The following is a 55,631-nucleotide window of genomic DNA, read 5'->3' on the forward strand; positions in this document are numbered from 1 at the left end:
CGCCCCCGGGCGGGCCGCGAAAGGCGGCGCGCAACCGGTTCGGTGCCGATTGTGCAGACGGGGGGTGCACGGGGGGTGCACAGGGGGTGTACTGGGCTTTCGGCAACAGTTGCGTTGCGGATCCGCCACAGGTGCCCTAGCCGGGTCCCGGACCGAACATCAGATCTCGCCTGGTTCCTGCGCCCCAATATGCGGGACGGACGAGGTTCCCCTTCAGGGTTCAGCCCAACAGTCAGGGTGCAATCCGGTCAGAGCGCAGCCCCATCACCCTGTCTCGCCAGAAGAAGACACCGGATCCCTGGCCGTTCCGCCCGTCCACGCCCCGATTTGGACAAGAAGAACGGACATTTCGGCCCATTGCGTGTCCCCGACGCCATATCTAGCACGAAACCGTCACACGCCCCCTCCTATGGAAGACCACCGTTCCCCATGTCATCCTGAGAGTGAAACGTATTCAGGAGGGACCAATTCTTGGCCAATCTCGACGCGCAGATCCGCGAAAGCCAGGCCCAGGTGGCCGCCACGCAGCAAGAGATCATTCAGGTCACCAGCCGCATCAGCGAAGCGCGAGAGAAGCTGGAACAGGGCATCACCATCGACGTGGAGAACGCGACGCTGGAAGAGGTGCAGGCCCACACGGATGCGATGAACGCCAACATCGCCGAGCTGATCATGGGTCTCGACGATGTGACCGCCGGTTTCTCCAAGGATTTCGACGAGATGCGTTCGAAGACGGGGATGGAGAAGCTCATCGGCATCTTCGCCAGCGGCAAGGCCGAGTCCATGCGCCAGGAGCGGCTGCGCAGTGCCTCCATCGACGACAAGCTGCAGGACCTGATCTCGAAGTCGGACACGATCACACAGCTTCTGCAAGGCCAGTTGAAGGTGCTCGAGGATCAGCGGACGCAGGTGGAACGGAACCTCTCCCTGACGCTGGAGGACCGGGAAGCCGCCGTTGCCGACCTGGAACAGATCCGCGCGCAGGTCCGGGAGATGGATCCCGAATTGATCGCGCTCGAGAACAAGATCGCTTCCGAGACGGATGCCGCCGCCCGGACCAAGCTGGAGTCCGATCTGGCCGAGATGAATACGCGCCACAACGAGCTGGTGCAGCAGGAGCAGGTCAAGCTGGCCGAGAGCCAGACGCTCGAGCGCTATATCGAAAAGGGCAAGACCTGGGTCGACAGCCTTCAGAATCAGGCGGCCACGCAGATGGTGCTGATCAACAAGCTGGAGACCGACACCAAGCAACGGGTCGTCCTGTATGACGCGTTGTCCAAGTCGCTCAAGACGGCGCAGCAGCAGGACGTGGCACACCGGATCAACGAGATCGGCGTCAAGACAGACCAGGAGGCGCAGCAGGCCATGGCCGCCATCGGCGCGGCCACCAACACCCGCATGGCCGAGATGCTGGAAGCGCATGAGGACCACATGGTTTTCGCCCGCGACGTCCTCGAGGCGAAGGCCAAGGCCGACGAACGCTTCGCGCGCCGCTTCGCCCAGATCGTCGAAAAGCACGACAGCAATCTCTACGGCGGGTGAGCGATCCGCTCCATACCGAGCGCCGCGCGGCCGCGACGGGCCTGATCAAGCGCCTGTTGCTGATCGTGGTTTTCGCGGGCGTTTGCGGCGCGGGCGCGGCGGTCTTCGTGTCGGTCATGACGGCTGTCGAGGCCGAGCGGTCCCGCGAGTGACGCGATGAGTCTGAAGGAAGACCTCGTCCGCGACCATGTCGGGCTGGCCGAGAACCGTCAGGCACGTCGGTACTTTGCCAAGTTCGAGACGATCCTGTCGCATCTGCCTGCGGTCGCCGAAGAGATGCGGGACCGTCGACGGCTGGACATGGCCGAGACCGAGATCGTCTCGGCTCATCTGACCCGCCTTGCCGGCACGTTTCGCGCTCTGAGCCACAAGTACCTGATGACGGGACGGGATACGGGGGTCTTTCTGGGATCCCTGACCGTCGACCGCTCGGCCAGCGGCTTTCCCGTCTTGCAGGAGTTGCTGTCCATGGCCGCCGATGCACGGAACGCGGGCGCGCATCTGTCCCGCCTGCCGTCCGCGGAGGATCTTAAGGAGGCGATGATCGCCCGCATCGTGGGCGAGCGGCGGATCCCGTCGGATCTTCAGTATGCCCTGTCCCAGCGGCTCTATCATCAGGCTCTCGCTGGCGACTTGTTTCTCGCGCGCAACGAGGTCGACCTCATTCCGCTCGCGGGCACGGGGCAGGAATTCATCGCTCATTGGTCCGTCTGGGACGGGCGTCGGAACCTTCCCGTGATCTGGATGATGCGCTTCCGCGACAGCGGCCGAACCACGTTGGATCAGGACTCAGTGCGGCTGGAACGCGTCTCGGCGCATCTGATGGCGCAGGCCCTGCCGGAGTTGAAGCTGGTGACGGTGGCGCAGGGCGTGGACGATGATTTCGAGGGCGTGCATCCGATCTCGCTCAAGCGGCTGACGGTCGGACCGATGTATTCGTCGGCCTATACCCGTCAGACAGAGGGGCTGGGGCCGGTTCTCGACCGAGCCCGCCCGCCGGTCGGACAGGATTGGGCACTGGCCTGGGCGCTCGAAGAGTTAGAGGCGGAGCGGACCGAGACGGAGCGGACGGGTTGGTTCTCGACCCGCGAGCGGACGATTTTTCGCCTGATCGGACCCGAGGCGGCCGAGACCGGTGCGACCCGGACGGAACGCGCCGCCATCCTGCCGGAACCCGTGTTTCAGACCTTCGCCGAGAGCCGCGCGCCCGGCTTCGATGGCGTCGAGATCTACGTCGCTGGAAAGGGCCGGCTTTGGCGCGCCGGGTGACCTCCGTCCCGGCGCAGCCGGCGATCGGTCCGGTGGACCGGTCGAGGAGGTCACGGGAGACGCCCCGGGATGCGCTGCACATTTGTGCCGCCCCAAGGAAGGCTGTGACCCAGCCTGGCCGCCCAGCGAATATGAGATGACCGGAAGGACCGACCGATGAGCCAGACCGCAGATGCGATGGAGATGACGGAAGCGCAGATCGCGGCGCAGGCCGATGCGGCGATGCGGCTGCTGGACGGCTTCGACCACGCGCCGCGTCTCGGAAAGGCCGTCGAGGCGCCGCGGGCGGAGCGGTCGCCGGGAATTGGAACGCGATCGCGCTTCCGCTCGACCACGCCGGGTCTCGCCACCCGCCGCAGCGTGCCCGCCGGCGGCGTTCATCTGCGCGAGACGGTCGAGGGCGAGGGGCTCATCACGCCTGCGCGGGCAGGGGCGCTGAAGGCGCTCCATCGCGCGCTCTCGATCGCGCTGGCGGCCGGCGCCGCGTTCGAGGATCGCACGGGTCTCGACGCGCTGAAGGCCGCGAACATGGCCGGACGGCTGCCCGAGGCCGATGCGGCAAAGTTCCGGGAATTGCTCGAGGCGGATGCCCTGGCCGTGGGCCACAGCTTCGCCAATGCCTTGGCATTCCTCCTCGCGCCTCTCCGTGGGCCCGAAAGCCGGGAAGTCCCGCCGCCGGAGGAAGTGCTGACCGACAATGCGCAACTGATGCTCGAAGGTCTGGTCTGGGAGATTGACCAGCGGCTGGCCGGGGCAGGGGATGATGACGCCCTGATCGCCACGCTCGCCGCGCAGGCGGAGGTCGTGATGGCCCGCCTGGCCGACCGCGCGCGCCAATCTCCGCGCGCCGCCACCTTCGGAGAGGTCCGCTATCGGATCGAGGCCGACGATCTGGTGCTCGACGGCTTCACGCCGGCAACGGCCGCGCGGGGCAAGCCGCTGGTGATGCAGTTCAAGAAACCGCACGAGGTCGTCGGAAACCACATCGCCAAGCATCAGGCGCTGAAACTGTCGAAGATGCTGATGGCCTACGATTTCGAGCGGCGGCTGAACCCCTTCGTCGATCTGGGCGGGTTCATCTTCACCTTCATGGGGGACGGGGCGCCGGGCACGGGCAAGACGACCCTGATTCAGATGATGGCCGGGATGATCAACGAGTACTGCCAGGTCGCCGGCTACCCGTTCCGCTACGAGAACCTGTCGACCGAGAGCATCGACAGCTATCAGGGCAAGTCCGCGCAGAACGCGAAGGCGTTCATCGACGGCGTACTCGACCCCCAGGTGATCGGCTTCGGAACGATCGACGATATCGACCAGCTCGCCGGCAAGCGCGGCGACCGGCAATCGAGCGCGGGACAGTTGGAGATCACGGCGGTGCTGATGCAAGCCTTCGCTGGTGCCAACACGGTCGTGCGCGGCAACTGCACCTTCGGCATGTTCTCGAACTACCCCGAGAATGTGGACGATGCGCTGCGTCAGCGGGCTGGGGCGCGGTTCCTCGTGGACGGACCCCAGACGCGAGAAGATTACATCGACATCCTCTCGCTGCTCCTGGGCAAGCGTCACGACATTCCGCTGGGCGACCATGACCTCTTTGCCGCACAGGAACTGACCCGCGCCGTGGCCGAGAGCTTTGAGAAGCATTCGCAGCCCGCGGAGCGGAAGCTGGCTCAGGTCTTCGAAGACGTGCGCGGCCGGATCGGCGAGTTGGACACGATCGCCAAGATCGGCACCTATCTCAAAGGCATCCAGGAGGCGGACGAGCGCTTCACCGGCCGTGCGATCAAGAACATCACCGACGCCGTGAAGGTCCGTTCGCTGGACGTGGAACTGCCCGACGAGTGGTTCGAGACCGCCGACGCCTTCATGCACCGTCCCTACGACGAAAAGCTGGCCCGGATCGAAGAGATGCGCGTGCCGATCACCGTCGAGATGGTGATCCAGGAGATCAACCGCTACGCCGACAGCGAATTCCGCTACGCCGACAAGTCCGACGAGGTCGCCATCGAGGACGCCGTCCGCGACATGGGCCGGATGGAGGAGGCGAAGCGCCGGTACATGGAACGGCGCGGATGATCGGCGCGCTGCTCTGGCAGGTGCCGCTGGCGATGGCGGCGGGTTGGGCAGTGCCCCGCCTGGCCGCGCGGGTGCTGCCCGAGGGCGTGGGATGGCTGATCCTGAACGGCGCCGTTTCGACGGTCGTTCTGGCAGGCCTGGCTGTCGTCGCGTTCGTCTGGCTCTACGGAGAGGCGGGCGACGTGGTCTGGTCGCAAGACCCATGGCACTTCGTCCGTCTGAGCGCGAGCGCCGCGATCCTGTGGGGGCCGATGATGGTCCTGTCACTGGCAGGCCTGCCGAAGCGCTGGAAGGAGGTGGTCTGGTGATGGAAGGCCTCGACCAATTCGTCGTCCAGCCGATCTATCCGATCCCGCCATTTCCTGTCTGGCCCCTTGGCGCGATGATTGGACTGCTTGTGCTTGCCAGTCTTGAAGTCCCCGGTCCCTCGAAGGGTCGGACAAGTCGTCGCTTTGCCTGGATAGCCATCCTCGCTTTCTCTGGGGCCGTAGCCGCGGGGTTTCTCGTTCACGGGCTGAAGCTGCGGGAGATCGCATTCGAGCGATCCAAGTCGATTCCGAGCGGAGACTACACCTTGGAACCGGTCGCGTGGGGTGCCGGGCCGATCTGGCCTGTTTTCGCGGGTGCGGTCGCCTTCGCGGCAATACTTGTCCTGCTACAGATCCGCAGGAGGGCGTTCTAGATGCATCGGCTGATCACCTCCGGTCTCATGTTCGGCGGCCTGTTCCACGTCGCCGCGCCCGCTCTGGTCGAGCGCTACAATCGGGCGCTAGATCACCTGACGGGCAGGCGGACGGAGTTGGAAGACTTCCATGTCGATCTGTCGGGCTTCTCGCCCGAGATCGGGGACGAGTTCGAGGATATGGATTACCTGAATCCGGGCGGGTGCAACCGGCAGTTCATCCTTCTGTCCACCCGGCAGGCCGATGCGCCGCTCTTGGAGATGAAGTTCTCCAATTCCGCCGATATCCTGCGTGAGTTCATCGCCGCCAACGAGGCGCAACTCTTCACGCTCACGGCGCGGGACGCCGTGGCGGGCGAGCTTCAGAACTCGGTCTGGTCTGTCGCGGATCCGGAGCGCCTGCTCGACATCCGCCGCGTCACGGTCGAGGCGGACACGACGTCGGGCACGGTGCGGGACGCCGAGACGCTTGATGCCCTCATCCGCCGCTTCCGCACGGAGCCGGATGCCTGGTGGGACGACGTCCTTGTCGCCAAGATGATCGACTTGGCGCGCCGGACAGGCGACGTGACCCGCGCGCCCGTGACCTTCGAGAACCCTTCCTTCGAGGCGCAGGACTTCTGGACTTCGCATCACGGAGGTCTCTACGTTCTGCGGTCGGTCCCGAAGCCCGCGATCCTCGCCCGTGCCATGGATCGGGAGATCCTGGGCGACCTGCCGGTCCACGCGCTGTCCGACCGGGGGGCGGTGGCCGGTTTCCTCCGCGACAACGCCCTGGCCCAGCCCATCGTCGAGGGACGCGGCCCGGACGCCGTCGATATTCTGCGCGAGAAGATGGATATCCTTGCGATCGACGCCCTTGCGCAAGGCGGTCACCTTCCGGAGACCCCTGACCCGCGTGCCCTTCGCCGCGCCACGACGCGGCATGCCGATGCGTTGCCTCCTGCGTTTCATTCTCTGGCCCGCGTCCTCTCCTGGGCGGAAGGCCGGGGCGACTGGCCCCGCATCGACAGCGACGACCCGGCCTATTTCCACACCCTGCGCGGGGCGCCCGGCCCGCTGCGCGACAAGGTCAACATGATGCTGGCCGAGATCGGACCCGAAGACTTTCGACAGCTTCACATCTGCCACAAGTCCGCATTCTACGCCCGCTACGCGGCCATGCCGGAGATGTGGAAAGCATGGGTCGCGAACAATCTGGCGACGGGATACGCTGGTCAGACGGCGGATGTCTGGAGGCGGCTCTATGCATCGGACGCCGTCCCTCGGATGCCGAAGGTCCCGTTGCGGGAAGGTTGGCCGATCCGACGCGAAGGGCCATGGGATTGAGGATGGAGACATGATCGGACTTGCACGCCTTGCCTTGATCCTGCTCGTAGTGCTCACGGTGATCTACTGGTCCCTCGTCTTCTATTTCCGGGCCGGCGAACGGGAGCGGCTGGAAAAGGAATGGCACGAAACGCAGCCCCCGCTGCCGATGGAGCGCTTTGTCGAGATCGGCATCACGGAATATCGCCAGTCCCTGCGAAGAAAGCTGCTCTGGGGGGTGTATGTGGTGCCGATCACGGCCATCTGCACACTGATCTACCTGGTCAACTACGCCTGAGGGGATGCGCATGCGCTGGTTCAAATGGATCTTCGGTCTGACGGTTGTCGCATTCTTCGGGGCGTGGCTGCACTACACCCTGCCGCAACACGACATCGTCCGCGTCGTGAATACCGAGATCCAGCGCGTCGATTACGGCGAGAACTCGATCTTCTGGCAGAGCGGCGATGTCGGGGCAGACGGAACGCTGAGCAATCGCGACGTGCGGTTCATCTTCACGATCCGGCCCAATGGCCGTGCGTCCGTCTACCGGAACGAGGATACGGGATGGGGTTGGCCGCCCTATTTCAAGCTCGACAGCTCGAACCTGCAGGCCGAGGCTTCGGACCTCATCAGCACCTCAGCCGACCCCCAGTGGGTTGTCCTGACCCATTACGGCTGGCGGTCGGAATTCCTGACCATCTTTCCCAACGCGGTCGGCGTCAGGCCCGTCGAAGGCCCCGACGTGACGATCGTTCCGTGGTTCAACATCGTCTTCCTGACGCTGCTCGCGGCCCTGCTCTGGGCGATTGGCGTCCGCATCCTGCGGTTCCGTCGCAGACGGATCGATCCGATGCTGGCCGCGGCGGACCGGGAATGGGACGAAGCGTCGGAGGCCATGGCCGAAAAGCGCCGCGGGTTCCGCGCCTGGCTCGATACCTGGAAGGGAAAACCGCGCGTCTGAAGCGCCGACGCGTCTCAGTCGTCGTTTCGGTGCGCGCCCAGCTTGGTGGAAGCGGTCGGATCGACCACGGTCGAATCCCAAAGCTTGACGCCGGAGCGGAACGCCGCCCGCCCGATCATATGCGCGCCCACCGGGGCGGTCAGCAGCAGGAAGACCACGATCAGAACCGCCAGCGCGATCGTCGGCGGGTCTGAAAAGACCACGGCGACGGCCAGCATCACAAGGCCGCTCGCCAGCGTTCCGGCCTTTGTCGAGGCGTGCATGCGGATCAAGACGTCCGGCAATCGCAAGACGCCGAGACCCGCGATGAATGCGAAGAAGCCACCCAGCAGCACACAGGCCGACAGGAAGAGTTCGAGGATCATCGGTCCTTCTCCGGCTCGGCGGCGGTGCGAAGGTGATCCTCTGGCGCGCGGGCGATCTTGCGCTCCACGAAGCGGGCGAGGGCCACGGTGGCCAGAAATCCGATCAGGGCCAGAACGACGGCCACATCGAGAAATGCAGTCACACCCGTTTGGAGTGTATAAAGCCCGCAAAAGGCCACGATGAGGACTGTCATGGCGTCCAGAGCGACGACGCGGTCCGGTAGCGACGGGCCCCTCACCAGACGCAGGAACGCAAGGACGACGCCGGACATCGTCAGAACGAACGAGACCTGAATGGCGAAGTCGAGGATGGGCATCTCGTCGATCATGCCAGAGCCTCCCTCACCCATCGCTCCATGCCCGTCTCGATCTGCTTTCGGATCGCGGCCGGATCGTCAGCGAACATGGCGTGTACATAGAGCGTCCGGCAATCCTCCGTCACGTCAAGGCTCAGGGTGCCGGGCGTCAAGGAGATCAGGTTCGTGACCAACAATACCTCCGCTTCGCCTTCCGCTTTGAGCGGGACGGCAATGATCCCCGGGCGGGCCCGATGGCGAGGCGTAAGAACATCCCATGCGACCGAGACCGAGGACACCACCAACTCCCACAGGAAGAGCAACAGCAATTTCACCCAGCGGTAGACCCGCAGGAAATATCCGCCTCCGCGATCCTCGAAGAGGGGGGATACGAGAGCGAGCGCGCCGAAACCGATCAGGAATCCGATCGCAAGACCTGCGAGCGTGAAGCTGCCGGTCAAGGCGGCCCAAGCAACCGCGAGCAAGAGATTGAGGAGGAAAAGGCTCATTCCGACACTCCCAATACAGCATCGAGATAGGGCGTCGGATCCAGCAATTCAGCCGCCGCCTGTTCTGCCAGGGCGAAGAAAGGCTCCGGCCAAACGCCGATGACGATCGTCCAGAGCGCCAGACCCGCAATCGGAAACAGGAAGGCAAAGCGGTCGGCTGCACTCAACTGCGAGAGACGCGGAACCGTCCCGGCGGGATGCGGCTTCCAGAAGGCGCGGCCCCAGATCTTGGTCATCGAGTAGATCGTCATCAGACCCACGGCGAGGATGAAGAACGCGACGATCCACATCGACAGATCCATCGACGCCTGCAGCAGCACGTACTTGGCCCAGAACCCCGAAAGCGGCGGAAAGCCGGCAAGGCTGAAGGCGGGAATCAGAAACAGGAAGCCGAGAAGGGGCGCGCCCTTGTAGAGGCCGCCGATCCTGTCGACATCGGTGCCGCCCGCAATCCGGTCCGCGACACCGGCGACGAGGAACAGGTTCGCCTTCACGACGATATGGTGGACGAGGTAGAACACGGCCCCCGCCATCGCCAGCGGTGTCAACAGCGCCAGTCCCAAGACCATGTACCCGATCTGACTGATGATGTGGAACGACAGGATACGCCGGAAATCGGTCTGAGCCGCCGCGCCCAGAACCCCGACGACCATGGTGGCGACGGCGACCCACAGCATCAGCTGATGGGTGAACCCGACATCATGCACGAAGACCAGCGTGAACATCCGGATCAGAGCATAGACCCCGACCTTCGTCAGCAAGCCGGCGAACACCGCCGATACCGCGAAGGACGGTGTATGATAGGAAGCCGGAAGCCAGAAGAAGAGCGGAAAGACGCCTGCCTTGATGCCGAACCCGACGAGGAAAAGACCGGCGATGACGGTCATCAGGCCAGGATCGGCCTCTGCGACCGCGCCCCTCAGATCCGCGAGGTTCAGCGTTCCCGTCGCACCGTAGAGCAGACCGATCGCGCTCAGAAAGAGGATCGTGGAGATCAGGTTCAGCGTGACGTACTTGATCCCGGCATCCAGCTGCGCGCGGCTCCCACCCATTGCCAGAAGGCCGAAAGACGAGATCAACATGACCTCGAACCAGACGTAGAGGTTGAACAGATCGCCGGTCAGGAACGCGCCCGTCACGCCTGCGATCAAGACCTGGAACAGCGCGTGGTAGCCGAGTTCCTCGATCTCTTCACCGATGTCTGCAACGGCGTAGATCGACACGGCCAGCGCCGTGATCCCGGTAATCACGACCATCACGGCCGACAGCGTGTCCGCGACCAGCGTGATTCCGAAGGGTGCGGGCCAGCCGCCCATCTGCGCGGCGATCGGCCCGTTGCCCATGACCTCGAACAGCAGGGCCAGCCCCGCCCCCAGATGGACTGCGGATCCCGCCACGGAGATCCAGCGGCCTTCGCGGTTCCGTCGAAACAGGAATGCCAGAACCGCAGCGACGAACGTGGCGATCAGGGGAGCCGTCAGAAGGATCATTCGCGCGGCTCCGCGATCCGCATCTCTTCGCTGTCGAGCGTTCCGAGGTTCTGATAGCCGCGATAGACGAGGACCAGCGCGAAGGCGAACAGTCCGAATCCGATGACGATCGCGGTCAGGACGAGCGCTTGGGGCAGAGCGTTCGCAACGCCGCCCGGCGGGGCCGACGCGCCGTAGGCGATCAGGGGCGGTGCTTCGGGGGTCAGGCCACCAGAGCCAAAGATGACCAAGTTCGCCGCGTTCGAGATCAGGATCAGCCCGAACAGGAATCGCAAGACGTTCCGAGCGAGCATCAGATAGACAGCCGCCGCGATCAGCGCCCCCACCATGAGTGCAAGGAGCGTTTCCATCAGACCTCTTCCTCCAGCGCAAGAACGAGCGTCAGGACGGACCCGAGCACGACGAGATAGACCCCGACGTCGAAGACGAGGATGTTCGACAGGGGAATTCCCTTGTCGTTCGGATCGGCCGGATCTGCGGCGAGAAAGAGCCACATCCCCTCGAAGAGGGCGTCTCCGATCATCATCGGTACGAGCCCAGCGAAGAGCGCGATGCCGAGACCGACCATCGCGATGGTCTGGGGCTCGACGCGCAAGGCCTCTCTCGCGGCGCGGCATCCATGCGCGATCGCGTAAAGGATGAAGCCGGTCGCCCCGATCAAGCCGCCGATAAAACCGCCGCCCGGTTCGTTATGGCCGCGCAGCAGCATGTAGATGGAGAAGACGAGCAGAAGCCCGACAAGGACGCGCGTGGCGGCGCGGACGATCAGAGACGTGCCCATGTCAGGTGTTCCTCCGCGTGCCCCGCAGGAGCGCGTAGGCCCCAAGCGCCGCGATGGCGACCACGGCGATCTCGCCAAACGTGTCGAGCGCGCGGAAGTCGACGAGGATCACGTTCACGATGTTGCGTCCGTGCGCGATGGGCGCACTGGTCGCTTCGAAGAACTGCGTGATCCGCAGGTCCAGCGGCGTCGTCATGACCATCAACATGACGACCGTCGTCATCGCGCCGATGGACAGCGCCAGGATCAGATCCCAACCGCGGATCCGGCTCACGACATCCGGCTTCATGTGCGGCAGCTTCAGCATGGCGACCGCGACCAACACCACCTGAAGCACTTCGATCAGGAGTTGGGTGATCGCGACGTCGGGCGCGCCGAAGATGATGAAGACGAGGGCCACGCCGACGCCGACCGTGCCGAGGGCGGCGATCGCCGTCATCCGGCTGTTCGTGACGGCCGCAACGGCCGCACCCGCGGTGATGAAGATCAGGATCGACCAGTGCTTCAGGCGCAGATCGTCCAGAGGAGGCGCAGAGGGCAGGGCGCCGGTCCGCCATATCGTCGTCAGTAACACGGCGGCGAGCGTCAGGAACGTGATGAAGATATAAGTGCGGAGTGAGCCGGCCTGCACCGTCTTGGCCAGCCATTTCGATCCGCCGGCGACGCCGTCCATGATCCCGTCCCAGGCCGGATCCGCGCGATCCCGTAACCGGCCAAGGCCCCGCCGAATGGCGCGGTGTTTCCAGTAGAGCAGGAAGCCTGTCGCGAAGGTGATCAGCGACAGGATCAGAGCTGGGGTCACGCCTGCCCAGAGCTTCAGCTCGACCGGGACCGGTGCGCCCATGACTGCCGTCGCCGCCGGCTCCAGCACGATGGTCGAGAGGCTTGGGATCACGCCGAAGGCAACGCCCAGCGCGGCCAGGATCAGGGGGCCGATCCACATGCCCCATGGCCCCTCGTGCGGCTTGACCGGGGTTTCGGCCTTCGGGCCGACAAAGGGGCGCCACGCGACGATCCCGGCGGCCGCGACCATGAGTGCCGATGCCGCAAAGGCGCAACCGGCCACCCAAAGCACGCCGCCTCGGCTCAGCACGTCCTGTTCCAAAGCCGCGTCGTAGAGATACTCCTTGCCGAGGAAGCCGAAGAGCGGCGGCAGCCCGGCCATGCTCGCACCCGCGACGATTGCGGCGATGAAGGTGATCGGCATGGCTTTCATCAATCCCGAGAGGACATTCGCGTCCCGAGTTCCTGTGCCATGATCGATCAGGCCCGCGACCATGAACAGCGCCGCCTTGTAGAGGGCGTGGACCAGCAGGAACACGACCATTCCCTTGATCGCCGCCTCGGTTCCCGCCCCGATGAACAGCGTCAACGTTCCCAGAGCCATCAGGGTCGTCCAGGCCAAGACCTGTTTGATGTCGGTCTGCTTGAGCGCCATGATGCTGGCAAAGACGGCCGTGACGCCTCCGAAGGCACACAGCGCGATGGTCCAGGCCTCGGAATTGCCCAGCGAGGGGTTGAGGCGCGCCATGAGGTACACGCCGCCCTTAACCATGGTCGCCGAGTGCAGATAGGCACTGACCGGTGTGGGGGCGGCCATGGCGTTCGGCAGCCAGAAATGGAACGGAACCTGCGCCGACTTCGTGAACGCCCCTGCAAGCACCAGCACCAGGATCGCGGGATAGAGGACATGCTCCGAAAGGTCCGGAAGCTGCGAGATCTGAAAGCCGCCACCTGCCGCGCCGATCAGGACGATGCCGGCCAGAAACGCCAATCCGCCCGTTCCGGTCACGACGAGCGCTTGCAGCGCGTTGCGCCGGGATGCCGGATCGTCCGCCTTGTACCCGATCAGCAAATAGGAAGAGATCGTGGTCACTTCCCAGAACACGAAGAGGGCCAGCAGGTTATCCGAAAGGACGAGCCCCAGCATTCCGACCATGAATGCCAGGAGATAGCAGACGAAGCGCGTGTAATGATCGTCCCCGCCCAGATAGGCGGAAGAGTAGAGCGCGACCAGCGTTCCGATGCCGGTGATGAGCAGTGCGAAGAGAAGCGACAGCCCGTCGATCCACAGGCCGATCTCGACGCCCAGGGAGGGGACCCATTCGACGGACCAGAACAGGGGACCGTTCGCGACCTGCGGGATGAGGAGGCAGAACCAGGCGAAGGCCGCCGCAGGGAGCGCGATCGAGACGATGCCCGGGGTGCCCCCCAACGGGCGTCGTTTTGCGGATCCAGCGGCCATTGATCTTCTCTATCGTCAGTCCAATTCCAGATAGCCAAAGACATTGACACGTCAAGCGGGACGCTACCTGTTTTCGACACGACCGGAGATAGAACTGGAGCAGATCGTGCCAACCCTCCAGCAATTCAGATATCTTGTGGCAGTCGCGGACACGCTGCACTTTCGGCGCGCCGCCGACGCGACCCATGTCACGCAGCCCACGCTTTCGGCCCAATTGAAGGAATTGGAGGCGAAGCTCGGCGTTCAACTCGTCGAGCGGTCCCGTTCGGGCGTGACGCTGACGCCCATCGGAGCGGAGGTCGCGACCCGGGCCCGCGCCGTCCTGCGGGACGTTGCAGACATCCGAGCGCTGGCCCGTGCCGGCGCGGACCCTCTGTCTGCGACGATGCGGATCGGGATCGTCGGTTCTTTGGGCAGCTACTTCCTGCCTCTGATCATTCCGAACCTGCATTCCGCGCATCCGGATCTGAAGTTCTACGTCCGCGAGGGCACCGCCCTGGATCTGCTGACAAGACTTCGGGATGGCGGCTTGGATGCGCTGTTTTTCCCGTTGCCGCTGGATGCCACGGACCTGACCGCCGCGCCGCTCTTCCATGAGCCGCTCCTGCTCGTCATGCCGTCCGACCACCATCTCTCCGCGCAGGCGGAGGTCCCGCGCACCGCTCTGCGCGGAGAGGTTCTCATGACGCTGGAGGCGGGGCACCGGCTGCACGATACCGTCGCGGCGCTGGCCGGAGAGGTCGGTGCGGAATTGTCGCTCGACTATGAAGGAACATCGCTCGACACGCTCCGGCAGATGGTCGCGACGGGGTTGGGGCTTTCGGTGCTCCCCGCGCTCTATGTCCGATCCGAGGTCGCGCGCGAAGCGCTGGTCACCGCCCGCCCGCTTAGCGATCCGGAGCCGGGTCGGGATATCGGGATGGTCTGGCGCAAGCGGGCTCCGCAAGCCACGGCGTTCGAGACCCTCGCCGCCGCCATCAGGACGACCCTTCGCAGGGAAGCGCCCGAGGTCCGCGTCATCGAACCCATCGCTGACGGATCCGAGGATGTGCTTGGCTACAGCGCTGGAGCATAGGCCGAACCTCTACACGCCGCGTCGCATCCCTGCCGGTGGCCTGCCTGTTGCACGCAGCCCGGCCGGGCCAGACTAGCGCCGGTAGAGAGGCACCCCTGCCATGATCGCCTCATCCAGCGCTGTCGCTTTCTCCCGGAGGGAACCGCGCGTCAGCCCGAGCCTCGCATAGCTCTCGATCTCGCCATGGTCCGGCCGGATCGCCTGCCCAGCGGCGTTCAAGTATCCGATCGGCAGGGCATAGCCGTCGCCGTATCGCAGTCGCGCAGCCCCGCCGGTCTCGAGCCAGATATCGACCCCCTGATAGAACCAGATCTCCGTTCGTCCCAAGGTGGCGAAATATGCGGATTCGTGGGCATTGAACGCGATCTCGCGGACGGTCAGATCGCCTCCGACGAGCAGAACGCCACCGCGCGTATTGACGAGACGATCACAGCTCAGGTCGCCCGTCACCACGAACACGGTCTCGCCATGGCCGCCGCCCATCTCGTACAGGTTCAGCGTGCCGTCGATGTGGAGATCCCCGTCAACGAAGACCGACCGGGTCCCTGACGGAGGCGGTGCATCCGGGTGCCCGCGCCCGATGACACACGGGCCACCGCCTTCGGGGCGCCCGAAGACCAGCCCCGCGATCAGGGTTCCCAGGGGCCCGTCGATCTGCCCCAACGTGTCCGAGAACGTCTGCGCCGCGATCTCTTGCCAAGTCATAGACCGAAGGGGATCCAGACCGTCTGGATTTCCGTCGCAGCCTCCAGCCATGGGGCGGCGTCCCGGCCGGCCCAGTCGCGCGAATGTCCGTTGTTGACCCATGTCCGCGTCAGTGCGGACGCGGCCTCCCGCTCGACCAGACCGGAGATATCGGCCGAGGAAAACGACCAGCAGGCGCCTATTCCGGCATGTCCGGCAAGGTGGGGCGCCAATTCCGCGTGGTCGCCGGTCAGGATGTTCACAACGCCCGCAGGGACGTCGGACGTGTCCAGGACCTGATAGAGGTCGGTCGCGGTCAGCGGCGCCGTCTCGGGTGCGACGAGGACGAGCCGGTTGCCGGTCGCAAGCGTAGCTCCGATGATCTGAGCCAAGCCGATCAGCGGGGCCTCTTCTGGCGCGAAGGCGCCGATCACGCCGACGGGCCTGTTAAGCGCGAGCGCGAGGCCGCCCATCGGAACGCCGACCACCCGGCCGTCATGCTTGTCGGCCCAGGCGGCCCAGCGGAACAGGTGGCGGACGGCCTGCGCCGCCTCGGGCTTCCCGCCCGTCTGAGCGGCGAGGCGGGTATCGAATTCGTCTGCGCGGGCCGACAGGTTCTCGGCAAGGTAGTACAGGATCTGTGCCCGCAGATGCGCCGTGGTCCCGGACCAGCCTCTTGCGCCGGACGCGGCTTCGACGGCATTGCGCACGTCCTTGCGGTTGGCGATCCCCACTTCCCCGACCATGCCCTTCGGTCCGGCAACGGGGCGGGTGTAGCCACCATCGGGCCGGGCCTGCTTGCCACCGATATACAGCTTCGCGGTCCGGTCGACCGCATCCGTCGGTGCGGGCCCTGCCTGATGCGTCCGTGGCGCCTTCAGCTTGGACCCCTGCTCGGGCCGAAGGTAGGCCGACAGCCCGGCGACGCCGCCCTCGCGCCCGAAGCCGCTCTCCTTCATGCCGCCGAACGGAGCGGCGGCGTCGAGCATGTTGGCCCCGTTCACCCAGACGACTCCCGCATCGATCCGCGGCGCGATATCGAGAGCATGGTCCAGATCCTGCGACCAGACGCTGCCCGCCAGGCCGTAGGACGTGTCGTTGGCCAACTGGACCGCCTCGGCCGGGGTGCGGAACGTCGTTGCGGCGAGGACGGGGCCGAACACCTCCTCCTGCATCAGCGGATCGGCTGAATGCAGCCCGCTGACCAGCGTCGGTGGCAGGAAGCAGCCGTCCGGCGCGGTTCCACGATGCACCTCACCCGCCGTCTGCGCCAGCAAGGCCTCGACCCGGGCCTTATGCTCCGAATGGACCATCGCGCCCATATCCACGGACTTGTCGAGCGGATCGCCCACGCGGATCTTGCCCATCCGCGTCTTGAGGCGCGACAGAAACTCTTCCGAGATGCCTTCCTGGATCAGAAGACGCGCCCCTGCGCAGCAGACTTGGCCCCCATTGAACCAGATCGCATCGACCAGCCCTTCGACCGCGCCGTCGATGTCGGCATCTTCGAAGACGATGTACGGCGACTTGCCTCCGAGCTCGAGCGTCAGGCCGATGCCGCGCCCGGCCGTCTCGCGGCGCAAGGTCCGTCCGACCTCGGTCGACCCCGTGAAGGCAAGCTTGTCGATCTCGGCGCGCGCGAGCGCGGCGCCCGTGGCCCCGTCACCGGTCACGATGTTGACGACACCGGGGGGCACACCGGCCGTCTCGCAGATATCCGCGAAGGCAAGTGCCGTCAGCGGCGTCCACTCTGCGGGCTTCAGAACGACGGAATTGCCCATCGCCAATGCTGGCGCGACCTTCCAGGCCAGCATGAGCAGCGGAAAATTCCATGGTACGATCTGACCGCAGACACCCCATGGCATGCGCCCGGGGACGAGTTCGCCGCGCAACTCGGCGTGCCCCGCGTGATGATAGAAGTGACGCGCGGCAAGCGCGACGTCGATGTCGCGTGCCTCGCGGATCGGCTTGCCCGTATCCAGCGTCTCGAGCACCGCAAAGAGGCGGGCGTGTTTCTGAAGGCCCCGCGCGATGGCGTAGAGGACGCGCGCCCGGTCGTGGTCGTCCAGCTTCTCCCAGGCGGGCTGCGCCTTCCGCGCGGCCTCCACCGCCCGCGCGACGTCGGCCTCTGTGCCCTGCGTGACCTGAGCCAGTTCTTCGCCATTGGCGGGGTTCACCGTCGCGAAGGTCTCACCCGGCTTGTCGCGCTTGCCTCCGATGAAGTGACCGAATGCCCGTCCATGGCTTTCGAGCCAGGCATCGGCCTCGTCCCTGGCCTCTGGGGCCGGGCCCCATTCCATGTTCTCGAAAATCTCCGCCACGTTCATGGTCCGCCTCGCCTCTCGGACCGGGCCAGGGTCCTTATCTCATCCGAAAACCATGGGGATCCGGGGCTGCGCCCCCGGCTTCACCCCACGGCGTGCCGGTAGCCTGCGGAGTACCGCCCGGTCACGTGATGCTCCAGTTGACGCTCGATATCCGCAAGGAGCGATGAGGCCCCGAACCGGAACAGGTCCGGGCGAAGCCAGCGGTCCCCCAACTCTTCCTTGAGTAGCGCGAGATACGTGATCGCGTCTTTCGCCTTCGAGATCCCGCCCGCCGGCTTGTAGCCGACCTTGAAGCCGGTCATCGCTTCGTATTCCCGGATCGCCCGCATCATGACGAGGCTGACCGGAAGCGTCGCGTTCACGCTCTCCTTGCCTGTCGACGTCTTGATAAAATCCGCCCCCGCCATCATGCAAACCAGCGAAGCTTTCATGACGTTTCTCAAACTGCCCAGTTCTCCGGTAGCCAGAATCGCCTTCACGTGGGCGTCGCCGCACGCCGCGCGCATCTCTCGCATCTCGCCGTAGAGCGCCTGCCAGTCGCCGGTCAGCGCGTGGCGTCGCGAGATCACGATGTCGATCTCGGACGCGCCGGCCGCGACGCTCTCCTCGATCTCGGCCAAACGCAGCCGGAACGGCGACAGGCCCGCCGGGAAACCGGTCGAGACGGCGGCCACCGGAAGGCGTCCGGCCAGCGCGTCGACGGCGACCGGCACCATCTCGTGGTAGACGCAGACCGCGCCGACGGTCAGGTCGGGCAGCCCGATCGCATCCAGAAGGTCGTGCCGCACGGGGCGCAGTGCCTTGGCGCAGAGCCGCCGCACGCGTCCGGGCGTATCGTCCCCTGCCAGCGTCGTGAGGTCGATCATGCTCACCGCGCGGGCAAGCCAAGCGGCCTGCCAGTCTTTCTTCAGAGAGCGCCGCGCCCCGATCGTGCCGGCCCGTCGGAGCACGCCCGGAGTGTTGGTGCGCACGCCTTCGATGATCCCGGCATCGAAGGGCAGTCCCTCATTGCGGGGCAGGGCGTTCGGACGGTCGGTCGGGGACAAGGCTCACCTGTCGCAATCGTGGGCCCCGGTCGTCGCACGACCGGGGGATCCACGCAAGTCCGCCAGAGCGGAGGAGGTGGCTGCCGCCGGTCAGTCGCGCCCGCGGAGGACCCTCGCGGGACGCACCCCCAAGGGCCGCCAGGCGAAGGCGAGCCCTGCCAAAAGCGTAGCAATCGCGCCGCCCACCACGATGGCGAAGGCCGAAACAGGCTCGAAGCTATAGGGGGCTTCCATGACGAGGCGCATAATGCCCCATCCGGCCAACGCGCCGCCGATGATCGCCACGATACCTGCCGCGCCACCCAGAAGCGCAGAGCGCAGAGCAAAGCTCGCCAGGATCGTCCGCCGGGTCGCCCCGAGGGTCTTGAGCACGGCCGCCTCGAAGACGCGCGCCCGTTCTCCCGCCGCGGCGGCACCGATCAGGACGACGAAGCCGGTCAGCAGCGTGGCGCCTGCGCCCCAGGACGTGGCTGCCGCCAGCGCACCGAGGGCCTCGGTCACCAGCGCGACGGCATCGCGCACACGGATCGCGGTGATATTCGGGGCATCGGCCGCGACTTGCCGCAGGATGCGGGCCTCGGCCTCGTCTTCGGCGTAGACGGTCGAAAGCCACGTGTGGGGCGCCCCGGCGAGTGCCGCCTCGTTGAAGACCATCACGAAGCCGATCCCGCCGGACGAGAAGTCCACTTCCCGCAGACTGGTCACGGTAGCGGTTATGTCGCGCCCGAGGACGTTGATCACCACTTCGTCGCCGAGTTCCACTCCCAACTCGTCGGCTTCCTCCTGCGCGAAGCTGATCTGCGGCTCTCCGGTATAGCCCTCCGGCCACCATTCGCCGCTCGTGATCCGGGTGCCTTCGGGCAAGGTGTCGGCAAAGCTGACACGCCGGTCGCCCCGGGTCACCCAATGGTCGATCTCGGAGGCGGGCCGGCCGCCCAGGGACTGGACCACGCCGCCCAGCATCGGGGCGGTATCGACCCGCGTGACGGCAGGGTCGTTTTCGACCGTATCGAGAAAGCCCTCCAGCTGGTTGGGTTGGATGTCCACGAAGAAGTAGCTGGGCGCGACCTCCGGCAGATCGCGGTCGATGGCTGCGCGCATGTTGGCATCGATCTGGCCAACGGCGGCCAGCACGGTCAGCCCGAGACCCAGCGACAGGACGACCGCCGTGGCTTCGCCGCCCGGTCCGCCGACGGCGCCGAGCGCCGCTCGCAATGCCGGGCGACCCCGGACCGCCGGACTGCGCGACAGCCTTGCCGCCAGCCGGCGAAGGCCGAACGCGGCGAGGACGAGCACCGCCAGGGCCACCGCAATCCCGCCGGCTGCGGCGAGCGCAAGAATGGGAATGCCTGACAGCACGGCCGACAATGTCACCAAGACGGCCACAAGCGCGGCCAGAGCTGCCAGATAGGGCGGGCGCGGCAGGCCGCGCGACGGCCCGGCAGCATCCCGGAATAGCGAGGCAGCCCTTACGCCTTCGGTCCGCGCCAGCGGCCAGAGCGTGAAGATCAAAGCCGTCAGCGCGCCGTAGAGCGCGGCCTCGGCCAGCGGCTGGACATGGACGCCCAAGGCCACCGGGACCGGCAAACGCGCCTCGATCAGAGGTCCGGCGGCGAGGGGGATCGCGGTACCGAGGATCAGACCCATGAAGATGCCCAGCGCGGCAAGCGCGGCGATCTGCATCATGTAGGCGGCGAAGATCGTTCTGCTTTCCGCCCCAAGCGTCTTCAGCGTCGCGATCACCGGGGTTTTGGCCTCCAGATAGGCGCGGACGGCGGCCGAGACGCCGACCCCGCCCACGGCCAGCCCGGCGAGACCGACAAGCACGAGGAATGCGCCGATCCTGTCGACGAAACGCTCAACCTGAGGTGCGGCGTTCCGGCGATCGCGCCAGCGCATGCCGGTCCCTTCCAGCGCGGCCTCGACCTCCGCGCGCACGGCATCCAGACGGGCATTGTCCGTCTCCGGCGGCAGGGCGAGACGATACTCGGTCTCGAAAAGCGACCCTGCGGACAAAAGGCCGGTCCCTTCCAATGCTTCGGTCCGCACCAAGGTCCGCGGCCCGAGCCCGAAGCCTGCCGCCCCCAGATCGGGTTCCCGAACGAGGCGGGCGGACAGCTCGAACGGCTTGTCCCCCATGTAGAGCGTGTCACCCACCTCGACGCCCAAGCGATCGGCGAGGACGGGATGCACGACGATACGATCTCCGGCCAACGCCTCTTCGAGCGGGATTGCGGGGTCGAGTTCCACCTCGCCGACGAGGGGGTAGGCGTCGTCGACCGCCTTCACCTGGGTGAGCGCCCGTTCGGCCTCAAGCCCGGTTCCCGTCGCGACCATGGACCGGAAGTCGACGATCTCCGAGACATCTGTGGTCAGGCGGTCGAGAAGCGCGCGCTCTTCCTCGCTGGCGAAGCGGTAGGCGATTTCGACCTCCGCATCGCCGCCCAGGATGTTGCGGCCCTCCCGCTCAAGTCCTTCGGTGATCGACACCCGAACGGAACCGACGGCCGCGATCGCCGCGACACCCAGCGCGAGGCAAGCCAGAAAGATGCGGAACCCGGCGAGGCCTCCGCGCAATTCCCTGACGGCGATGCGGCGTGCATTGGTCAAGGTGCTCATCGGATGCACCCGATGCCGGTCGTGGGGCGGCGCGACAACTCGGACGCCATTCCAGCGCGATCCGACACGGCGTGATGAGGTGCGATGCCCTGGTCGATGGTCGGGCCGGTCATTCCGCCGCCTCCGCCCGGCGGGTCTCTTCGGACAGGCGTCCGTCCACGAGGCGGATCGTCCGATCGCACCGCTCGGCAAGTTCTCGCGAATGGGTGACGAGGATCAGGGTGGAGCCGTGCCGGTCCCGCAATCCGAAGAGCAGATCCATGATCTGTTCCCCCGTCGCGGCATCCAGGTTGCCCGTCGGCTCGTCCGCCAAGAGGATGTCCGGACGCGGCGCGGCGGCGCGGGCGAGGGCCACGCGCTGCTGCTCGCCGCCCGACATCTGGGCGGGGTAGTGCCCCGTCCGATGACCGAGGCCGACCGCCTCCAGTTCCTCCGCGGCCCGGTCGAAGGCGTCCGCAACGCCAGCGAGTTCGAGGGGGGTGGCCACATTCTCCAACGCGGTCATCGTCGGGATCAGGTGGAAGGATTGGAACACCACCCCCATATGCTCCCGGCGGAAGCGGGCAAGGGCGTCCTCGTCCATCGCGGTGAGGTCATGGCCCAGCGCCATCACTTCGCCGCCAGTGGCGCGTTCCAGTCCGCCCATGACCATGAGGAGAGAAGACTTGCCGCTGCCCGAAGGTCCGACCAGCCCCACCGTCTCGCGCTCGGGAACCGAGAGCGTTATCCCATGCAGTATCTCGACCACCCCGGCATTGCCGTCGAGGGACAGGGAAACGTCTTTGAGATCGAGCATCTGGGCGGAACTCCGGTCGTGGTGTGCGTCAATCGGATATGGGGCGGTCTCTGCGGCCCGCAAGCCGCTCCTCGCGGCTCTTGTCTGGGTTCCCGTCGCGGCCGGCGCACAGGAGGTGCGCGTTCTTGCGCTGGGCGACAGCCTGACCGCTGGCTACGGCCTGCCGGAAGGCGAGGGCTTCGTGCCGGTCCTGCAGGATTGGCTCGAAGACAAAGGGTATTCCGCCGAGGTCGTGAATGCAGGGGTATCCGGCGATACGACGGCCGGCGGCTTGGCCCGGCTGGACTGGGCGCTCTCTTCGGAACCGGATGCGGCCATTGTGGCGCTCGGCGGCAATGACCTGCTGCGCGGCATCGATCCGACGGCAAGTCGGGCCAATCTGGACGGGATCCTGTCGCGCCTGCGCGAAGAAGGCATCGAGGTGCTGCTGGTCGGTCTGGAGGCGCCCGGCAATTACGGCGCCGCCTTTCAGCAGGCCTTCGATGAGATGTATCCCGCCCTCGCAGCCGAACACGACGCGCTGCACGAGGTCAGCTTTCTGGGGCCCTTGACGGCCGAACTCCCGATGCAGGAAGCCCGCGCGCGATACCTTCAGGCCGACGGGATCCATCCCAATGCCGAAGGGGTCGAGGTCATCGTGGATGCCTTGGGGCCGCGCGTGGCGGAACTGGTCGAAAGGGTCGAGCCGGGCTCTTGAACGCCGGAATAAGTCCACCCAAATCTCTGTCGTCGGACGCCGGTTTCGGGTCCGCAAGACACCGCCCCCGTCCTCGCCGGAGGGGGAAAGCAATGTATCGCTTCAAGAGGATGCAAAGATGCGCACCTATGACTTCACGCCGCTCTACCGTGCCACCGTTGGTTTCGACCGCATGGCCGACCTTCTGGACCGTGTCATGACGAACGACGTCGCGACGAACGGTTATCCCCCCTACAACATCGAGAAGACCGGCGATGACGCCTACCGAATCACCGTCGCCGTGGCCGGCTTTGCGCCGTCGGACCTGAACGTCGAAGTTCGGGAGAACGCGCTGATCGTTGCCGCGCGCAAGGAGAAGGGCGACGCCAAGCGCACTTATCTCCATCGCGGGATCGCGACCCGGGCTTTCGAGAAGACCTTCCAACTGGCCGATCACGTTCACGTGACCGGAGCCCGCCACGAGGATGGAATGCTTCACATCGAACTGGAGCGTCAGGTTCCCGAAGCCCTGAAGCCCCGTCAGATCCAGATCGCCTCGCACGGATCTGTCGACGCAAAGGCGATTGAAGGCCAGACGGTCGAAGCCTGATCGGGCCGTTGAACGGATCGAAGGCGCGCCATCAGGCGCGCCTTTTTCGTGCCGACGTCGCCGAGCGTTGCGATGGCAAGGAATCATGCGGTCGATTTGGCGGAGGTGTCATCCCGACCGCGACCCGGCACTTGTTACGCAGGTGCCGGGCGTTTTTTTTGGCGCGCCTGTGGTCTTGTCCTGCCTCAAGCTACCCCTGTGTTCTCCCCCCTAGAACCACTGTCCCGGTTCCATCAGGCCGAGATCCATGAGTTGCTGCGCGCGCCATTCGAACGGGATCGAACCCGGCCAGTCGAAACGTGCGATCCGGTTCCGGGAGAGCGGGTTCGCCGCAAGGGCTTTCGCCGCACGGAACGACGCCACCGCAGCCGTCATCGAATTATGCCACGGGCAGGCATAGGTGTTCATTTCCTCGTCGGTCAGGCGATGATCGGGCAGCAGACGAAGTGCCGGTTTCGTGCGGAAGATCGCGATGCGGTCGATGCGCCGACGCGCGGGCGGCACGAATTCCTCGAACCGCCAGCGCAGACCTCCGTAGAAGTCGAGTTGACGTTCGAGCGTGTGGCCATCGCGTCGGCGGGCGAGCGCGTAATACCCGCTTTCGTCTAGAAAGGCTTCCTCTGGCGTAAGGCCGCCACTCTCGGACAGAGGGCCTTTGGGATAGAGATCCACGACGAAGGTCAGGACCGCGTCGCGCCGCTCTTCCGCGCAGAACGCCAGGGCTTCCCCGATGCGTCGCGTCTCTGCGAACGGGTAGAACAGGAACTCCGCATTGTAGGTGTAGGCGAGCCATGTGCCCGGAGGCAGTATGTCGATCATCTCGTTCACGCAGACCTCTGCCAGGTCGGCGGGGCGCTGCGCCAAGCGCAGGACATGGGCGCCCTCGGGAAGCCCGCCGAGGCCGGTGCCGACGCCAGGCGGAAGCGCGAGGATCACCGCGCGAAAGCCGATCCCGAGATGATGGGTCAGACTGCCCTCGATCCCGGCATCATCCTCGCACAGCACGAGGCAGACCGGTCCGGGTCCCAGCAGCCGGACACCGGCCCTGAGGTCGTCGAGAGAGGCGAACTCCATGACGGTCGGATTGCCCGCCCCGCGACGCCGGCGCAAGTTGCACCGCTCCCGGCGGTAGGGTAGGGCGCCCAGACCGCTTGGAACCTGTGTCGAGGATGCGTCATGTCCGCGCCCAAGAAGCTCCACGTCAAGACCTATGGCTGTCAGATGAACGTCTATGACAGCGAGCGCATGGCCGAGGCGATGGGCGCGCAAGGCTATGTCACGACCGACCGGCCGGAAGATGCGGATCTGATCCTGCTGAACACGTGCCATATCCGAGAGAAGGCTGCCGAGAAGGTCTATTCCGAGCTCGGACGGCTGAAAGGGCTGAAAGCGAAGAACCCCGACCTGAAGATCGGTGTCGCCGGTTGCGTCGCGCAGGCCGAGGGGGCCGAGATCGTGGCACGCCAGCCGGCCGTCGATCTGGTCGTCGGTCCCCAATCGTACCATCGCCTGCCCGATCTGGTCGCCCGCGCCGCGCCCGGTGCACCTGCGCTCGACACCGAGTTTCCGGACGAGGACAAGTTCGAGCATCTGCCCAAGGCCCGGACGCCGGCTGCCAGACCCACCGCCTTCCTGACCGTGCAGGAGGGATGCGATAAATTCTGTGCGTTCTGTGTCGTCCCCTATACACGCGGTGCCGAGGTCAGCCGTCCGGTGGCGCGCCTGCTCGACGAGACGCGCGCGCTGGTCGATCGCGGCGTGGTTGAGGTGACCCTGCTGGGCCAGAATGTGAACGGCTACCACGGCGAGGGGACCGATGGGCGGAGTTGGAGCCTTGCGGACCTGATCCACACCCTCGCTGATATCGAGGGCCTGGAGCGGATCCGCTACACCACCAGTCACCCCAACGACATGACCGACGACCTGATCGCTGCCCATGGCGCGCAGCCCAAGCTGATGCCCTATCTGCACCTCCCGGTGCAGGCGGGCAGCGATCGCGTTTTGAAGGCGATGAACCGCAAGCATTCCGCTGAAAGCTACATCGAGATCATCGACCGGCTACGTGCCGTGCGTCCCGATCTGGCCCTGTCGGGCGATTTCATCGTGGGCTTCCCCGGCGAGACGGATGCCGATTTCGAAGAGACTTTGACGCTGGTCGAGCGGGTCCGCTACGCGCAGGCCTATAGCTTCAAGTATTCCGCTCGCCCCGGCACACCCGCAGCCGAGAGACCAGGTGTCGCAGCCGAGGTGGCGGCAGAGCGGCTGGCCCGGCTTCAGGCGCTGCTGTCGGCGCAACAGACCGAAGCACAGGAGGCCATGGTCGGGCGCGAGGTCTCTGTCCTGTTCGAGAAAGCAGGCCGGTTGCCCGGGCAGATGATCGGCAAGTCCGAGCACTTGATGGCGGTGCATGTACCCGCCCCGGACGAGATAAAGGGCCGCATCGCGCGCGTTCGCATAACCGAGGCCGCGCCACATTCGCTGGCGGGAAACCTGGTCTGAGAGCGGATAGGCGCCGAATTTCCTCCCCATGCTGATCAATCCAGGCGTATCGGGCCAATCGTTTCCAAAACGTGTCCTATCTGCCTAATATCCTTCACATCTTTGTCGGCACTGCTAGTGTCGGTCCATTCGGACGGGGCGTGCAGGCGTTCCGGAGGAGCGTCACGAGGAAGGATGGACTCATCATGAACAAGGTCATCGCAACGGCTCTGCTCGCCGCTGCCGCAACGGTCGGATCCGCACCCGCCGCCGTCGCGGACCACCACGCGTCGGGGCTTCGCCCTGGCGAGCAGATCACGATCAAATGCGCCCGCTACATCGCGCGCTCGGACAGGGTGATCTGGGACAGGCCCATGGCGGTCTTTCTCGATGATCTGCGGCGTATCGGTTACTCGCCGGAACGGGCGGAGGCGATCGGCAACCGCGTCTGCCGGGACGGTGCGCTCGTGAACAACGCCGAGGGCCTTGCGGCCACCATGCGCGAGATCTTGCGGACGACGCCCCCGACCGGTCGTTGAAGGCGCAGATCGCTGAAAGATCGGGCCGCGGTGGAAACGTTGCGGCCCTTGTGCGTTACGGGGGACCGAAAGGCCCGTCTCGCCGTGCATCGCGGGTTGCGCCCGATCTTCGCCGCAGGCACCCTGACGGCGAACCGCCAAGGAGACCTGATTGGCCGACACGACCGATGCCGGGACACGGCTGGACCTGCCCGACAACCGCCTGATGATCGAGTTGACGGGGCCCCACGGCGCGCATCTTGCTCAGATCGAGCAGTTGATGGGCGTTCAGATCGCGCAACGTGGAAATGCGCTGACGGTTCACGGCGAGGCGGCGCCCGAGGCGACCAGGGTGCTCGGCGCGCTCTATGCGCGTCTCGAGTCCGGAAAAGAGGTGGACATGGGGGCAATCGACGCATTGATCCGTCTTCGTGAAGACGACGGAGAGGCGCGCGACGGCGACCAGACGGAGATGTTCCCCGGCCCGTCGCTCGAAATCCGCACCCGCAAGAAGACGATGGAGCCGCGGACCGAGGCTCAGAAGGCCTACACGCGGGCGCTCCTCGAGAACGAGTTGACCTTCGGCATCGGCCCTGCCGGGACGGGAAAGACGTACATCGCGGTCGCCGTCGCTGTGTCGAAATTCATCGCAGGAGAGGTCGACCGCATCATCCTGACCCGACCGGCCGTGGAGGCCGGCGAGAAGCTGGGCTTTCTGCCGGGAACGCAGGATGAGAAGGTCGATCCCTACATGCAGCCGCTCTACGATGCGCTGAACGACTTTCTGCCGGGCAAGCAATTGGCCAAGCTCCGCGAGGAAAAGCGTGTCGAGATCGCGCCGCTGGCCTTCATGCGCGGCCGGACGCTGTCGAATGCCTTCGTGATCCTGGACGAGGCGCAGAACGCGACGACGATGCAGATGAAGATGTTCCTCACCCGTCTTGGGCAGGGGAGCCGAATGGCCATCACCGGGGACCGCAGCCAGGTGGATTTGCCGCGCGGCGTCAGGTCCGGTCTGCGTGATGCCGAAGACATCCTGAATGGCGTGGGCGGAATCAGCTTCAATTACTTCACCGCGACCGACGTCGTCCGACATCCGCTCGTGGCGGCGATCATCGAGGCCTACGATGCCGATGATGCGCGGCGAGAGGCACGGCGTGCAGCCGACCCTGCCTAGTTTCGCCGCCAGCGCCGGCTCGGTGCAGGTGACGGGAGACGGGAAGACAGAGTGCCGTTGCGCTCTGGGCTGGTGGGAGGTTGAACGCGCGAAAGCTGAGGATGTGCTCCGATGAATGTCGCGCTCACCGCGGGTCTTCTGACGCTGCTCTGGGCGATTGTGCATCTCTTCCTCGGCGGGCGAGAAGTGGCGCGACCTCTCCGGGAGGCCATCGATCTGCCCGAGCTGGTGCGTGCGACGGCCTGGATGTGTTGGCACATGGTAACGGCGACGCTGTTTCTCGTGGCGGCGCTTTTCCTCGTCGGAGGCTGGGCCGATCGTCCGGATCTCGTTGTCGCGGCCACGCTCTTGTCCGCGGGCATCGCGGTGGCCGGGATCCTGGCCGCTCCAGCCTTGGGGGTGAGCTACCGGACGCTGCCGCAGGGCTGGCTTTTTGTTCCTGTTTCAGGTCTCGGTCTATGGGCGATGTATTGATCGATGTGATCGTGGAGGATGACCGCTGGGTCGGACTTCAGGCCCTCGCCGACAGCGCCGTTCCGGCAGCACTTGGCGATCGGGGCGTGTCGGGCGAAGTCGTCGTGCTTGGCTGCGACGATACGCGGATCGCGGCGCTGAACGCCGATTTCCGCGGCAAATCCCGTCCTACCAACGTCCTGTCCTGGCCGTCGGCCGAGCGCGATCCGGGCTCGATCCCCGACGAGGAGGAACTCGGAGACATCGCGATCTCCTATGACACCTGCGCGCGGGAAGCCGCCGAGCAGGGCAAGGCATTCGACGAGCACGTGATCCATCTTCTGATCCACGCGACCCTGCATTTGCTGGGCCACGATCACCAGAACGAGGCGGAAGCGTCGCGAATGGAAACGATTGAACGGAACGTGATGGCCTCTCTGGGGCTTCCCGATCCATATCGGGACGATATATTGCATGGGCCCTGTCTCGGGCCGGATTAAATGGAGGCCCCGCACAGGGGCGGAATTGGAGAGATGGACGGATCGTCTAGCGCCGCGCCCGGCGCGCAAGAAAGTGACACGAGTGATGCGGCGACCATACGGTCCCGCCCCGGTTTTCTGGCCCGGCTCTTCGGGCCGCCCGACGAGGCGGAGACGCCCGAGGCGAAGGCGGGTCCGGCACACAGCTTGATGAACCTGAGGCTCAAGCGGCTGGACGACGTCCTCGTGCCGCGGGCCGAGGTCGTCGCTGTTCCGGTCGATATCGAGCTGCATGATCTGATCGACAGGTTTCGGTCGTCCGGAAATACCCGGATCCCCGTCTTCGAGACCACCCTGGACGAGCCATTGGGTATGATCCACCTCAAGGATCTCGCTCTGAATCATGGCTTCAATGGTGACCGTGGCAAGCCGCTGGACCTCCGGTCGCTGTTGCGGCCTTTGATCTACGCCCCACCTTCGATGCCGATCGGCGTCCTGCTCACCAAGATGCAGACTCAGCGGATTCACATGGCGCTGGTGATCGACGAATATGGCGGTGTCGACGGGTTGGTCACGCTGGAGGACCTGATCGAGCAGGTCATCGGCGAGATCGAGGATGAACACGATCAGGACGAGGGCCGGTATTGGCGGCAAGAGAAGTCGGGTTGCTACCTGGCCCTTGCCCGCACGCCCCTCGAAGAATTCGAGGCGGAAATCGGCCGCAAGCTGACCGAGGATGGCGAAGAGGAAGAGATCGACACGCTGGGAGGGCTCGTGTTCATGCTGGCCGGCCGGGTTCCGGCGCGCGGTGAGGTGATCCCCCATCCCGACGGTATCGAGATCGAGGTGGTCGACGCCGATCCCCGGCGGATCAAGCGGTTGCGGGTCCGCATGCCCGAGGGCGGCTGGAACGGCTCGCAAAGCCCCGCCGCCTGATGCGCCGTTGGACGCGGCCACGCGCCGCGCCAACCTCACCGGCCGCGCAGCCTCCACAGGCGGCCTACTCGGAAAGGAATGGAGCCTTGGACTGGCCCATCCGCATGCCGTCGCGGCAGACGCCATGGCGGGATACCCTCGTCGGGCTGGTTCTCTTGCCCATCGCGGGAGTTCTGGCAGCCTTGGGGCAGGCACCCTGGTCCCTCTGGTGGGTCGCGCTGATCGGCTGGGCCCTGGGTCTTGCCGTCATTGCGCGCAGCCCCGCTCCCACCTTGGCGGCCTGGGCGATGGGCGTCGTTCACTTCGCCGTGGCGCTGCATTGGCTCACCGAGCCGTTTCAGGTCGATGCCGCCGCGACGGGCTGGCTGGCGATCCCGGCGATCGCGGGCGCGGCGGGCGGTCTTTCGATATTTTGGGCGGTCGGCGCGTTCTTCGGCGTCCGGCTGGGTGGGCCGGTCGGGATCGCCGTGGGTGTCGCGGTGGGCGAGCTGGCGCGAAGCTGGCTCTTCACCGGCTTTCCTTGGGCTCTTCCCGGGCATGTGCTGATCGACAGCGCTGCCCTGCCGGCTGCATCCTGGGGCGGAGCTCACCTTTTGGGCCTGTTCGTCCTGGTCGGGGCGGGCGCGGTCGCCACGTTGCGGCTGACGGGTTTGGTCTGCGGCGTCATGCTCTGGGCGGCGCCCTTCGGCATCGCCGCGACCCTTCCGCCGGCACCGCACATCGCCCCCGACGCTGCGGTCATCCGACTGATCCAGCCGAACGCTCCACAGCACTTGAAATGGGATCCCGACTGGGTCGGCATCTTCTGGCGCCGCGCGCTTGAACTGACCGCAGCGGAGGGGGATGTGGACGCCGTCCTCTGGCCGGAGACGACGCTGCCCAGTCTGCTGGAGAACTCGGAGGACCTGCGCCCCATGATCGCGCGCGCGGCGACCGTCCCGGCGATCCTGGGCGTCCAGCGCTACGACGACCATGGGCACCCCCGGAACGGAGCCGTCCTGTTGGACCGTCAGGGCGACGTCACGGCCCTCTATGACAAGCATCGGCTCGTCCCTTTCGGAGAATATCTACCGCTGCCCGGACTCTTTCGTGCCATCGGCATCGGGCCGTTGGCGGCGCAAATGGCGGGAACCTATGCGCCGGGAGACGGACCCGCGCTCTTCGAGCTTCCGGGGATTGGTCCAGTCCAGCCGCTCATCTGCTACGAGGCGATCTTTCCGCAGGATCTCCATCGGGTGCCCCGTCCGCGCGTGATCCTGCACCTGACCAATGACGCATGGTTCGGAGACGGGGCGGGGCCCCAGCAACATCTGGCGCTCGCTCGGCTGCGCGCGGCAGAACACGGTCTGCCGGTCCTTCGGGCTGCGAATACGGGGATCTCTGCCTCGATCGACGCGCGTGGCGCCGTTCTGGCGGCCCTTCCGCTGAACGAGGCGGGCAAGCTGGACGTCGCTCTCCCGTCTGCGCTGCCATCGACGCCCTACGCGAAGACCGGCGATCTGACGGCGCTTCTGTTGCTCCTGGCGCTCGCCACGGCGCTTTTCGCGCGGCGCCCGTCCGAGATGGGTTGAGGCCAGGCTCATTCACCCGTACCGCTGCGGTTCAGCGTCCCAACGGCTTCCTGACGGGACGGTTAGCAACTCTATCGGAGCGCCCATGAGCAGTCGCCAGAACTACGCCTTCACCTCGGAATCCGTGTCCGAGGGCCACCCCGACAAGGTCTGCGACCGCATCTCGGACGCCGTGCTTGACGCACTCCTGACCGAAGAGCCGGAGGCCCGTGTCGCCTGCGAGACCTTCGCGACGACCAACTGCGTCGTCATCGGCGGAGAGATCGGTCTGGCGGACCAGTCCAGTCTCGGCCGGATGATGGATCGCATCGACGCCATCACCCGCGATTGCATCAAGGATATCGGCTACCGTCAGGACAAATTTCATTACGAAACGTGCGACGTGACGAACCTGCTCCACGAGCAGTCTGCCCATATCGCCCAGGGGGTGGACGCGACCAACGAGAAAGAGGAGGGGGCGGGAGATCAGGGTATCATGTTCGGCTATGCCGTCGACGAGACGCCTGAGCTGATGCCGGCCCCGATCCTCTATGCCCACGCGATCCTGCGCCGGCTCGCAGAGGTCCGGAAGTCCGGCGAAGCGCCCCAACTCGGCCCCGATGCGAAGTCGCAGCTGACCGTCCGCTACGAGGACGGGCGCCCGGTCGGCGTCTCGTCCATAGTGGTCTCGACGCAGCATCTGGACGAAGACATGACCTCCGACGACGTGCGGGCGCTTATCACGCCCTACATATCGGAAGTTCTGCCGGACGGATGGCTGTCGTCCGAGACGGAATGGTGGGTCAACCCCACGGGCAAGTTCGTCATCGGGGGGCCTGACGGGGATGCCGGACTGACCGGGCGCAAGATCATCGTCGACACCTACGGCGGAGCCGCGCCCCACGGGGGCGGGGCCTTTTCGGGCAAGGATCCCACGAAGGTTGACCGGTCGGCCGCCTATGCCGCCCGTTATCTGGCAAAGAACGTGGTCGCCTCCGGGGTCGCGAAGCGCTGTACGCTACAGCTGTCCTACGCGATCGGAGTCGCCCGACCGCTGTCGATCTACGTGGATACCCACGGCACCGGCGAAGCCCATGAGAGCGAGATCGAACGGGCGGTCGCCGAATGCATGGATCTTACGCCGCGCGGCATCCGAGAGCATCTGAACCTCAATCGCCCGATCTATCAGCGCACCGCGGCCTACGGTCATTTTGGACGTGAGCCCGATGCCGATGGGGGCTTCTCCTGGGAGAAGGCGGACCTGGCTGAAGCACTTCGCAAGTCCATTTAGTCGGCGGGGCGATGCAACTTTTTGCCGCCCCCGCGACTTTACGGGTTGAAGCCTGTGGTTCCGGGGGCCACTTTATTGGCAGGAGGACGCCATGGCCGGTAAGCGTGGACCCATTGCGAAGATGATAGACGCCATCAAGGATGGTGTGTCCGACGTGCTTGACAGCATCAGCCCCGAGCCCGAGCGTATCCCGATCCCCGTCCGGAAAGATGATCGGGGCTTCCGCCGGTGACCGGCCCCTGACCTCGAAGAGACGCATCGGGAGGCGCCCGTCGGGGCGCCTTTTTTTTGTCTAAAATCAGTTCTCTGGCACCGCGAAGCTTGTGAAGGAGCACGCGACGCGCACCCTACAGTAAGCGGGCCAAAGCACCACCGCCCCGGCAGAGACGTACCCGATGTCAGGCTGCCTTGTCCGCCTTCTTCAGAAGCGGACCGGCAACCGGGACCTTTTTCGGCTTACGCGCCAGCAGCTTCAAAAGATCTGCCAGTTCATCTTCATCGACAAGGTCGGCGGCTTTCTCGACGCCGAACCATCTGCGCACACGCTCGTCGCGTTCTTTCCAGTCGGATTTCAGCTTTTCGACAATCATCGGGTAGACGTCGACCTCGCAAGAAACCGTGTCGCCGTCATCCAGTCGCTTGTCATAGCTGTAAGTCCCGAGCACGTCCTTCGCGATGTGGCCCTTGGCGCCAGCCTCTTCCAGCGCTTCGATGGCAGCGGCCGCCCAGGGACGAACGCCTTTCATGGTCCAACCTTTTGGCACGACCCAACGTCCCGTGTCCCGGGAAGTGATCATGAGGACCTGTACACTATCCCCCTTCCATCGAAGTGGAAGGGCGGCAATCTGTTGCCGCGTCCGCATCGCTCTACCCCTTGTAGGGCCTATGTAATGCCCCTTGAACAGATAGTGCCACACGAAGCCGAATCACGCAAATGCGATATCCGTCAAGGTCAGGCCTTCCTGACCATCTCGCTTGTAAACGCTTGGGGAAGGTCGCTCATCGCCGACAGAACCAGTGCAGGTGGCGGGTCGCCGAGCGGGGCATTCAGATAGCCGCCTTCGAAGAAAGCGAAGGGAATTCCCGCGGCGGCGGCGGTCTGATGGTCGATCTCGCTGTCTCCGACATAGAGCGTATCGGATGCTGCGACGCCGAGGCGCCGCGCTGTCTCAAGCAAGGGGTCTGGATGTGGCTTTCGCAGCTTCAGCGTATCGCCGCAGACAACCGCACCGAAAGGGCCAAGCTCCAGTGCGTCGAGGACGGCGCGGGTCGGCGCCTCGGGTTTGTTGGTGCACAGCCCCAGGGGCAGACCCATTTCTTGCAGCCGGGCGAGCATCTCCCGGACGCCGGGGTAGACCTCGTTGTCACCGGGAGACGCGCCATAGGCGGCTTCCATCTCTTCGACAGCGCGGCCGTGGAGCGACGGGTCCGCATTCGCCCACGCCAGAAGGCGCGTCATGGCCACAGGCACCCCGGCACCGACAAAGCCCTGGGCCGTCCGCAAGTCGGGCTTGGGAAGATCCAATGCAGCGCAGACCGAATGGAACGCCCGGAGTATGACGGGCAGGCTGTCGATCAACGTGCCGTCCAGATCGAAGATGATGGCGCGCGGGGTCAGGGACACGGGGCGCCTGCCGCCTCCCAAGCGAGGATGGCATCCGCAAGAGCCTGAGGGGTGTCCGGTGCGGGCGCCCGGCCTTCGCCCGGCGCCCAGCCCCAGACGACAAGCGGATCGTGGACGATGTGGTCCGCGACTTCGGCCAGCGTCCTGCCGCCGTTGCGCTCTGGATCCTTGATCTGTTCGCAGATTTCCGTCGCTGTCCGCCCGGACCAGGCCATTTCCGGCGGTGGCAGAGCCCAGCCCTCGGCGCCGGGTGCGCCGCCCTGCACGGGCGCGTTCTGCGCGCGATGGCACGTCTCGCAGGGCAATGTTTCGATGCCCATGCGACTTTCGCCCGCGCGGATCGCCATGCCATGGGGAACGATCTCTCCGTCCACCGACCAGAGCGGGACATCGTTTTCCACGTGGCAATTCGCGCAGCGGGGGTGAGAGAATGCCTCGTAAACGGGATCGAAGCTCTGCGCGGCGGCCGGGCCGGCGACGAGAAAAGCCAGCAAGATCGCTCTCATGCGAAGCGGACGCTGCGGTCGAAGGGCATTTCGCGCAGGCGTTCCCCGGTCGCGGCAAAGATCGCGTTGGCGAGCGCAGGTGCGGCGGGCGGAACGCCGGGCTCTCCGGCCCCGCGGATCAGGTCAGTGGTCTCGAGCGCACGCACCCGAACCGGCGGAACTTCGTATTGCCGCAGGCTGAGGAAGGTGTCGAAGTTGCGCTGTTCGGGCACATGGTCGGCAAAGGTGATCTCCGAGTGCATCGCGTGGCCCAGGCCGAACAGCGCCCCGCCTGAAAGCTGCGCTTCCAGATTGACCGGATCGAGGATGCGTCCGACCTCGGCCGCGACCCACAGCCCCGTCAGCCGTAGTCCCCTATCAGTCTGCTCGACCTCGACGATCTGGGCGCAGGGAACGCCGAAGGAGTAGCAGAACGCCACGCCCCGACCGTCGCGCGGACCGTCCCATCCGGCCATCTCGGCCACGGCCTCCAGCACGCGGGCAGATGGTTCGTGATCCATCAGGCGCAGCCGTTCCTCCAGCGGGTCGGCGCCGGCGGCGTGGATCGCTTCGTCCAGAAGCGACTCCAGGAAGAAGCCGTTATGCGATGCCCCGACCGACCGCCAGGACGACACGCCGACCCCGGCGGGCACGCGGTAGCCGCTGACACGGAACGACGGGATCGCGTAGGGCGCGTCCCATGCGGCGGCGGTGATCGCCACGTCCGGTCCGATCGGCGGGAAGCCCTGACGCGTAAGCTGGCTTTCGGCAACCGAATGGGCGGCGATGGACAGATCCAACCCGGTGACGCGGCCACCTTCGTGTGTTGCACGGCCCCGGGCCAGAGCCATGGGGCGGAAATAGTCGCAGGCAGTATCCTGTTCCCTGGTCCAGGTCATGCGGATCGGGGTTCCGGGTCGGGTCTTGGCGATCTCGACCGCGGGGCGGACCTGATCGTCTTCGAGCCGTCGGCCGAAGCTGCCGCCTCCGGGTAGGGCGTTCACTTCGACCGCTTCGGGCGGCTGGCCGGTCATGCGGCTGACCGCGTCGCGAAGGAAGGTCGGCGCCTGGGTCGAGGTCCAGACCTGCGTGCGTTCGGGCGTGTAGATGACCGTCGCGTTCGAGGGCTCCAACGGCGCGTGCGCCAGGAAGGGGACGCGATACTCAACCTCGATGGCGGTGCCGGGTGCTGCGACGACATCGCCGTCGTCGCGGAATCGGCTGTCACGCGTGCCGTCGTCATCCAGGGCCGCGGCATGGGCGCCCCACATCTCGTCCGAGGTGGCGGGGTAGGCGGGCGTGCCCCAGGTCACGTCGACCTCTCGTGCGCCCCTGATCGCGGCCCAATCCGAAGTGCTCAGGACCGCGAACCCGTCTTCCACCGGCACGACGTCCTCTACCCCCGGGAGGAGACGTGCGGACACGTCGTCCAGCCGAGCGACGCCGCCGCCCCGCGCCGGGTTGGTGACCGCGGTCGCATGGATCATGCCGGGCAGCCGAATGTCGGTCCCGTAGGTGAAGGTGCCTGTCGACTTGGCGACGATGTCGGTGCGGCGTAGTTCGCGTCCCAGCAGGCGCCACTCGGACGCGTCCCGCAGATCCACGTCCTGAACCGCCTCCATTCCCGCCAGATCGGCAGCCAGATCGCCGTACGGGATCGTGCCGCCGTCGGGCAGGATCACGGTGCCGTCCTCGGTGCGCAGGTCCCCGACGTTGACACCGGCACGGCGTGCAGCGGCCAGTTTCAGCGTTTCGCGAGCGGACGCGCCCGCCACGCGAAGACGGTCGTACATGTCGGGCACGGTCGTCGAGCCGCCGGTCAGGTGCAGGCCGACCAGCTTGCCCGCGATATCGGCCCCCCGTCCGCGCATCGTGCGGCTGGACCACGCATCGTCCCATCCGGCGAAGGGCATCCCCTCACCGGCGACAATTCCGTTCCAATAGACACCCGAGGCGGGGCCCGGTGTCAGGCGGACAGCATGAGGGTCGACGTCAAGTTCCTCGGCCAGCAGATGCGCCTGGATGGACGCGGCGCCCTGACCCACATCGGCGCGAGGCGCGACCAGTGTCACGCCATCCGCATCGACGATGACGTAGGCATTCGGCGCGGCCTCGCCTTCGGCCAGTCCTTCGGTCAGCGGATTGCCCGGATCGCGCAAGTACCGCCAGGCGCCGAAGGCTATGCCCGCGCCGACCGCCCCAGTGATGACCAAGAACGTGCGGCGGACGATCTTGCCCGCGCTCATGTCCCCGTCTCCGTCTGAGCGCGTCGGATCGCGGCGCGGATCCGCGGGTAGGAGGCGCAGCGGCACAGGTTGCCAGACATGGCGGCGTCGATATCAGCGTCCGTCGGTTCGGGATTGCCCGCCAGCAGGCTGGCCGCCTGCATGATCTGTCCCGACTGGCAGTAGCCGCATTGCGCGACCTGTTCCTCGATCCAGGCGGCCTGGACGGGATGCGGGTCGTCGGGCGTGCCCAGACCCTCGATCGTGGTGATCTCGGCGCCCTCCACCTCAGAGGCGCGGACCTGACAGGAGCGCACGGCGAGTCCGTCGAGATGCACGGTGCACGCGCCGCACATGGCGATGCCGCAGCCATACTTCGTGCCGGTCAGTCCGAGAATGTCACGCACAACCCAGAGGAGCGGCATGTCCGGCTCCACCTCGATATCGTGCTCGGTCCCGTTGACGTTGAATTTCATGGCTTCAAGTTACGCGCAGCCAGCCCATCGGTCCAGCCACACGGACGCGACGTCCCGGCGCGGCGGTTCGGGATTTCCCCTGCCGTGCCCCTCCGCTATCCCGTGAGGGATCTGTGCGGAGGCCCGAGATGGAAAAGCTGCGCCTGGGCGTGAATATCGACCACGTCGCAACGCTCCGGAATGCCCGGGGCGGAGACAACCCCGATCCGGTCCGGGCCGCGCTGATGGCACAGGAGGCGGGCGCCGACGGCATCACCGCCCATCTGCGCGAGGATCGCAGACATATCCGGGACGACGACATGCAGGCGATCGCCGACGCAATCGACATCCCGCTCAACTTCGAGATGGCTGCGACGGACGAGATGCGCGATATCGCCTTGCGCGTGAAGCCCCATGCCGTCTGCCTGGTCCCCGAACGGCGGGAGGAGCGCACGACCGAAGGCGGTCTGGAAGTGGCTGGGGACCAGAACCGGCTGACCAGCTATATCGCGCCGCTTGCCGATGCGGGTGCGCGTGTCTCGCTCTTCGTCGCGGCCGACCCGCGGCAGATCGAGGCGGCCGCACGCGTGGGGGCTGCCGTGGTCGAGCTGCATACAGGGTCGTATTGCGATGCCGTGGCCGAGGGGCGGATGGAGCATGCAGCCGACGAGCTGACGCGACTGACCGCCGCCGCCCGGCAGGCCCATGCCGCGGGGCTGGAGGTCCATGCCGGCCATGGGCTGACCTATGAGAGTGTGACTCCCATTGCCGCGATCGCCGAAGTGGTCGAGCTGAACATCGGCCATTTTCTGATGGGCGAGGCGATCTTTCGCGGCCTGCCCGACGCGCTGGGGGAAATGCGCCGTCTGATGGACGTCGCCCGGGGCGCGGCGTGATGATCGACGGGACGCTCGCGATCCTTGCGGCCTTTGCCGTGGTGACCTTTGCGCCGGGCCCCGCGAACCTGGCCGTTGGCCTCACGGCTCTGGCACATGGCTGGGCGCATGCGCTTCCGATGGCGCTGGGGCTCGCCGTCGGGTTGGCGGCGTGGGGTGTGGTCGCTGCGGCGGGACTGGGCGCGGTACTCGTCGCGTCGGAGACGGCGCTCTTCGTGCTGCGCGTGGTGGGCGGCCTCTATCTGCTCTGGCTCGCCTGGCAATCCGCACGGGTCGCGCTCCGTTCCGACACGCACGAGATGCCGACCGCCGGAGGGTTCGTCAGGGGCCTTCTGCTGAACCTCTCCAACCCGAAAGCCGTGCTGGCTTGGATCGCGGCCCTGTCGATGGGTCTGACGCCGGAGGCGGGGGCCGGCGCGGTGCTTTCGGTGACCTTCCTGTGTGCACTGATCGGGCTTGCGAACTATTTGTTCTGGGCGGCAGCCTTTTCGCGTGCGGGGGCGCGGTCTGCCTATGCGAGGTTTCGGCGCTGGATCGAGGGCGGGGCGGCCTTCCTTCTTGGCGCAGCCGGCATCGGATTGATGCGGCAGGGGCTGAGCCGATGACCCTATCCGGACGCTCCCTTCGGGCCGGCGGATGAGCCGGACAATCGTCATTTCGACCAGGCTTGGCGCGGAACCGGACCGCGTTTGGGAAGAAGTGAACTCCCCGCGCCTTCTGCTCTTCGTCGCGGCCCCCATGATCCGCTTTCGCCCCGTCGATCCACCGGTCTTTGCGGAAAGATGGGCCGATGGGCCGCACGAGGTGGAGATGTATCTCTTCGGTCGGATCCCGCTTGGCCTTCAGGTGATCGACATCTCGCGCCCGGCGGCGGCGGGCGGGAAGTGGCGTCTCCGCGACAACGGGCGCAGCGCCTCGATCCCGCGGTGGGATCATTTGATCGAAGTCGCCGCAGGTCGGGACGGGACGATCTACAGCGACACGGTCACCATCGAGGCCGGCTGGCGGACGCCTCTGGTTGCCGCGTTCGCGAAGCGGTTCTATGCCCATCGCCAACGCCGGTGGCGCGCCCTCGTGGCCGCCGATTTCGACTACGGAGCAGTCGGTTGAGCAAGGCGACCACACCATTTGCCGGCACCGTGCGGTGCGTCCCTGTCTGCCTGCTGGCTCTTCTGGGGATGCCGGCCTGGGCACAGGTCGTGGGTGATTGCGACACGTGGCAGGCCAATGCCCGCAACGTGGCCTGGTCCGACAATCGGGACGATGTCACCCGCACGTTCGGGAACGGAGCGATCCGCCTGACGCTGCTGGACACCGAAGAGCCCGCGCTGGCCGCGTTCCACATCCTCGTGACTTATCCTGATCCCGACGCGATCTCGCTTGAATGCCGTCTAGTCTCGGCCGGGGGCGGCCTCGGCTTTCCGTCGCTCTCACTCTCGCGCGCGTTCGGAACCTACGATCCCGCGCGAGGCCTGACCGTCGAGGTTCCGGGTCTGACCGACGAAGGGGACGCGTTGCTTGTGACATTCACCATCAACCGCGCGACCGGCGAGGTCACGATCCCATGATCCTGGGCATCGGGACCGACCTCGCGAATATCGAGCGGATCGAAGGCGTGCTCGACCGGTTCGGTGACCGATTCCGCAACCGCGTCTTCACCGAGACCGAGCAGCGCAAGGCGGAACGCCGCCATGACACCGCCGCCACCTATGCCAAGCGTTGGGCCGCGAAGGAGGCGTGCTCCAAGGCGCTGGGCACCGGATTGCGCATGGGGATCGCCTGGAAGGACATGCATGTGACCAACCTGCGGACCGGACAGCCTGTCATGCATGTCACCGGTTGGGCGGCGCAGCGGCTGGAGCGGATGACCCCCGACGGACACGAGGCGGTCATTCACGTGACCCTGACGGACGACCATCCCTGGGCGCATGCGATGGTCGTGATCGAGGCGCTGCCCTACTGAGCGGAGGTGCCGTTGACACCCCGCCGGGGCCGGGGCAGGGACGCACGAAATCGGGAAGGGCTGTTCATGGCGGCGAAGGCGGAAAAGAAGGAAGGCATCTGGGAGACGATCAAGACGATCTTCTGGGCGCTCGTGATCGCGGGCCTGTTCCGCACGCTGTTCTTCCAGCCGTTCTGGATCCCGTCGGGCTCGATGAAGGACACGTTGCTGATCGGCGATTTCCTCTTCGTCAACAAGATGGCCTACGGCTACTCGCAACATTCCTGCCCGTTCTCGATGTGCTTCTTCATCAACGGCCGTTGGTTCGGATCGGAGCCCGAGCGCGGCGACGTCATCGTCTTCCGTCATCCGGTCAACGGACAGGATTTCGTCAAGCGTGTCATCGGGATGCCCGGCGACACTGTTCAGATGCAGGGCGGGCTCCTCTACATCAACGGCGAGGCCGTCGAGCGCGAAGAGATCGAGCCCTTCGTCGAGATCAAGGAACCCCAAGGGCCCCAGGGCATCGTGCCGGCCTGTTCGAACGATCCCGTCGGTCTGGGCGGCGAGTGCATCAAGCGCCGCTACATCGAGACGCTTCCGGATGGCGTGAGCCACACGATCCTGGACATCGTCGAGGACAATCGCCGACGGTTCACCGACGATACCCCGCGTTATACCGTGCCGGAAGGACAGTATTTCTTCATGGGCGACAACCGCGACAACTCCTCCGACAGCCGCGTTCCGCGCGAGTTGGAGGGCGTCGACATGGTCCCGTTCGAGAACCTGATCGGCCGGGCGGACCGGGTCGTCTTCTCGTCGGCCGGTCGCCGGATCCTGTATTTCTGGACCTGGCGCATGGACCGCTTCTTCGAGAAGATCGTGTGACCCGGACCGGGGCGATCAACCGCGCGCCATGAAGACCGCGCGCGAGTTGGCCGCGTTCGAGGCGCGGCTGGGCCACAGCTTCTCGGACCCGGCCCTACTGATCCGCGCCCTGACGCATTCGTCCATCTCGACCGAGCAGCGGCCGTCCAACGAGCGGCTCGAGTTTCTCGGCGACCGGGTGCTGGGCCTCGTGATGGCTCAGGCCTTGATGCAGGGCGACCGCAAGGCGGCGGAAGGTCAGTTGGCCCCACGTTTCAACGCCTTGGTCCGCAAGGAAACCTGTGCCGAAATTGCCCGCGAGATCGGTCTGGGCGAGGTGCTGCGGCTGGGCAAGTCCGAGCGGATGACCGGCGGGCGCCGCAAGCTCGCCCTGTTGGGTGACGGATTGGAGGCGGTGATCGCTGCGCTCTATCTGGATGCCGGGCTGGAGGTCGCGCGGGAGGTGATCCTGCGGCTCTGGGGCGACCGGCTGGACCGGGTCGCGGACGATGCGCGCGATGCCAAGACGGTCCTGCAGGAATGGGCGCAGGCCCAGGGCATGGCGCCGCCGACCTACAAGGTGGAGGGGCGGACCGGGCCGGACCACGCCCCGGTCTTCGTGATCCGCGCGACCCTGCCGGACGGGAGGTCGTCGACCGGGGAGGCGACCTCCAAGCGCGCGGCCGAACAGGCGGCGGCGCGCATCCTACTGGACGAGGTGACCCGTTAACCTTCGTCTGCGAACCGGCGTTAACCGCTGTGCACCCCCCGTGCACCCCCTGTGCACCCCCCGTGCAGACAAAGGGCAGACCGACGCCCCGTTAACCCTTCTCGTCGCAGGTCGCGCGTCCTAGATGCCCCTCATGAACGACACTCCCACACGCGCCGGATTCGCGGCCCTGATCGGCGAGCCCAATGCGGGCAAGTCCACCCTTCTGAACGCGATGGTCGGGGCCAAGATCTCGATCGTCACCCACAAGGTGCAGACGACCCGCGCCCGCATCCGGGGTGTCGCGATGGAGGGCACGAGCCAGATCGTCTTCGTCGATACGCCGGGCCTGTTCCGGCCGCGGCGCCGGCTGGACCGCGCCATGGTCGCCGCCGCCTGGGGCGGGGCGGCCGATGCCGACGTGGTCGTCCTGCTGATCGAGGCCCATCGCGGCCTGACCGACGGGGTGCGGGCGATCCTCGACCGGCTGGCCGAAGCCCCCCCCGCCGCGCCGGTCTGGCTGGCCATCAACAAGATCGACCGCGTGAAGGCCGAGGCGTTGCTGGCGCTGACGCAGGAGATGAACGCGGCCCATGCCTTCGCCGAGACCTTCATGATCTCCGCCGAGAAGGGGCATGGCGTGGCCGACCTCAAGGCGGCCCTGGCCGCCGCGATGCCCGAGGGGCCGCTCCTCTACCCGGAAGACCAAATCGCCGACCTGCCGGTGCGCATGATCGCCGCCGAGATCACCCGCGAGAAGCTGACCCTGCGCCTGCATCAGGAACTGCCCTACCAGTTGACGGTCGAGACCGAGACCTGGGAGGAGCGCAAGGACGGCTCGGTCCGGATCGAGCAGGAGATCTACGTCATGCGCGACGGTCACAAGGGCATCGTCTTGGGCAACAAGGGCGAGACCATCAAAGCCGTGGGCAAGGCCGCCCGCGAGGAATTGTCCGAGTTCCTGGGTCAGAAGGTCCACCTGTTCCTGCGCGTCGCGGTCCGGCCCAACTGGCTGGAGGAATCCGAGCGCTACGATGCCATGGGCCTCGACTTCCGGGATGCGTGACGGCGCGCCCGGTCCGGCTCTGTCTTCTTCTCGGCACAAATACTCCGGGGGGGTCGGGGGGCTGGCCCCCCGCCCCGTCTGACATGGCGCTGGCCGCGCATATCTGGGTCGCCGCCTATCGCAAGCGGCTGGATCTCCTTGGTATTCCCTGCATGGTGATCGCCCGGGGCGATGCGACGGCGGGAGCGGTGATGGTGAAGGTCGCGACGATGGATGGCGCGGCGACGGTGCTTCACCGCAGCTTCGACCTGATGACCGGCGACCGCGCCTGGGTCGTCCTGACCGAAGGGCCGGAGCGCGATTGCGACGCCGCCATCGCCCGGCAGCGCGGCTTCGACCCGGATCTCTGGGTGCTGGAAGTGGAGGATCCGCGCGGGCGCCACCTTCTGGACCAAGACGGGCTGGCCTGATGGAGTGGCGGGACGAAGGCATCGTGCTCGCCGTGCGGCGCCACGGCGAGACGAGCGCCATCGTCGAATTGCTCACCGACGCCCATGGCCGCCATCTGGGCGTCGTCCATGGCGGGACGTCGCGGCGGATGCGGCCCGTCCTGCAACCGGGCAACCGGGTCCAGGCGGTCTGGCGCGCGCGTCTCGAAAGCCATCTTGGCAGCTACTCGGTCGAGGCGTTGCGGACGCGGGCGGGGGACGTGCTGGCCGATCCGCTGCGGCTGGCAGGATTGGCGTCGCTTTGCGCGCTCTCCGGCTGGGCCCTGCCCGAGCGCGAGGCGGTCGCGGAATTCGCCGCGCGGACCGAGGCGCTGGCCGAGGCCGTCGCCGACGGAGCGGGCTGGCTGCGCGACTACGTCTTCTGGGAGATGGCGCTTCTGGAGATCGCCGGCTTCCGTCTGGACCTGAGCGCATGTGCCGCCGGGGGCGGGGCGAACGATCTGGCCTATGTCTCGCCCCGCACGGGCCGGGCGGTCAGCCGGTCGGGGGCGGGCCAATGGGCCGACAGGTTGCTGCCCCTGCCCGAGATGTTGATTGGCGGAACCGCGACCCTGGACGGCGTGCGGGCGGCGCTGGACCTGACCGGCTTCTTTCTGCGCGAGCGCGTGGCCCCGGCCCTGGAGCGTCCGCTGCCCGCCGCGCGGGACCGCCTCATCATGGCGCTCGCGCGAGAAGGATAGGGTGGAGGGGGCTCTGCCCCCCGCGCCCTCCGGTCGCGCCCCCCGGGATATTTGGAGCAGGATGAGGACCCTTAACCGCCCCTTAACCACGGTTGTCCATTGATGACGTGCGGGACAGGCTGGGAAGCCGATGACCGTGCAGGGTGAGAACGTCTCTGGACATCTTGCCGGGGTGGGGCCGCGTGCCCCGCCCCTTTCTCATCCTGCAAGATATATCCCGGGGGGGCCTGGGGGGCTGGCCCCCCAGCCCGACCTCTCAGGCGCCGGTGCCGATGGGGCAGGTCACGCCGGTGCCGCCGATCCCGCAATAGCCGTTCGGGTTCTTTGACAGGTATTGCTGGTGATAATCCTCGGCGTGGTAAAAGGCGGGGGCGTCCACGATCTCGGTCGTGATGGCCCCATATCCGGCGTCGCGCAGACGGGGCGCCATCTCGTCGCGTGTCCGCTCGGCCGCCGCTTTCTGGGCGTCGGAATAGGTATAGATCCCGCTGCGGTACTGGGTGCCGCGATCGTTGCCCTGGCGCATGCCCTGGGTCGGGTCGTGACCCTCCCAGAAGACCTTGAGCAGATCTTCGTAAGTCACAATTGACGGATCATAGATCACGCGCACCACCTCGTTGTGGTTGGTGCGGCCCGAGCAGACCTCTTCGTAGGTCGCGTTGGGCGTCTGGCCGCCCGCATAGCCGACGAGGGTCATGTGGACGCCGGGGATCTGCCAGAACATCCGTTCGACCCCCCAGAAGCAGCCCATGCCGAACATGGCTTCCTCCATGCCGTCGGGCACTTCGTTCGAGAGCGGCGTGCCGAAGACGTGATGCGTTGTAGCGGTCGGGATGGGGTAATCGCGGCCGGGCAGGGTGTCGTCGGTAAGCTCGGCCGGTTTGCGCTTGAGCAGGAACATGAGCGTCTCTCCTTTCGGAGGGATATGGGGTCGCTACTCGGCTGCTGCCAGTCGGGGGGCGAGGACGGTCTCGTGCCCCGCGACGGGATGGCGCGGCACCAGCGTCGAAAGTCCGAGCGACACCGCCGCCATTCCGGCCGCGAGCACAAAGACGGTAATCGGCGAGGACAGCCACAGATAGCCCAGCGCAGCCGGCAGGAACACGGCCGCGATGTGGTTGATCGTGAAGGCCACGGCGGCGGTCGGGGCGATGTCTCCGGGATCGGCGATCTTCTGGAAGTAGGTCTTGATCGCCAGCGCGAGGCTGAAGAACACGTGGTTCGCCACGTAGAGGGCCGCCGCCATCCACACGCCCCAGTCGAAGACGTAGAGTCCGGCATAGAGTACGAAGATCGTGCCCAGCCCCGCATATTCGACGATCAGCGCCGCGCGTTCGCCGAAGTGGCCCACGGCGCGGCCCACCGCCGAGGCAGTCAGCATGTTGATCACGAGCGTTCCCATGAAGAGCGCTGTCACCTGATGGACGTCGAGGCCGTAACGCTCGACCATCATGAAGCCCGCAAACACGATGAAGATCTGGCGCCGCGCGCCCGACATGAATTGCAGCGCGTAATAGAGCCAGTAGCGGCGGCGCAGGATGAACTTCTTGGTCTGGGGGTGGGGGCTCTCGAATTGGGGGAAGACCAGCCAGGCGATCACGGCGATGGCGGCCGTGGCGCCGCCGGCAAGCCAGTAGACGGTATCGTAGCTGAGATCGAAGGCACGCCATGTCAGCACGATCGCGCCGTATGCGAGCAGCGTGCCGCCCGATCCGATGGCGAGAAGGGTGCCCAGCATGCGCGGCGCGCGGTCCTTGGGCAGCCACTGGAGCTGAAGGCTCTGGTTGACGGTCTCGTAATAGTGGAAGCCGATCGAGCTGAGCAGGGTGATGAACAGAAGGCCGCCCAGCGACGGAAATTGCGCCGTCAACGCTGTGGCCACCCCCAGCAGGATCAGCGAGACGAGCGCGAGCACCTGTTCGCGCACGAAGAGAATGACGAAGATCACCCCGATGGCGAGGAAGCCGGGGATTTCCCGCACGGTGTGGAGCCAGCCGATATCGGCGCCGTCGAAGCCCGCCATCTCGATCGTGAAGTTGTTCAGGAGCGCCGACCACGTCGCGAAGGCTAGCGGCATGGCGAAGGCCATCAGCATCAGGAGCGCGGCGGGGCGCCGCCAGGGGGGCAGTTCGGAGGCGCGGTCGAGCGGGAACGTCATGGGACCGGGCTACGCCCGTCGAGCCGTCCTGTCCATTGCGCATGGGCGCACTGGCGCTTGCGCGGGATGCCGGGCAAGGAAGGGGGATGGAGACGCTGCGCTACGAGTTCGACCTTCGGGGCTTCGACCTGAACCGGGTCGGCACGAGCATCTCGATGCGCGAGGGTGCGGCCGTGGCGATGACGCTCCATCTGGGTGCCTTCGTCCTGGCATTGGTCGCGCAAGCCGTCGCGGATCTATGGGTCTGGCTGCCTCTGGTCGTGCTGATCGCGGGCGCGGCAATCTATCCGATCCACAGGTCCCGCCAGATGCGCGCCGCGGGGGGCGGGCCGCTCTTGGGAGGTCCGGCGCGCGTGCGATTGGACCCGGACGGATATCGGCGGCGGGGCGAGGCGACGTTGAGCGAGGGTAGCTGGACGGCGGTCGAGGGTGTGACCCGGATGCGGCACCATATCGTGTTGCGCTTCGGGACGGGCTCGATCCTGCCGGTCAGCCACGACGCGCTGTCGCCGCTGGACCCCGACGAGGCCGCTGACCGGATCGAAGGTTGGATCGCGGGGTCGCCCGCCGGAGCCGCCATCGACGTGGCCGACGAGATCATGGCCGGGGACGTGCCGGCGATGATGTCCGCCGCCAACCGGCATCGGGCAGGGCACAGGCTGTGGAAGCCGCTGCTGTCGGCTGTCGGAGGCGTCTTGGCGATGGTGCTGTTCGCCAGCGTGTCGATGGCGCTGGGGCTGTCGGATTGGGTGGTGCTGGCGTTGATCGCCGCGATCCTGGCCGCGTTCCTGTGGTGGACGCGGCGAGAAGGCGCGCGGTTGAACGACGAGGCGAGCCGCTCTGCCCCGTTCAACGGTGCGTTGTCGGTCGTGCTTGCGCCCGAGGGATGGTCGGTGGACGGGCCGGGCTGGCGGCTGGCCGGAGAGTGGCGGCCCGACATCCGGGTGCAGGCCATCGCTGGTGCGGCTGTGCTGCGGATCGGTGCCGGGTTCTTTCTGCCGATCCCGAAGACCGCCCTGGCGCCGCATTCGGCGAAGGACGTGGCCACTTATGTGGAGCGGATGCGGCGCCGGGAGGGATAGGGTGGGCGCGGGCAATGTCCTGTCCAGCCCTTCCAACCTCCGCCCCGGGGCATCCGCCGCAAAGAAGAAGGCCGCCCCCGGAGGAGCGGCCCGTTCCGGTCCAGCGGACCATTATCTGCGCCCGGATCAGTTCTGGGCGTAGTATTCGATGACGAGGTTCGGCTCCATCTGGACGGCGTAGGGCACATCCGACAGGCCGGGGGTGCGCACGAAGCTGGCGCGCATTTTGGAGTGGTCGACTTCGAGGTAGTCGGGCACATCGCGCTCGGCGAGTTGGCTGGCTTCGAGCACGAGGGCGAGCTGCTTGGACTTGTCGCGCACCTCAATGATGTCGCCTTCCTTCACGCGGTAGGAGGGGATGTTGGTGCGGACGCCGTTCACCAGCACATGGCCGTGGTTCACGAATTGACGGGCGGCGAAGATCGTCGGCACGAACTTGGCGCGGTAGACGACGGCGTCGAGGCGACGCTCCAGCAGGCCCATCAGGTTCTCACCGGTATCGCCCTTGACCCGCGCGGCCTCGGCGAAGATCCGCTTGAACTGCTTTTCCGTCAGGTCGCCGTAATAGCCCTTGAGCTTCTGCTTGGCGCGAAGCTGGAGGCCGAAGTCGGACATCTTGCCCTTGCGGCGCTGGCCGTGCTGGCCGGGACCGTATTCGCGGCGGTTCACGGGGCTTTTCGGGCGGCCCCAGATGTTTTCGCCCATGCGGCGGTCGAGCTTATACTTGGCAGAGGTGCGCTTGGTCACCGTCTGATCTCCTTCAGATATGGTGCCTTCCCGGCCGATCCGGCGATCAGAGGCCATCAGCCCGAGAAGCGCCGACCCCGCTGAGAGGGCGTCGAAGGGCGTTGTCCTTTGCCTTGCGGCCGACAGGCATCCCCTTGCGGGGGCCACCAACACCAATGGAAATCGCCGCCTACGGCGACCCTCGCCGGGTGTCAAGCGGTTTGGCCAGGTCCGAGATCAGGACAGGCGCGGGGGCGCCGCATGGGAGAGGATCGCAAGCTCTCCGGCCGTCAGACAGCGCCGTGCATGGGGGCCGTAGAGATGCGGGTCCGCGTCGATGCCGGGCGCCATCTCCAGCAGCGCGGAGCGGTCCGCCGGCGTGAGATGCGACAGGTCCGCGTCGCCGGGATGGAAGCTTTCGGCCCAGATGCCGTTGGCGCGCAAGACATGGTGCGAGGCCAGCAGGAGATGGACGTAGGTCACCGAACGAGCGGCGTGATCCACGAGGATCCGGCGGTCGTCGATCAGATCCTGCGCGCGGACCAGTACCTCCTGCTCGCCCCAGAGCGCGCGGCTTGCGTCACCGCCGATCAGCAGGCGGTGGCCGGGAGAGACGACGAGATCGGGCTGCGGCGCGCGGTGGCCGAATGCGTTGGCGCGGATGCGGACGGGACGCAGTTCGGGCCGGGCGGCCATGGCGAAATCCGCGACCGTCCGGGTGCCGACCCACAGCACGGTGCGCGGGCCGTCGTCGCGCGTCACGACGCGGTCGCCCGGCAGCAGCTCTTCGACCGGCAGGGGGCCGTCGGGCGTCGCGATCAGGGTTCCGGCGGTGAAGCAGATCGGGGCCTTGCCGGACGTCCGGCGGGCGCGAGCGGGTTCGGGGGCCCGGACGACGAGCAGATCGGTCTCGGCCGGCGGTGTTTCGTCGAAGACCCAGAGCGCGTCGCCCGCCCTGGTCACCGGGATGGCGGTCCAGCGGTGAGGGCCGAGCGCGAGCACGATCCGTGCGTCATCGGGGTCGTCAGGAGCCGCGTCGTCGGCCTGGGTGACGGGGGGCTGTTCGTTTCGGGCGCGCGCTAGCTTGCCGACCGACCTGCGGCAGCGGCGGCGCAGTTCGCCCAGATCATCCGGAAGCGGAAGGGGTAGCGCATCGGTGCGATCGTCGAGGCGGAGTTCGGTCCCGCTCCACCGCCACACGGCGCCTTCGGGAACGGCGGAACGGGCCGATGGAACCTGCCCATCGACCCGCATCTGCCTGGTGGAAATGACATGCGCGCGCGCGCCTGTCCCTGACATGCCTGCCTGTCCGCTACCGCGTTTTTTGCTTTGTTTTGCGGCCACTGCCCGACCGCTTAACGGTTTTTTAAACCGGGTTCGAATCGTTGGTAAACCCCCTGATTCGCACCAGACGAAACTTTTTTCGGCCATATATGGTTAACTCTTTCGGCTGTCAGGGAAATCAGCCCGGTGGAGTTTCCCGGAGCGCGTCGAGGCGGTAGCCGTTGAACTCCAAGACCGTCCTTGCCGCGGCCCGCAAATCGGCGCGAAGCCGCCGATCGCGGGCAAGAATCCACCCGGCCCGGCCGTCCGGCTGGCCCAGAACGGCGACCCTGTAATCGGCGTCCGTCCACAGGATCCAGAGCGGGGCGGAGAAGGGGACGCCGGACAATTCCACATCGAGCCGGCCAGGGCCGTCCGGGGTGGCCGTCCCGGTAATCGCGCGGATCGGGTCGCCTTGTGGGCCGAGGCAGGTGTTGCGCACCGCCAGGGTACCATCGGGGCGCGGCGCGTATTCCGCGGTCGCAGAAGCGCATCCGTTCTGGAACGGCACCGGATATGCGGCGATCTGGTACCACCGTCCGGCAAAGCGGGCGGGGTCGAAATCCGCCTTCGACGCGATCGGGACGGAGGCGTCGCGGTAGCTTGGCAGCAGCGGGGCCAAAGGCGTGCCCCCGCACGCCGCCAGCACCAAACATAAAAGGGCAGCCGCGCGCCTCATCTCGGCATCGGGATCTCGACCATCGGCTGGCCGGCCAGGATGGCGCGCGCGTCGGGCGCCATCAGGCCGCTCAGCGCCCGGTCGCGGGACCGCAGCCCCCCGGTATAGGTGCCGTAGGCCGGCAGGATCAGCCGCGTGGCGTCGCGCAGGAAGCAGGGGCGCGAGACGTGGCGTCCGCGAAGCGACAGGCTGGCCTTGGGGTGGTAATGCCCCGAAACCTCGTGCCGGCCGGTTCGGGTCGCGATATGAACGAAGGAGAGCGGGCCGCAGGTCAGGCCTTCTGCCGCATGGCCACCAAAGGCGACGGGGGCGGGGTCGTGATTGCCAGTGACCCAGGTCCAGTCGCGCCCCTCGATCATCGCGGCGATCCGGTCGCGGGCGTCGGCATCCAGCGCCGTCGCCGCCTCCATGTCGTCAAACGCATCGCCCAGCGAAATGACGGCGGCCGGATCCAGTGTCTCCAGATCGGCCTGAAGGCGGCGCAGCGTGTCCCGTACCTCGTAAGGCGGCAGGAGCGCGCCGCCCCGGCGGGCCATCCGTTCCGACTTGCCCAGATGCATGTCGCTGACGCAGAGCAGCGAGGCCTCCGGCCACCAGAGCGCGCCGGAGGGCAGGGCGACCAGTGTCTCGCCCGCGAAGGTGAAGCTGTGCTCGTTCCGCATGTGTTCCGGTCCCTCGCCTCTAGGAATCACGGGCGGGGGCCCGGTGCAAGGGGCGGTGCGCGGTGACGTCATTTCATGCGGGGAAGGGGCGCGCCTAGGCCGGCAACGCGCCCAGCCCGGCCTCCTCCATCAGGCGTGCGGCTTCCTCTTCGATCAGGCGATTTTCGCCTTTGCCGGCGATGGGGACGCGACCCGGTTCCAGAAAGAGGGGCGCGGAGAGCGGCGAGACGCGGTCGAGCGCGATCTGGTCGATCCGGTCCCCGACCGTCTTTAGCAGAAGATCGACCCGGCCGAAGTCGATATGGCCGCGCATCGCCTCTTCCTCGGTGATCTTGAGCATCAGGTGATCGGGATCGTAGCGGTGCAGCGTGTCGTAGAGGATATCGCTGCTGAAGGTGGCCTGCCGTCCGGTCGTCCGCTTGCCGGGAAAATTCCGGTCGATCAGGCCCGAGATGACGGCGGCGGCGCGGAAGGTGCGCTTCATGACGGCATTGCCCGCAAGCCAGCTTTCAAGCGCGTCATGCACCCCGTCATGGGAGAGGAAGGGCCGCACGTCGCGCACCGGCTGCAGCCCCCAGATCAGCACGGCGTAATCCGTCGCCACCAGACCCATCGGATCGAGGCCGGCCTCCTCCATCCCCTTGGTCACGAGCAGGCCCAGCGTCTGGTGCGCGTTGCGGCCTGCGAATCCGTAGAGGCAGAGATGGTGGCGGCCGTCGCGCGGAAAGCTCTCGACCAGCAGGCGGCCGGGTTCGGGCAGGAGCGAGTTCTCGCGTTGGAGCGCCAGCCATTCGCGGGTGTGCCAGGGCAGGGCGTCCCAGCGGCCGGGATCGTTGAGGATCTGCTGGATGCGTTCGGCCAACTGGATCGAGAAGGTCTGCTTGTAGCCGATATAGGTCGCGATGCGCGGCTCCTTGTCGGGGCGCGGCGAAACCTCGACGGTCATCTGGTTCAGGCCCTCGTAGCGGACGACCTGCCCGCCCATCAGGAACGTCTCGCCGGGCGTGAGCGTGGCGGCGAACCCTTCCTCGATCTCTCCCAACGGCTGGCCGCCTCGTCCGCGGAAGCGCACCTTCAGCGTGTCGGTGTCGATGATCGTGCCGAGGTTCATGCGGATCTGGCGTGCGGCGCGGGGGTCGCGCAGGGACCAGAGGCCAGGCTCCCGCTCTTTCAGGCGCTGATAGCGGTCGTAAGCGCGCAGGGCGTAGCCCCCAGTGGCCACGAAATCGAGGCACTCGTCGAAGGCCGCGCGGCTGAGATCGGCATAGACGCCGACGGTCTTGATCTCGGCAAAAAGGTCGGCGTCCCGAAAAGGCCCGGCGCAGGCGACGAGCGCGATATGCTGGCAGAGCACGTCGCGCGGGCCGTCGCGGCGCAGGTCGCCGTCGAGTTGGCCCTCGCGCACCGCTTCGAGTGCGGCGCGGCACTCGATGACCTCGAAGCGGTTCGCGGGGACGAGCCGGGCCTTGGAGGGGGCGTTGTAGCGGTGGTTGGCCCGGCCGATCCGCTGCACGAGCTGCTTGACCTTCTTGGGCGCGCCGACCTGGATCACGAGATCGACGTCGCCCCAATCGATGCCGAGGTCGAGGCTGGAGGTCGCCACGATGGCGCGCAGATCCCCTGCGGCCATGGCCTGTTCGACCCTGTGCCGCTGCTCGCGCGCGAGGGCGCCGTGGTGGATGCCGATGGGCAGATCGTCCTCGTTGGCGAGCCAGAGCGCGTGGAAGAACAGCTCCGCCTGGGCCCGGGTGTTGTGGAAGATCAGCGTCGTCTTGTGCGCTTTCACCTCCGAGAGGATCGTCGGGATCGCGTAGCGGCCGCCCGCGCCCGCCCAGGGCGGGATCTCGTCCGTCCGCAGGATGTCGATATCGGGCGGCGGACCCGGATCGGCGTGCAGAATGGGGCAGGGGTCGGGATGGCGCGCGAGGTAATGCGCGATGGCGGCCGGATCGTCGACCGTCGCCGACAGGCCCACGCGGCGCAGGCCGGGAGCGAGCGTCTGGAGGCGGGAGAGGGCCAGCATGAGCTGATCCCCGCGCTTGTTCTCGGCCAAGGCGTGGATCTCGTCGACGATCACCCGCTTGAGGCCTTTGAACGTGCGGTCGGCATCCGGGTAGCTCATCATGAGCGCGAGGCTCTCGGGCGTCGTCAGCAGGATGTGGGGCGGGTCGGCGCGCTGGCGTTTGCGCGCCGTCTGGGAGGTGTCGCCGGTACGGTCCTCGACGCGGATCGGCAGGCCTGCTTCGTCGATCGGAATGCGCAGATTGCGCCGGATGTCGTTGGCCAGCGCCTTGAGCGGTGAGACGTAGAGCGTATGCAGCCCCTCATGCCCGTTCGCGGAGATGTCCGCGAGGGTCGGCAGGAACCCGGCGAGCGTCTTGCCGCCGCCGGTCGGCGCGATGAGTAGCAGCGCGGGTTCATCGGCGCGGTCCAGCATCTCGTGCTGGTGGGGGTGGAGAGACCAGTGGCGGCTGGCGAACCATTCGGCGAGGGAGGGGGGCAGTTCCATCGCCCGCATGTAGCGCGCCGCGCGCCGATGTTGAATCGCATCGGCGCGCGTCCCGTCATTCGTGGCGCCCGGCTCTCGGGCGCGGGCTCAGCTTGCCGGTGTGTCGGCGCGCCGGGCCAATTCCGCGGCGTGGAAGCGCGCGATCGCTTCATCCGCCATGGCCTGTGCGGCGAGACGGGCGCGGATCTCGGGTCGGTCGGCGCCGGAAGCGTCATAGCGGGCGAGGGTCGCCTCGCTTTGCGCGGCGATGGCCTGGGTCAGCGCCTCGGCCTCTGCGAGTTCGTCATCCGTCATCGCGGGCAACCCGGCGCGAAACATGTCCACGAGGTCGGACGCGTCGCAGCCCGTCACCGCGCAGGCATCAGCCAGGGCCGCGGCCAGATCGGGGACGTTGAACGACGTCATCTGAACGTTGGCCAAATCGCTCCGGTCGAGCGATCCGGCCCGTTCGGCCCGCCCGTCGAACGCCACCCAGAGCATGGCGGCGGCCGCGACGACGACAATGAATAGGGGTCGCACGCGGATTGGTGCGCGGTGTTCGGGGGTGGTCTTCATGCCACGCCTCCTTCTTGTCCTGCCTCGGACAGAAGGATCGGGGCGGAATGTGGCGGCTTTGGGGCAGGCGCGCCGCGATCGGGCGCGCGGGGCCTGCGGCGCGGCATGCGCGCCACAGGCATGTCGGTCAGTGGACGATGTCTACTTCGCGGACGTAGAGGTTTTCCCAAGCGCGGTCGATCAGATCTGGCGTCATCTCGTAGGGCTGCCCCTCGAAGTCGCAGATCGCGATGATCTGATCGACGAGGAACGGTGCGTGGTAGTTCGCGTAGATGTTCTTGATCGTCGGGTACTTGTTCTTCAACAAGTGAACGAGCGAGGCTTCATTCAGCTTCACCTTCTTCTTCTTGGCGACCATCGCGAAGATCTTGAGGAAGTCCGACTGGCTGGGCCCGTCGATCATCACCTTGAAGAAGATTCGCCGCAGGGCCGCGACGTCGAAGATCTTGTTCGGGTGGAAGTTGGTGGAAAACACCACGAGCGTGTCGAAGGGCACTTCGAACTTCTCGCCAGATTGCAGGGCAAGGATGTCGTAGCCCATCTCCATCGGGACGATCCAGCGGTTGATGAGCGCCTGCGGCGGCTCTTCCTGGCGGCCAAGGTCGTCGACGATGAAGACGCCGCCGGAGGATTTGAGCTGGAGCGACGCCTGATAGGTCCGCGCCACCGCGTTGTAGTTCAGGTCGAGCATAGAGAGCGACAGTTCCCCGCCCGTCATCACAGTCGGGCGGGTGCAGAGGATATAGCGTTCGTCTACGCGTGCGCCCGACTTGCGGAGGCTCTCGGCCTCTTGGACGCGGGGGACGATGTCATGCACGATCGGGTCGTACATCGTGATGACCTGACCGGCATATTCGATCGCGTGGGGGATCCAGATATTGTCGCCAAGTGCGGCGCGGATGCCTTCGGCGATGGAAGATTTGCCGTTGCCCGGAGGGCCGTACATCAGCACGGAACGCCCGGATCCCACGGCCGGGCCAAGCTGGTCGATCAGATCCTCGGGCAGGATCAGGTGCCCCATCGAGGCCATCAACCGCTCTCGCGAGATGTGAATGTTTTTGACTGACTGCGCCTTCACCTGGGCCTTGTAGTCCTCGAGAGGAACGGGGAGGGCACCATAATACTCGGACTGGGCGAGCGCGTCGGCGGCGCGGGCCTTGCCCCCATCGGTCAGCTGGAAGCCCATCTCGCCGGAACTGCCGGCATGCATCGTACCGGTGGACTGCATGAGGCCGGCATCGCGGCACTGGTCGACGAGCTGCGTGACCAGCGGGACCGAGAGCTTCATCGCGGCAGAGATCTCGCGCGCCGTCTCGACCGACTGGCGGAACATGGTCTTGAGCAGGATATCCCGCAGCATCACGTTCGAAAGACCGGTTTCGGCCAGCGTCTTCGGCGGTTTCGGGGCGGGAACCTCGCCCGAAAGGGCGGGATCGACGTGCATGTTCATGGCGCGTGTCCTTCCGGGTGGCTCAGATGCCGCCTGCGGCGGCGATGAAGAAATAGCTGGAGAGCGTCGGGGCGAGACCCACGCCCAAGGGGATATGGCCGCGGCCCTCTTCGAGCCAGATCCAGCCCGGCGCGGCGGTGCGCAGGGCCGGGAGGCGGCGCGCGATCGTCATGGCGACCAGGAGCGACAGGACCCAGGCGATGTAGAGCAGGCCCACCATCGTCGCATCCGACAGCGGAACGAACGGGGCCATCGCCGCGGCGAGTTTCGCGTCGCCCGCACCGAGGCCGGTTCCGACATGCATAAGAAAGCCGATCACCAAGACGACGGCGAAATGGGCGTAGCGCCAGAGATACTCGTCAAGCGGAAGTAGGAAGAACCCGGCCACGGCGAAGATCGCGAGCAACGCGAGAACGGCGGCGTTCTTGATCTTCATCTCCCGCAGGTCCGTCCAGATGATCCAGAGACAGACGGGCAAGCTCAGCAGGCCGAAGACGAGCCCCTGAAGCGGAAGTGTGACCGGGTTGAATTCCATGGCGTCCTCCGGAAGCCTTAGGCCGACATCGCCTGAAGCGCGCGGACCGCAGCTTCGAAGTGACGCGGGTGTGTGTCGATCGCATCTTCGAGAAGATTACGGCCGATATCGGTATCGCCTTGCTTGATCGCGGCAAGCGCGGCGGTGTGGAGCAGCTGCGCCCGCTCTTCCTGCGACATGGGGATGCCGGGGAGCGCGTAGGCACGGCGCGTTGCGCGCGCGAGGACCAGGTTGTTCTTGGCGGTGAACAGCGTGCGGTCGTAGGTCAGAGCCTCTGCGAAGAGCCGCTCGGCCGCTTGGGTGTCGCCACGCGA

The 55,631-nt window shown here is 66.4% G+C and carries 60 protein-coding genes and 1 riboswitch (1 of these 61 running past the window's edge); of the genes, 31 read left to right on the forward strand and 29 right to left on the reverse strand.

Features of this window, described 5'->3' with window-relative positions; translation table 11 throughout:
* Positions 1–471: 471 nt before the first annotated feature.
* From jaqu_RS08420 to jaqu_RS08455, 9 genes are all read left to right on the forward strand, one after another.
* Positions 472–1,542: a coiled-coil domain-containing protein gene (locus tag jaqu_RS08420; RefSeq protein ID WP_043918532.1), complete on the forward strand. Its 1,071-nt coding sequence runs from the start codon at positions 472–474 to the stop codon at positions 1,540–1,542.
* Entirely contained in the window at positions 1,539–1,694 is a 156-nt protein-coding gene (locus jaqu_RS21620) for a hypothetical protein (protein ID WP_161793845.1), read from the forward strand. Before jaqu_RS08420 ends, jaqu_RS21620 begins: the two co-directional genes overlap by 4 nt.
* A 4-nt stretch (positions 1,695–1,698) precedes the next feature.
* The gene (locus jaqu_RS08425; RefSeq protein WP_043918533.1) at positions 1,699–2,811 is read left to right on the forward strand and encodes a hypothetical protein; all 1,113 of its coding nucleotides are present in this window, start codon (positions 1,699–1,701) and stop codon (positions 2,809–2,811) included.
* Between the two features lie 156 nt (positions 2,812–2,967).
* Positions 2,968–4,887, forward strand: coding sequence for an AAA family ATPase (locus tag jaqu_RS08430; RefSeq protein WP_043918534.1), 1,920 nt, complete (start codon positions 2,968–2,970; stop codon positions 4,885–4,887).
* Positions 4,884–5,195 carry a hypothetical protein gene (locus jaqu_RS08435; RefSeq protein ID WP_043918535.1) on the forward strand — a complete coding sequence of 104 codons (312 nt, stop codon included), beginning with the start codon at positions 4,884–4,886 and terminating at the stop codon, positions 5,193–5,195. Before jaqu_RS08430 ends, jaqu_RS08435 begins: the two co-directional genes overlap by 4 nt.
* Complete coding sequence (locus jaqu_RS08440) at positions 5,192–5,569, forward strand: hypothetical protein (protein WP_161793846.1); 378 nt, start codon at positions 5,192–5,194, stop codon at positions 5,567–5,569. Before jaqu_RS08435 ends, jaqu_RS08440 begins: the two co-directional genes overlap by 4 nt.
* The gene (locus jaqu_RS08445; RefSeq protein WP_043918537.1) at positions 5,570–6,898 is read left to right on the forward strand and encodes a DUF6638 family protein; all 1,329 of its coding nucleotides are present in this window, start codon (positions 5,570–5,572) and stop codon (positions 6,896–6,898) included.
* 10 nt (positions 6,899–6,908) lie between these two features.
* Positions 6,909–7,175, forward strand: coding sequence for a hypothetical protein (locus jaqu_RS08450; RefSeq protein WP_043918538.1), 267 nt, complete (start codon positions 6,909–6,911; stop codon positions 7,173–7,175).
* Positions 7,176–7,185: 10 nt separating this feature from the next.
* Entirely contained in the window at positions 7,186–7,839 is a 654-nt protein-coding gene (locus tag jaqu_RS08455) for a DUF1523 family protein (RefSeq protein WP_043918539.1), read from the forward strand.
* Positions 7,840–7,853: 14 nt separating this feature from the next.
* Here the strand turns inward: jaqu_RS08455 and mnhG are convergent, their stop codons facing one another.
* The 7 genes from mnhG to mbhE are packed head-to-tail and all read right to left on the reverse strand — an operon-like array spanning position 7,854 to position 13,495.
* Positions 7,854–8,204: a monovalent cation/H(+) antiporter subunit G gene (gene mnhG, locus jaqu_RS08460; protein WP_043918540.1), complete on the reverse strand. Its 351-nt coding sequence runs from the start codon at positions 8,202–8,204 to the stop codon at positions 7,854–7,856.
* Positions 8,201–8,533: a monovalent cation/H+ antiporter complex subunit F gene (locus jaqu_RS08465; RefSeq protein WP_236687821.1), complete on the reverse strand. Its 333-nt coding sequence runs from the start codon at positions 8,531–8,533 to the stop codon at positions 8,201–8,203. The genes mnhG and jaqu_RS08465 overlap by 4 nt, the downstream gene beginning before the upstream one ends.
* Positions 8,530–9,009 carry a Na+/H+ antiporter subunit E gene (locus jaqu_RS08470; RefSeq protein ID WP_043918541.1) on the reverse strand — a complete coding sequence of 160 codons (480 nt, stop codon included), beginning with the start codon at positions 9,007–9,009 and terminating at the stop codon, positions 8,530–8,532. Before jaqu_RS08470 ends, jaqu_RS08465 begins: the two co-directional genes overlap by 4 nt.
* Entirely contained in the window at positions 9,006–10,499 is a 1,494-nt protein-coding gene (locus jaqu_RS08475) for a Na+/H+ antiporter subunit D (RefSeq protein ID WP_043918542.1), read from the reverse strand. Before jaqu_RS08475 ends, jaqu_RS08470 begins: the two co-directional genes overlap by 4 nt.
* Positions 10,496–10,849 (reverse strand): Na+/H+ antiporter subunit C, encoded by a 354-nt coding sequence (locus jaqu_RS08480; protein WP_043918543.1) that lies wholly within the window; start codon positions 10,847–10,849, stop codon positions 10,496–10,498. The genes jaqu_RS08475 and jaqu_RS08480 overlap by 4 nt, the downstream gene beginning before the upstream one ends.
* Positions 10,849–11,280, reverse strand: a complete 432-nt coding sequence (locus jaqu_RS08485; protein WP_043918544.1) for a Na+/H+ antiporter subunit B — start codon at positions 11,278–11,280, stop codon at positions 10,849–10,851. The genes jaqu_RS08480 and jaqu_RS08485 overlap by 1 nt, the downstream gene beginning before the upstream one ends.
* Before the next feature lies 1 nt (position 11,281).
* A complete protein-coding gene (mbhE, locus tag jaqu_RS08490) occupies positions 11,282–13,495 on the reverse strand; it encodes a hydrogen gas-evolving membrane-bound hydrogenase subunit E (protein ID WP_236687822.1) in 2,214 nt (737 codons plus the stop codon).
* Between the two features lie 73 nt (positions 13,496–13,568).
* Here mbhE and jaqu_RS08495 point away from each other — a divergent pair, with 73 nt between their 5' ends.
* A complete protein-coding gene (locus jaqu_RS08495; protein WP_084629588.1) occupies positions 13,569–14,600 on the forward strand; it encodes a LysR substrate-binding domain-containing protein in 1,032 nt (343 codons plus the stop codon).
* A 72-nt stretch (positions 14,601–14,672) separates the two neighbouring features.
* On the opposite strand, the gene jaqu_RS08500 is transcribed toward jaqu_RS08495, so the two are convergent.
* The 5 genes from jaqu_RS08500 to jaqu_RS08520 all read right to left on the reverse strand — a co-directional run bounded on the left by jaqu_RS08500 (position 14,673) and on the right by jaqu_RS08520 (position 22,072).
* Positions 14,673–15,305: a hypothetical protein gene (locus tag jaqu_RS08500; protein WP_043918546.1), complete on the reverse strand. Its 633-nt coding sequence runs from the start codon at positions 15,303–15,305 to the stop codon at positions 14,673–14,675.
* Positions 15,302–17,611 (reverse strand): aldehyde dehydrogenase family protein, encoded by a 2,310-nt coding sequence (locus tag jaqu_RS08505; RefSeq protein WP_043918547.1) that lies wholly within the window; start codon positions 17,609–17,611, stop codon positions 15,302–15,304. Before jaqu_RS08505 ends, jaqu_RS08500 begins: the two co-directional genes overlap by 4 nt.
* 80 nt (positions 17,612–17,691) lie before the next feature.
* Complete coding sequence (gene deoC, locus jaqu_RS08510; RefSeq protein WP_043918548.1) at positions 17,692–18,657, reverse strand: deoxyribose-phosphate aldolase; 966 nt, start codon at positions 18,655–18,657, stop codon at positions 17,692–17,694.
* 90 nt (positions 18,658–18,747) lie between these two features.
* Entirely contained in the window at positions 18,748–21,276 is a 2,529-nt protein-coding gene (locus tag jaqu_RS08515; RefSeq protein WP_043918549.1) for an ABC transporter permease, read from the reverse strand.
* 109 nt (positions 21,277–21,385) lie between these two features.
* Complete coding sequence (locus tag jaqu_RS08520; protein WP_043918550.1) at positions 21,386–22,072, reverse strand: ABC transporter ATP-binding protein; 687 nt, start codon at positions 22,070–22,072, stop codon at positions 21,386–21,388.
* Here jaqu_RS08520 and jaqu_RS08525 point away from each other — a divergent pair.
* Both jaqu_RS08525 and jaqu_RS08530 read left to right on the forward strand, forming a co-directional pair.
* Positions 22,059–22,769 (forward strand): arylesterase, encoded by a 711-nt coding sequence (locus jaqu_RS08525; protein WP_392387218.1) that lies wholly within the window; start codon positions 22,059–22,061, stop codon positions 22,767–22,769. The genes jaqu_RS08520 and jaqu_RS08525 overlap by 14 nt on opposite strands.
* A gap of 118 nt (positions 22,770–22,887) precedes the next feature.
* Complete coding sequence (locus tag jaqu_RS08530; protein ID WP_043918551.1) at positions 22,888–23,358, forward strand: Hsp20 family protein; 471 nt, start codon at positions 22,888–22,890, stop codon at positions 23,356–23,358.
* Positions 23,359–23,568: 210 nt separating this feature from the next.
* Here jaqu_RS08530 and jaqu_RS08535 read toward each other — a convergent pair whose 3' ends face one another.
* Positions 23,569–24,432, reverse strand: coding sequence for a glycosyltransferase family protein (locus jaqu_RS08535; protein WP_043918552.1), 864 nt, complete (start codon positions 24,430–24,432; stop codon positions 23,569–23,571).
* Between the two features lie 102 nt (positions 24,433–24,534).
* On the opposite strand from jaqu_RS08535, the gene miaB reads away from it, so the two are divergent.
* From miaB to metK, 8 genes are all read left to right on the forward strand, one after another.
* Positions 24,535–25,857 (forward strand): tRNA (N6-isopentenyl adenosine(37)-C2)-methylthiotransferase MiaB, encoded by a 1,323-nt coding sequence (gene miaB, locus jaqu_RS08540; RefSeq protein ID WP_043918553.1) that lies wholly within the window; start codon positions 24,535–24,537, stop codon positions 25,855–25,857.
* Positions 25,858–26,042: 185 nt separating this feature from the next.
* Positions 26,043–26,375, forward strand: coding sequence for a hypothetical protein (locus tag jaqu_RS08545; RefSeq protein ID WP_043918554.1), 333 nt, complete (start codon positions 26,043–26,045; stop codon positions 26,373–26,375).
* Between the two features lie 205 nt (positions 26,376–26,580).
* Positions 26,581–27,531, forward strand: a complete 951-nt coding sequence (locus jaqu_RS08550) for a PhoH family protein (RefSeq protein WP_084629613.1) — start codon at positions 26,581–26,583, stop codon at positions 27,529–27,531.
* A gap of 111 nt (positions 27,532–27,642) precedes the next feature.
* Positions 27,643–28,005 (forward strand): hypothetical protein, encoded by a 363-nt coding sequence (locus tag jaqu_RS08555; RefSeq protein ID WP_043918556.1) that lies wholly within the window; start codon positions 27,643–27,645, stop codon positions 28,003–28,005.
* A complete protein-coding gene (gene ybeY, locus jaqu_RS08560; protein WP_043918557.1) occupies positions 27,990–28,484 on the forward strand; it encodes an rRNA maturation RNase YbeY in 495 nt (164 codons plus the stop codon). Before jaqu_RS08555 ends, ybeY begins: the two co-directional genes overlap by 16 nt.
* A gap of 24 nt (positions 28,485–28,508) precedes the next feature.
* Entirely contained in the window at positions 28,509–29,399 is an 891-nt protein-coding gene (locus jaqu_RS08565) for a hemolysin family protein (RefSeq protein WP_043918608.1), read from the forward strand.
* Between the two features lie 104 nt (positions 29,400–29,503).
* The gene (lnt, locus tag jaqu_RS08570; protein ID WP_043918609.1) at positions 29,504–30,970 is read left to right on the forward strand and encodes an apolipoprotein N-acyltransferase; all 1,467 of its coding nucleotides are present in this window, start codon (positions 29,504–29,506) and stop codon (positions 30,968–30,970) included.
* A 31-nt stretch (positions 30,971–31,001) separates the two neighbouring features.
* Positions 31,002–31,052, forward strand: a riboswitch (SAM-SAH riboswitch).
* 3 nt (positions 31,053–31,055) lie between these two features.
* On the forward strand, positions 31,056–32,240 hold the full coding sequence (gene metK, locus jaqu_RS08575) for a methionine adenosyltransferase (protein ID WP_043918558.1): 1,185 nt from the start codon (positions 31,056–31,058) through the stop codon (positions 32,238–32,240).
* A gap of 398 nt (positions 32,241–32,638) precedes the next feature.
* On the opposite strand, the gene jaqu_RS08580 is transcribed toward metK, so the two are convergent.
* The 5 genes from jaqu_RS08580 to jaqu_RS08600 form a co-directional block, all read right to left on the reverse strand.
* Complete coding sequence (locus tag jaqu_RS08580) at positions 32,639–33,103, reverse strand: NUDIX hydrolase (RefSeq protein WP_043918559.1); 465 nt, start codon at positions 33,101–33,103, stop codon at positions 32,639–32,641.
* 89 nt (positions 33,104–33,192) lie between these two features.
* Positions 33,193–33,864 (reverse strand): HAD-IA family hydrolase, encoded by a 672-nt coding sequence (locus tag jaqu_RS08585; RefSeq protein ID WP_052500864.1) that lies wholly within the window; start codon positions 33,862–33,864, stop codon positions 33,193–33,195.
* Positions 33,855–34,370 carry a hypothetical protein gene (locus tag jaqu_RS08590; protein WP_043918560.1) on the reverse strand — a complete coding sequence of 172 codons (516 nt, stop codon included), beginning with the start codon at positions 34,368–34,370 and terminating at the stop codon, positions 33,855–33,857. The genes jaqu_RS08585 and jaqu_RS08590 overlap by 10 nt, the downstream gene beginning before the upstream one ends.
* Entirely contained in the window at positions 34,367–36,595 is a 2,229-nt protein-coding gene (locus jaqu_RS08595) for a xanthine dehydrogenase family protein molybdopterin-binding subunit (RefSeq protein WP_043918561.1), read from the reverse strand. The genes jaqu_RS08590 and jaqu_RS08595 overlap by 4 nt, the downstream gene beginning before the upstream one ends.
* Positions 36,592–37,050, reverse strand: a complete 459-nt coding sequence (locus jaqu_RS08600; RefSeq protein WP_043918562.1) for a (2Fe-2S)-binding protein — start codon at positions 37,048–37,050, stop codon at positions 36,592–36,594. Before jaqu_RS08600 ends, jaqu_RS08595 begins: the two co-directional genes overlap by 4 nt.
* A gap of 128 nt (positions 37,051–37,178) precedes the next feature.
* On the opposite strand from jaqu_RS08600, the gene jaqu_RS08605 reads away from it, so the two are divergent.
* From jaqu_RS08605 to recO, 10 genes are all read left to right on the forward strand, one after another.
* Positions 37,179–37,925, forward strand: a complete 747-nt coding sequence (locus tag jaqu_RS08605) for a pyridoxine 5'-phosphate synthase (RefSeq protein ID WP_043918563.1) — start codon at positions 37,179–37,181, stop codon at positions 37,923–37,925.
* Positions 37,925–38,530, forward strand: a complete 606-nt coding sequence (locus jaqu_RS08610; RefSeq protein ID WP_043918564.1) for a LysE family translocator — start codon at positions 37,925–37,927, stop codon at positions 38,528–38,530. Before jaqu_RS08605 ends, jaqu_RS08610 begins: the two co-directional genes overlap by 1 nt.
* A gap of 31 nt (positions 38,531–38,561) precedes the next feature.
* Positions 38,562–39,035: a hypothetical protein gene (locus jaqu_RS08615; protein WP_043918565.1), complete on the forward strand. Its 474-nt coding sequence runs from the start codon at positions 38,562–38,564 to the stop codon at positions 39,033–39,035.
* On the forward strand, positions 39,032–39,493 hold the full coding sequence (locus jaqu_RS08620) for a hypothetical protein (protein ID WP_052500865.1): 462 nt from the start codon (positions 39,032–39,034) through the stop codon (positions 39,491–39,493). The genes jaqu_RS08615 and jaqu_RS08620 overlap by 4 nt, the downstream gene beginning before the upstream one ends.
* Complete coding sequence (gene acpS / locus jaqu_RS08625; RefSeq protein WP_043918566.1) at positions 39,490–39,888, forward strand: holo-ACP synthase; 399 nt, start codon at positions 39,490–39,492, stop codon at positions 39,886–39,888. Before jaqu_RS08620 ends, acpS begins: the two co-directional genes overlap by 4 nt.
* Before the next feature lie 66 nt (positions 39,889–39,954).
* Positions 39,955–40,755 carry a signal peptidase I gene (gene lepB / locus jaqu_RS08630; RefSeq protein ID WP_043918567.1) on the forward strand — a complete coding sequence of 267 codons (801 nt, stop codon included), beginning with the start codon at positions 39,955–39,957 and terminating at the stop codon, positions 40,753–40,755.
* Positions 40,756–40,783: 28 nt separating this feature from the next.
* A complete protein-coding gene (rnc, locus tag jaqu_RS08635; protein ID WP_043918568.1) occupies positions 40,784–41,464 on the forward strand; it encodes a ribonuclease III in 681 nt (226 codons plus the stop codon).
* 133 nt (positions 41,465–41,597) lie between these two features.
* On the forward strand, positions 41,598–42,509 hold the full coding sequence (gene era / locus jaqu_RS08640) for a GTPase Era (RefSeq protein ID WP_043918569.1): 912 nt from the start codon (positions 41,598–41,600) through the stop codon (positions 42,507–42,509).
* 83 nt (positions 42,510–42,592) lie between these two features.
* Positions 42,593–42,919, forward strand: coding sequence for a DUF1491 family protein (locus jaqu_RS08645; protein WP_043918570.1), 327 nt, complete (start codon positions 42,593–42,595; stop codon positions 42,917–42,919).
* On the forward strand, positions 42,919–43,638 hold the full coding sequence (gene recO / locus jaqu_RS08650) for a DNA repair protein RecO (protein WP_043918571.1): 720 nt from the start codon (positions 42,919–42,921) through the stop codon (positions 43,636–43,638). The genes jaqu_RS08645 and recO overlap by 1 nt, the downstream gene beginning before the upstream one ends.
* Positions 43,639–43,894: 256 nt before the next feature.
* Here the strand turns inward: recO and msrA are convergent, their stop codons facing one another.
* Together msrA and jaqu_RS08660 are read right to left on the reverse strand one after the other, a co-directional pair.
* Positions 43,895–44,539, reverse strand: coding sequence for a peptide-methionine (S)-S-oxide reductase MsrA (gene msrA, locus jaqu_RS08655; protein WP_043918572.1), 645 nt, complete (start codon positions 44,537–44,539; stop codon positions 43,895–43,897).
* 33 nt (positions 44,540–44,572) lie between these two features.
* Positions 44,573–45,796, reverse strand: a complete 1,224-nt coding sequence (locus tag jaqu_RS08660) for an MFS transporter (protein WP_043918573.1) — start codon at positions 45,794–45,796, stop codon at positions 44,573–44,575.
* Between the two features lie 41 nt (positions 45,797–45,837).
* Between jaqu_RS08660 and jaqu_RS08665 the strand changes: the two genes are divergently transcribed.
* The gene (locus jaqu_RS08665; protein WP_161793848.1) at positions 45,838–46,878 is read left to right on the forward strand and encodes a hypothetical protein; all 1,041 of its coding nucleotides are present in this window, start codon (positions 45,838–45,840) and stop codon (positions 46,876–46,878) included.
* Between the two features lie 126 nt (positions 46,879–47,004).
* Here the strand turns inward: jaqu_RS08665 and rpsD are convergent, their stop codons facing one another.
* From rpsD to jaqu_RS08710, 9 genes are all read right to left on the reverse strand, one after another.
* Positions 47,005–47,625, reverse strand: coding sequence for a 30S ribosomal protein S4 (gene rpsD / locus jaqu_RS08670; RefSeq protein WP_043918575.1), 621 nt, complete (start codon positions 47,623–47,625; stop codon positions 47,005–47,007).
* A 216-nt stretch (positions 47,626–47,841) separates the two neighbouring features.
* Entirely contained in the window at positions 47,842–48,903 is a 1,062-nt protein-coding gene (locus jaqu_RS08675) for a Hint domain-containing protein (RefSeq protein WP_052500866.1), read from the reverse strand.
* A gap of 163 nt (positions 48,904–49,066) precedes the next feature.
* Positions 49,067–49,549: a lipocalin family protein gene (locus jaqu_RS08680; RefSeq protein WP_236687824.1), complete on the reverse strand. Its 483-nt coding sequence runs from the start codon at positions 49,547–49,549 to the stop codon at positions 49,067–49,069.
* Between the two features lie 53 nt (positions 49,550–49,602).
* The gene (gene pdeM / locus jaqu_RS08685) at positions 49,603–50,268 is read right to left on the reverse strand and encodes a ligase-associated DNA damage response endonuclease PdeM (RefSeq protein ID WP_043918577.1); all 666 of its coding nucleotides are present in this window, start codon (positions 50,266–50,268) and stop codon (positions 49,603–49,605) included.
* Positions 50,269–50,362: 94 nt separating this feature from the next.
* A complete protein-coding gene (locus jaqu_RS08690; RefSeq protein WP_043918613.1) occupies positions 50,363–52,777 on the reverse strand; it encodes a ligase-associated DNA damage response DEXH box helicase in 2,415 nt (804 codons plus the stop codon).
* An 87-nt stretch (positions 52,778–52,864) separates the two neighbouring features.
* Positions 52,865–53,332, reverse strand: coding sequence for a hypothetical protein (locus jaqu_RS08695; RefSeq protein ID WP_043918578.1), 468 nt, complete (start codon positions 53,330–53,332; stop codon positions 52,865–52,867).
* 127 nt (positions 53,333–53,459) lie between these two features.
* Positions 53,460–54,782 carry an ATP-binding protein gene (locus tag jaqu_RS08700; RefSeq protein WP_043918579.1) on the reverse strand — a complete coding sequence of 441 codons (1,323 nt, stop codon included), beginning with the start codon at positions 54,780–54,782 and terminating at the stop codon, positions 53,460–53,462.
* A gap of 22 nt (positions 54,783–54,804) precedes the next feature.
* On the reverse strand, positions 54,805–55,317 hold the full coding sequence (locus tag jaqu_RS08705) for a prepilin peptidase (RefSeq protein WP_043918580.1): 513 nt from the start codon (positions 55,315–55,317) through the stop codon (positions 54,805–54,807).
* A 17-nt stretch (positions 55,318–55,334) separates the two neighbouring features.
* Positions 55,335–55,631, reverse strand: partial view of a tetratricopeptide repeat protein gene (locus jaqu_RS08710; protein ID WP_043918581.1) — the 3' portion only. It continues 540 nt past the right edge of the window; 297 of the gene's 837 nt are visible here — the last part of the coding sequence; its start codon lies beyond the right edge, outside the window; its stop codon occupies positions 55,335–55,337.

The sequence above is a fragment of the Jannaschia aquimarina genome, from assembly GCF_000877395.1.
Classification (GTDB): domain Bacteria; phylum Pseudomonadota; class Alphaproteobacteria; order Rhodobacterales; family Rhodobacteraceae; genus Jannaschia; species Jannaschia aquimarina.

Bases quoted from the DNA above. Each gene is read 5' to 3' on its own strand.
- jaqu_RS08695 (WP_043918578.1), bottom strand. From the start codon at position 53,332: ATGAAGACCACCCCCGAACACCGCGCACCAATCCGCGTGCGACCCCTA.
- jaqu_RS08470 (WP_043918541.1), bottom strand. From the start codon at position 9,009: ATGAGCCTTTTCCTCCTCAATCTCTTGCTCGCGGTTGCTTGGGCCGCC.
- jaqu_RS08450 (WP_043918538.1), top strand. From the start codon at position 6,909: ATGATCGGACTTGCACGCCTTGCCTTGATCCTGCTCGTAGTGCTCACG.
- metK (WP_043918558.1), top strand. From the start codon at position 31,056: ATGAGCAGTCGCCAGAACTACGCCTTCACCTCGGAATCCGTGTCCGAG.
- mnhG (WP_043918540.1), bottom strand. From the start codon at position 8,204: ATGATCCTCGAACTCTTCCTGTCGGCCTGTGTGCTGCTGGGTGGCTTC.
- jaqu_RS08660 (WP_043918573.1), bottom strand. From the start codon at position 45,796: ATGACGTTCCCGCTCGACCGCGCCTCCGAACTGCCCCCCTGGCGGCGC.
- jaqu_RS08700 (WP_043918579.1), bottom strand. From the start codon at position 54,782: ATGAACATGCACGTCGATCCCGCCCTTTCGGGCGAGGTTCCCGCCCCG.
- pdeM (WP_043918577.1), bottom strand. From the start codon at position 50,268: ATGCGGAACGAGCACAGCTTCACCTTCGCGGGCGAGACACTGGTCGCC.
- jaqu_RS08590 (WP_043918560.1), bottom strand. From the start codon at position 34,370: ATGAGAGCGATCTTGCTGGCTTTTCTCGTCGCCGGCCCGGCCGCCGCG.
- jaqu_RS08580 (WP_043918559.1), bottom strand. From the start codon at position 33,103: ATGCGGACGCGGCAACAGATTGCCGCCCTTCCACTTCGATGGAAGGGG.
- jaqu_RS08605 (WP_043918563.1), top strand. From the start codon at position 37,179: ATGGAAAAGCTGCGCCTGGGCGTGAATATCGACCACGTCGCAACGCTC.
- jaqu_RS08550 (WP_084629613.1), top strand. From the start codon at position 26,581: ATGATCGAGTTGACGGGGCCCCACGGCGCGCATCTTGCTCAGATCGAG.
- era (WP_043918569.1), top strand. From the start codon at position 41,598: ATGAACGACACTCCCACACGCGCCGGATTCGCGGCCCTGATCGGCGAG.
- jaqu_RS08535 (WP_043918552.1), bottom strand. From the start codon at position 24,432: ATGGAGTTCGCCTCTCTCGACGACCTCAGGGCCGGTGTCCGGCTGCTG.
- jaqu_RS08595 (WP_043918561.1), bottom strand. From the start codon at position 36,595: ATGAGCGCGGGCAAGATCGTCCGCCGCACGTTCTTGGTCATCACTGGG.
- jaqu_RS08645 (WP_043918570.1), top strand. From the start codon at position 42,593: ATGGCGCTGGCCGCGCATATCTGGGTCGCCGCCTATCGCAAGCGGCTG.
- jaqu_RS08485 (WP_043918544.1), bottom strand. From the start codon at position 11,280: ATGGGCACGTCTCTGATCGTCCGCGCCGCCACGCGCGTCCTTGTCGGG.
- acpS (WP_043918566.1), top strand. From the start codon at position 39,490: ATGATCCTGGGCATCGGGACCGACCTCGCGAATATCGAGCGGATCGAA.
- jaqu_RS08545 (WP_043918554.1), top strand. From the start codon at position 26,043: ATGAACAAGGTCATCGCAACGGCTCTGCTCGCCGCTGCCGCAACGGTC.
- jaqu_RS08465 (WP_236687821.1), bottom strand. From the start codon at position 8,533: ATGATCGACGAGATGCCCATCCTCGACTTCGCCATTCAGGTCTCGTTC.
- rnc (WP_043918568.1), top strand. From the start codon at position 40,784: ATGAAGACCGCGCGCGAGTTGGCCGCGTTCGAGGCGCGGCTGGGCCAC.
- jaqu_RS08430 (WP_043918534.1), top strand. From the start codon at position 2,968: ATGAGCCAGACCGCAGATGCGATGGAGATGACGGAAGCGCAGATCGCG.
- jaqu_RS08610 (WP_043918564.1), top strand. From the start codon at position 37,925: ATGATCGACGGGACGCTCGCGATCCTTGCGGCCTTTGCCGTGGTGACC.
- msrA (WP_043918572.1), bottom strand. From the start codon at position 44,539: ATGTTCCTGCTCAAGCGCAAACCGGCCGAGCTTACCGACGACACCCTG.
- jaqu_RS08475 (WP_043918542.1), bottom strand. From the start codon at position 10,499: ATGATCCTTCTGACGGCTCCCCTGATCGCCACGTTCGTCGCTGCGGTT.
- jaqu_RS08615 (WP_043918565.1), top strand. From the start codon at position 38,562: ATGAGCCGGACAATCGTCATTTCGACCAGGCTTGGCGCGGAACCGGAC.
- jaqu_RS08530 (WP_043918551.1), top strand. From the start codon at position 22,888: ATGCGCACCTATGACTTCACGCCGCTCTACCGTGCCACCGTTGGTTTC.
- miaB (WP_043918553.1), top strand. From the start codon at position 24,535: ATGTCCGCGCCCAAGAAGCTCCACGTCAAGACCTATGGCTGTCAGATG.
- jaqu_RS08425 (WP_043918533.1), top strand. From the start codon at position 1,699: ATGAGTCTGAAGGAAGACCTCGTCCGCGACCATGTCGGGCTGGCCGAG.
- jaqu_RS08445 (WP_043918537.1), top strand. From the start codon at position 5,570: ATGCATCGGCTGATCACCTCCGGTCTCATGTTCGGCGGCCTGTTCCAC.
- jaqu_RS08505 (WP_043918547.1), bottom strand. From the start codon at position 17,611: ATGAACGTGGCGGAGATTTTCGAGAACATGGAATGGGGCCCGGCCCCA.
- recO (WP_043918571.1), top strand. From the start codon at position 42,919: ATGGAGTGGCGGGACGAAGGCATCGTGCTCGCCGTGCGGCGCCACGGC.
- jaqu_RS08455 (WP_043918539.1), top strand. From the start codon at position 7,186: ATGCGCTGGTTCAAATGGATCTTCGGTCTGACGGTTGTCGCATTCTTC.
- jaqu_RS08555 (WP_043918556.1), top strand. From the start codon at position 27,643: ATGAATGTCGCGCTCACCGCGGGTCTTCTGACGCTGCTCTGGGCGATT.
- jaqu_RS08435 (WP_043918535.1), top strand. From the start codon at position 4,884: ATGATCGGCGCGCTGCTCTGGCAGGTGCCGCTGGCGATGGCGGCGGGT.
- lepB (WP_043918567.1), top strand. From the start codon at position 39,955: ATGGCGGCGAAGGCGGAAAAGAAGGAAGGCATCTGGGAGACGATCAAG.
- jaqu_RS08675 (WP_052500866.1), bottom strand. From the start codon at position 48,903: ATGTCAGGGACAGGCGCGCGCGCGCATGTCATTTCCACCAGGCAGATG.
- jaqu_RS08690 (WP_043918613.1), bottom strand. From the start codon at position 52,777: ATGGAACTGCCCCCCTCCCTCGCCGAATGGTTCGCCAGCCGCCACTGG.
- jaqu_RS08665 (WP_161793848.1), top strand. From the start codon at position 45,838: ATGGGCGCACTGGCGCTTGCGCGGGATGCCGGGCAAGGAAGGGGGATG.
- jaqu_RS08705 (WP_043918580.1), bottom strand. From the start codon at position 55,317: ATGGAATTCAACCCGGTCACACTTCCGCTTCAGGGGCTCGTCTTCGGC.
- ybeY (WP_043918557.1), top strand. From the start codon at position 27,990: ATGGGCGATGTATTGATCGATGTGATCGTGGAGGATGACCGCTGGGTC.
- jaqu_RS08600 (WP_043918562.1), bottom strand. From the start codon at position 37,050: ATGAAATTCAACGTCAACGGGACCGAGCACGATATCGAGGTGGAGCCG.
- jaqu_RS08500 (WP_043918546.1), bottom strand. From the start codon at position 15,305: ATGACTTGGCAAGAGATCGCGGCGCAGACGTTCTCGGACACGTTGGGG.
- lnt (WP_043918609.1), top strand. From the start codon at position 29,504: ATGCCGTCGCGGCAGACGCCATGGCGGGATACCCTCGTCGGGCTGGTT.
- jaqu_RS08480 (WP_043918543.1), bottom strand. From the start codon at position 10,849: ATGGAAACGCTCCTTGCACTCATGGTGGGGGCGCTGATCGCGGCGGCT.
- jaqu_RS08520 (WP_043918550.1), bottom strand. From the start codon at position 22,072: ATGCTCGATCTCAAAGACGTTTCCCTGTCCCTCGACGGCAATGCCGGG.
- jaqu_RS08515 (WP_043918549.1), bottom strand. From the start codon at position 21,276: ATGAGCACCTTGACCAATGCACGCCGCATCGCCGTCAGGGAATTGCGC.